Origin of the sequence: Pseudomonas soli (assembly GCF_900110655.1) — a bacterium.
Classification (GTDB): Bacteria; Pseudomonadota; Gammaproteobacteria; order Pseudomonadales; family Pseudomonadaceae; genus Aquipseudomonas; species Aquipseudomonas soli.
The window spans coordinates 57,672-113,450 of the sequence record NZ_FOEQ01000010.1 but is presented as its reverse complement, the minus strand read 5'-3'; the positions used below and the strand labels follow the sequence as shown (position 1 = coordinate 113,450).

Here is a 55,779-nt window from a genome sequence, read left to right as displayed (position 1 = left end):
CGGCGAGTTCCCGCTGGAGGCCAACTACAAGAGCCCGTATATCCGCGATTTGCTGGCCAAGAAGGACGCCTTCGTGCTGTGGGCGCCGATCCCCTACAGCTACCAGAGCATCAACTACGACCTGAAAGTACCCGCCCCCGCGCCGCCCTCCACCGACAACCTGCTGGGCACCGACGACCAGGGCCGCGATGTGCTGGCCCGGGTGATCTACGGCTTCCGCATCTCGGTGCTGTTCGCCCTGACGCTGACCATCGCCAGCTCCATCATCGGCGTGATCGCCGGCGCCTTGCAGGGCTTCTACGGCGGCTGGGTGGACCTGGCCGGCCAGCGCTTCCTGGAGATCTGGTCCGGCCTGCCGGTGCTGTACCTGCTGATCATCCTTGCCAGCTTCGTGCAGCCCAACTTCTGGTGGTTGCTGGGCATCATGCTGCTGTTCTCGTGGATGAGCCTGGTGGACGTGGTGCGCGCCGAGTTCCTGCGCGGGCGCAACCTGGAATATGTGCGCGCCGCCCGCGCCTTAGGGATGCGCAACGGCCCGATCATGTACCGGCATATCCTGCCCAACGCGATGATCTCGACCATGACCTTCATGCCGTTCATCCTCACCGGCGCCATCGGCACCCTTACCGCCCTGGACTTCTTAGGCTTCGGCCTGCCCGCCGGTTCGCCGTCGCTGGGCGAGCTGGTGGCCCAGGGCAAGTCCAACCTGCAAGCCCCGTGGCTGGGTATCAGCGCCTTCGCCGTGCTGGCGGTGATGCTGAGCCTGCTGGTATTCATCGGCGAATCCGCCCGCGACGCCTTCGACCCGAGGAAATGACATGAGCCAAGACACCCTGATCGAAGTCCGCGACCTGGCGGTGGAGTTCGTCACTGGCGAGCAGGTCAACCGCGTGGTCGACGGCATCAGCTTCGACATCCGCAAGGGAGAGACCCTGGCCCTGGTCGGCGAAAGCGGCTCGGGCAAGTCGGTGACCGCCCACTCGATCCTGCGCCTGCTGCCCTACCCGCTGGCGCGGCATCCTTCTGGCACCATCCATTATGAAGGCAAGGACCTGCTGCACCTGGGCGAAAAGCCCATGCAGCGCATTCGCGGCAACCGCATCGCGATGATCTTCCAGGAGCCGATGACCTCGCTGAACCCGCTGCACAGCATCGAGAAGCAGATCAACGAGATCCTCTTGTTGCACAAGGGCCTCACCGGCAAGGCCGCCACCGCTCGCACCCTGGAGCTGCTGGAGCTGGTAGGCATTCCCGAGCCGCACAAGCGCCTGAAAGCCCTGCCCCACGAGCTGTCCGGTGGCCAGCGCCAGCGGGTGATGATCGCCATGGCCCTGGCCAACGAGCCCGAACTGCTGATTGCCGACGAGCCCACCACGGCGCTCGACGTGACCGTGCAGTTGAAGATCCTCGACCTGCTCAAGTCGTTGCAGGCGCGCTTGGGCATGGCCCTGCTGCTGATCAGCCACGACCTCAACCTGGTACGCCGCATCGCCCACCGCGTGTGCGTGATGCAGTGCGGCAAGATCGTCGAGCAGGCCGATTGCGCCACGCTGTTCAGCAAGCCGCAGCATCCGTATACGCAGATGCTGATCAACGCCGAGCCCAGCGGCGCACCCGCCGCGAATGCCGAAGGGGCGCCGTTGCTGGAGGTGAAGGACTTGAAGGTGTGGTTCCCGATCAAGAAGGGGCTGTTGCGCCGCACCGTGGACCATGTGAAGGCCGTGGACGGGGTCAATTTCAGCCTGCCCCAGGGGCAGACGCTGGGCATCGTTGGCGAGAGTGGCTCGGGCAAGTCCACCTTGGGGCTGGCCATCTTGCGGTTGATATCCAGCCAGGGCGGGATTCGCTTCCATGGGCAGAATCTTGAGGGGCTGAACCAGAAGGAAGTGCGGCCGCTGCGGCGGGAGATGCAGGTAGTGTTCCAGGATCCCTTTGGCAGCCTGAGCCCGCGCATGTGCGTGGCGGATATCGTTGGCGAGGGGTTACGGATTCACAAGATCGGCACACCGGCTGAGCAGGAAGCGGCGATTATTGCTGCGTTGGAGGAAGTGGGGCTGGATCCTCGGACGCGGCATCGGTATCCCCATGAGTTTTCCGGCGGGCAGCGGCAGCGGATTGCGATTGCGCGGGCGTTGGTGTTGAAGCCTGCGTTGATTCTGCTGGATGAGCCGACCTCGGCGCTGGACCGGACGGTGCAGCGGCAGGTGGTTGAGCTGCTGCGGAATTTGCAGGTCAAATACAACCTGACTTATCTGTTTATCAGCCATGACCTGGCGGTGGTCAAGGCGTTGAGTCATCAGTTGATGGTGATCAAGCATGGGCAGGTGGTGGAACAGGGGGATACGGGGGTTATTTTTCATGAGCCGCGGCATGGGTATACGAGGCAGTTGTTGGATGCGGCGCTGGTGAGCAGCGACAAAGGTACATGAACTCATATACCTCCAAGCCACCGCATTTATGTCGTTAAGAGGATTGCCGGGCGAGCGGGTGATAGGCCATCACCCTTCACGACACATAACCCGAACCATCAACCACAACGCCTGACCTGACATTTTTACCAGTATCTGACGAGATGTCCAAGGTGTACAACCTACCTGTGACCTGATAAGCGGAGAACAGGTATGAAACGATTAACTTGGATCATATTTACCATTTTAAGCACACAAGCAGCGGCCTCGGACCCATTACCTCAAGGCAATATTGAAAGCGGAAAGAGAATTTTTGCTATCCGATGTTCACAATGCCATACGACCGAAAAGGATGGCCCTAATATGGAAGGCCCTAATCTCCACGGCCTGTTTGGCAGCACTACGGGATTCGCGAAAAACTATATCTACACCGATGGAAACAAATACAGGGGTATAACGTGGGAAACCGCCACACTTTTTGAATACCTACTTAACCCCAGGCATTACATACCCGGAACAAAAATGGCTTTCGCAGGACTTAAAAAGCCTCAAGAACGCGCGGACCTTATCGAATACTTGAGAAATGTCACTCAATAACCCTCAGCTGGATGCGCCGCATAGCGCCTGACAAGGAAAACTTACCCTGAGCTTTAAGCTTATACTGGCTGACCCGAAATCGACCATGAAACTGTTATCCTATCTCTCTCTGCCCACAAAAGCCTTCCCCTAGATGCGAAGGCTTTTTTGAAGGTGGGTACTCATCAAGCTGAAAAATCAGAATCTACCCCTTCCTTGTAGTCCATTTCCCAAACATACTTCTGCCGCCTTTTTTCCGTTGCGGTCTCCCTGGTGGGGCTCTAGTCTCGGCCTATCGTTGCACATCAACGATACAGCTTTGACAGGCTGTGACGGCAAATTGCATGCAGCTCAACCTTTATGGCAGCTGTACGTGCGGGCACGCTTGCGTGCGCCGGAACTTTGCAATTTCCGCCGGTCTGTCAACCCACGTACAGCTGCCACCCTACTGTTTGACAGCAGGCAGGTGGCGGCACCACCAAAGGGAAATTGTTATGTTAAAGATCGTCCCCGATCCACCCCACAACCACCACTCTCTCGAAGACACCATCATCCAGGCCACGGAGTACGCCCTCTGCGCGCAGACCGTGGCGCATCAGGCTGTTCTGCTGCATCCCAAGTCGCCCGTGTCGATTCTGGTCATGGCCGCGATGCATGAAATGGAGGCGCTGCGGGTGCTGCTCGAATCGGCGTTGATTCAGGTGCAGATGCCGCAGGTGGAGCCTCGCACACTGCACTAGGCCGTTAGCCATGGGTTGCCTGGGCTGGCCTCATCGCCGGCAAGCCGGCTCCCACAGAGGATCGGCGTGGCTGCGCGGCAGATGGTGTGTAGCTGATAGCGGATCTAACTGCGAGAGCTCGCCCAGGCACCGATCATTTCAGGGAGATTGAGCAATGAGCACAGACGACACCACGCCCCACACCACGGTGGGCAAGACCCGGTTCTACCAGGGTGAAGGGCATACCGACCCGCTGTTCTGCATCGAACCCGGCATCCCTTGCCAGCACGCACGGGAACAGGCTTCGGAGTTGATGGGCTGCGTGTGCGACCTGACCATCACCGGGATCATGGAGGAAAAACCTCAGCTGATCTGGGCATCGTATTACCTGAGCGCGCTGGCCAAGGCGCTGATGGATGATGCGGAGCTGGGGATGAAGCACTGACTTCACAGGTAAACGCCGCTCCTACACCGACTAAGCTTTGGGCATAAATTCGGGATGTCTCCATGGAATGTCATATCCGCCGCGCTCAGCGCGAAGACGCAGAAGCCATCAGCCGCATCGTGATCACGGCATTGCGCGAATCCAACTCGCGGGATTACCCGGCAGAGGTGATCGCCCAGGTCGAGCAGAGCTTTTCACCTGCGGCGGTCAGTGCATTGCTCGATAGCCGAATGGTATTCGTAGCAGTCAACCAAAACGAATTGCTGGGGACGGCAAGCCTGGATGGCGAGGTTGTCAGGACAGTGTTCGTCGCTCCAATCCATCATCGGACAGGTGTCGGCAAACGGTTGATGGAGGCCGTTCATGCTGCAGCGATCAGGGCAGGTGTCACGGCACTGAGCGTTCCTTCATCCATCACCGCCCAAGGGTTCTACGCGCGCTTGGGGTATCGGAAGCTTCGTGATGAATTCCATGGTGTGGAACGCACCATTGTCCTGGAAAAGTCCACGCTGACCATGACGGAGGCGGCCCTCGCGATTAACGTTTCTTGCGAGCATCTGGCGAAGCTGCTGGATGAGGGAACAATCCCCCATGCCAGCGCTGAAGGCGAGCGGGCTATCGCGTTCTCCGAGCTGATTGCCTACAAGGACAACCGAGACAAGGGCAGCCGTGTGGTGATGAATGAGCTGGCAGCCCAAGCCCAAGACCTGAAAATGGGTTATGAGTGAGTCCACTCACATGCGCTCGGCCTAACCCAGCAGGGTGTTCATTCGAGCGTCGCAGTGCTTGGCACCGGCACTGCCGATGATCGCGGGGCAAGCCCGCTCCCACCAGATACCTGACCTGGAAACCCTGCGCTTTCAGGTCTCGACCTCCATGAGCCCCGGCGTGGGCTTGCTGAACCCCGCCGTCAGCCACATCAGGTACAACCCGCCACACACCAGCCAAGCCACCCCGGCCAGTATCACCACCGTGCTCAGCAGCGACAGCAGATACAGGTTCACCCCAATCGCCAGCAGCGGAAACACCACGAACCCCACCCCGCTCAACCGCTGCTTGCGCCGCTCACGCAGGTAGTACGCAATCACGCACACATTCACCGCCGCAAACGCCAGGAACGCGCCGAAGTTGATCAGCGAAGCGGCCGAGCTCACATCCGCGCCGATCCCGATCAATCCCAGCCCGGCAATCAGCAACAGGTTGAACACCGGCGTGCGCGCCTTGCCCTGCAGCTTAGCGAAACAACGCGGCGGCAGCACGCCTTCGCGGCCCATGAAGTAAAGCAAGCGGCTGGCGCTGACCTGCACCGCCAGGCACGAGGCGAAGCCGGCGACGATGCCGCCGAGGTTGACGAAGTCGGCGAAGAACTGCCCGCCCACCTCGATCGACAGCGCGTAGGTCGCCGTTTGCGGGTCGGCGAACTGGCCGCCGGGGTGGCTCAGTTGCATCAGGTAGGCCACCGCCGTGAACAGCAGCCCGCCCAGGCTGATCACCAGCAGCACCGCCCGGGGGATGTCGCGCTTGGGCTGCTCGGCCTCCTCGGCCAGGGTGGTCACGGCGTCGAACCCGAGAAACGAATAGGCGGCAATGGCGGCGGCGGCGGTGAGGCCGGTCAAGGTGCTGTGTTCATTCCATACGGGGTGGGTGAAGCCGACCTGGGGCTGGCCGGCCACATAGCGCAGGCAGTAGCCAATGAACAACAGCACCAGGGCCACGCTCAGGACCGTGAGCACTTTGTTCAGGCGATCGGTCAGGGCCATGCCGCTGACGGTCACCGCCGTGGTCAGGCCGATGTTGATCAGCAACCAGCCCCAGGTGGGCACCTGCGGGAACTGGGCGTTGAGGAACACCGACTGCAGCAGCCAGGCGACCATGGGCATGAACAGGTAAGCCAGCAGCACCGCCCAGCCGACCACGAAGCCGCAGCCGGGGCCGAGCAGGCGCTTGGCGTAGTAGTAGGCCGAGCCGGACACCGGGAACAGGCGCGACAGCTTGGCATAGCTCAGGGCCGACAGCAGCATGGCGCCTGTGGCCAGCAGGAAGGCGCTGGGGGCGATGCCGTCGCTGCGTTCGGAGATCACGCCGAAGATCACCATGGCCAGGCTCGGGCACATGTAGGCCAGGCCGAAGACCGTCAGGGAGGTGAGGGAGAGTTTTGCGGGGGTGGCGTCAGGCATGGGTGGCCTCCTGGCGCGCAGGGGCGATGCCACGGGCCGGGCCGTGAGCGAAATGAGCCATGGGTCATCCTCTTGTGATTGTTCTAGGAAATTGCCCAGCCGGTCTGGCTGCACGGGGCGCAGGGACGGCGTGCACAGCAAGTAACTCGGGGATGGCACCGGCTTTGCCGGTGATCGCGGGGCATGCCCGCGCCTACAAGGTGCAGGGCCAGTATGCGGATCCCGGTGCGGATTTCTATAACGTCGAAGGATTAACCTGGGGGTAATGGCGCGGGGGAATCACGGCGCCGGTTGCAGGCTGGCGAGGTCTTCGCCGGCCAAAAACAGCAGTGAGAACAGCTCGCTCTGGGAGTTCACGTCCAGCTTGCGGTACACATTGCGTCTATGGACCTTCACCGTCTCGGCCGACAGCTTGAGCTTGATGGCCGTCTCCTTGTTCGAATGCCCCGACAGGATCAGCCGCACCACGTCCAGCTCCCGCGCCGTGAGCACCGACTCCAGCTGCCGCCGTGCTTCGTCGCGCCCCTGGGCCAGGCCCAGCGCGGGCTTGGCCGGTGCGCGCTCGGGCAGTTGCTCGAAGTGCAGGCGCTGGCGCAGCAGGCCGATCAGCCAGGGACGCACCAGCTCCAGTTGGGCGATGGCCTGGGCGTCGAAACGTGAGCGCCCGCCCAGCGACAGGCACAGCGTGCGCCCATCGCCCAGGGCCAGGTTGAACTGCACCTCGTCGGCGACCACGTTGTGGGTGAAGTACAGGCGGTAGTAATCGGTCTGCTGGAACTGCTCCGGGGCCACGTCGGCCAGGCGCACCAAGCCGGTCAGCGGCCGCTCGCGGCTGCTGATGTAGAACGGGTCGAGCAGGTACAGGCCATTGGCGTACTCGCTCACCAGCGGATCAATGCCCTCGCGCTCGTAAGGGCTCTGGTCGAAAATCAACGGCTTGTCGTGGCTGAACAGCAGCGCCACCCAAGTATCGACCTCGACGAAATCGCCGAGCAGCGTCGCCAGGATGCGCCAGAAGCTCGGCCGGTCGAGGTGCTCGATGCATTGGCCCACACCCTGGTGCCACGAAAGATCCTGCAGGCTCAAGCTCATGCCCTACCCCCGGGTTAACCCGTCGAAGTGATTGTTTTGCCAGTGATTGTTTTCATACTTGCACCACCCTTCGCAAATGTCACTCGCCCGCGGAAGGGTCGGGCCCAGCGAGACGGATTGCCCATGAAGATCGAAGTGGTACAGACGACAACCCGCGACGGCGACACCGCCCACAACCTGCGCGGCATCCTCGAGGCCTTGGCCCAGTGCGCGCCGGACACCGATATCCTGCTGTTCCCCGAGTCGCACCTGACCGGTTTTCTCACTGCGGACGACGTCGGCATGCTGTCCGAAGCCATCGACGGCGATGCCGTGCAGGCGGTGGTCGCGGCAGCGCGCCGGCATGATATCGCGGTGGTGCTGGGGCTGTACGAGAACGACGGCGGCACGTTCTACAACACCACATTGTTCATCGCCCCCGAAGGCATCCTGCTCACCTACCGCAAGACCCACCTGTGGGTGCCGGAGCACGGCATCGTGGTGCCGGGCGACCGCTTCGCCACCGTCGAATGGCGCGGTGTGCGCCTGGGCCTGTTGATCTGCTACGACAGCGAGTTCCCCGAGACGGCGCGAGCGCTGAAGGCCCTGGGCGCACAGCTGATATTGATCACCGACGGCCTGTCCGAGCCGGAGGTCCATGTGCATAGAGTGTCGGTAATGGCGCGAGCAATGGAGAACCAGGTGTTCGCCGTGGTCGCCAACCGCATGGGGTCAGGGCCGGATGGCTGCGTGTTCGTCGGGGCGAGCCTGGCGGTGGACCCGTATGGCCAGACGCTGTTCGAGGCCGGGCGTGGCGAGTCGCGGCATAGCGTGACCCTGGACCTGTCGCTGATCGGCAAGGCCCGCGCCTTCCATGACTACAGCGCCAACCAGCGCATCCGGTTGCCGGGTGAGCGGATCGAGCATGCCAGTGGCGTATGGGAGCTGGTTATCGATTAAAGGAGGACACTCCCGTAACCGACAGGAGTGGTCCATTCAACGAGGCCCGAACCCGGCGCTCGTTCCCTGGCGCAACAACCGAAGCGCGATGCACAATGCCCGCGCCCATAACCAAGGAAGCCGAATGGACACCTCCCTGCTGGATGATTGGCGCGCCTTGGTCGAAGGCCACAGCGATATCGATAAATCCCAGTTCATCGCGCTGTTCAAGGAGCATGGCCAGCCCCACGAGGTGGCCACCATCCTCGAAGGCCACAAGCACGCCCCCGAACTGGCCAGGCGCACGTTGGAAGTGCTGGCTGCCGGCACGCTTCCCTACCTGTACCTGCTCCCCACGCAACGAGGCACGCCAGAACAACTGGCAGCCGCTACCCGGCGATGGTTGGATGTGCAGGCCGACTTTTTCGAGCGGACGGGCGATTCAGAGCTGATGACCCTGACCCGCAATGCGCGGGTGATCTGCAAGCCCATGGCCGACCTCAAGGCTATCGACAACTTCGATATACCGGGCACCTGGGCCAGCGAAGCATTAGGGGATGCGGTTCGCGAAGCCGCCGACTGCCATACCGCCGCCGACTACGCATTGTTCGAGGCCTGGTACGGCATCGCGGCGGACTATGGGCTGGCTTGGTACATCGCCGCCCCGCTCATTGCACTGGACATCGACTTTACCGCCTACTTCGAGCTATGGCGGCTGGGTGGAGCCTTTCTGCACCTGGGGGAAGAATGCTGGGTCGCCCAGCGCTTCGAAGCGTCGACCGAGGGTAACGTCATTGAGCCTTGATCTGTTCCTGGAAGCTGACGCATCGCTTGACGCAGCAGCACTGGCAAACGCCCTGCAAGCAGCTGGCGCGATTGAAGTCACGCGTACAAGCGACAGCCTGGAAGCCTACTTCCCGTCATGGCTGACGCTGACCGCCGACCTCGTCATCACCGACCACACCCTCTATGCAGAGGACACCAAACAGCTCGACTTCAGTGTCGCCACGCGCGCCAGCATCAGGATCAAAGGGCCTGGGCCGCAGGAGCATTCACCGATGGCGGATCTGGACAAGATTGCCAATGCCATTGCGCGGACAGGCTCACGCTTCGTGATCAGCTTTCAATTCGAGCGAACTTTGTATTGGCAGGACGCAGAAGGATTGCATCGCGACGTTTAACCGGCTACGTGCATCAACTGCATTTCAACGCCTCCCCCGTCACCACATCAAAACGGTAGACGGTGTCGTAGAAATCCACGACTTCCACATGGTCAGGCGCCAGCTGAAAGCGCCCGGTGAAGATGTCGGCACCCATGGCCTTCCAGATAACGTCGCCCTCAAGGGACAAACCTGTGATTTCCAGCTCGCCGTGCGAAATCAGTGCACGCTGCCGCGCAGCCCAATAGAGACCGAAACACGTCGCCAGATCCACCTTGCGCGACCAAAGCAGGTCATGGGGAGCGGTCAGCGACACGCAGGCAATCTGGTTGCCCACGGCCAATAGCAGCTTGTCGTCGATCACCAGCGCCGACTGTGCATGTACTCCTGTCCCGCCTCCGCCGGCACCGACCACCAGCAGGCCGAAGTCGTCCAGCATTACGCCATGAACCGATGACACGCCATCGTCGCCCAGGATGATTTCCCGCGCATAACACCGGATATTGTCTGTGGAGTCGAACGTGTAGGTCGGCTCGTCAACGACGGCAATCACACCATATCGAGAGTCGATATTCATCGGTGCGCACCACCGGGGGGGCAGGGAATCGTCAACCATGAGTTTATTGGCAATTATGGGATGCCAATAATTATCAACCTGGAATAATTTCGGATAAAGCTGCCGTGGCCAGAATGAGGCTATCGGCAGCACAGGCACCCACTGACCCGTGGCTGATCGGGATCGTTTCCGAGAAACGAGACCATCACCTCCATCCCCGTTCGCGGAGGCGTGACAGCACAACACCAATCGGAAGCCACCGATAGCCAACAACAACTCTTGTCATCAAACCTGTCCTCAGGATCCCAGGGAAACTTCACCTGAATCCGGGCAAGCCTCTGATCACACCGGCTCTCGTCATCCTCCACGGCAATGACCACGGCGGTCTGGTTCTCCACCACCCGTGGCTTGGCATGAACCAGGGGCGGACGATAAAGCACGCCCCACGGCAGCACCGCCTGGCCATCGGCAAACACCAGCACATGCCCCTGGGCACTGTGCTGGAAGTGAAAACGGATGCCCTCCTCTTCACACAAGCGCTGGACGAAGTGCAGGTCCGTTTCGCCATACTGGGTGCAGTAGTCGCGCTCGGGGTAGCTCGCACTCAGCTCGAAGCGGTAAGCGTCGCCCACGATCCCATGCTCTTCCAGGATCAGGGCAACGATCCTGGGCACCGAGAACTGTTGAAAGATCCGCTGGTTGATGCGGTGACGCAGGTAGGACAAGTGCGGCACCAGGGTCAACCTGTAACGCGCTGAACACGGAGCCTGCCTCATCGGCGCGATGTGGTAGATCCGCCCATGGATGCCATTGCCGTTCATGTCGAAGCTGAAGAACGCCTCGAGGTCGAGGAAGCGTTCAAGGTCCAGGTCGGGCCATTCGCTGGCCAGTTCCACGTTGAAAAAGAAAGGCCTGTTGGCCACCGCTTCCCCGGTGTAGCCGAGCACCTGGAAATCGTGCTCCACGCCTTCGATCGTCAAGTTCAAGTGTGTCTTCTGGGCTGGGCTGAACATCCGCTGTTCTCCTCCGGCTCAAGATGAAATCAGGTACGCAAGACCCGCCCGCCTCGGCTGGGCAGCCGGATACCGCGAGACGATGGTGTTCGCTGGTGCTTGAAGCAATAGGCCGCAGGCAACCTTGGTCAACGCGCTGTCCGGTACTCCCTTGCACCGGGCAGCGGGCGACACGTCAACTCAAGTCAGACGCCACTCTTCACCTTGGTCCAGACCCGCGTGCGGATCCGCTCCAGTTTCAACGGCAGCGGCTCGAGCGGGATCAACGTGGCAATCGTCTTCTTGTCGGGGTAGATCCACGGGTTGTCCCGCAGCGCCTGTTCGACGAACTGGGTGGCGTCCTTGTTGGCGTTGGGGTACAGGGTGTGGTTCGAGGTCTTGGCGATCACTTCCGGGCGCATCATGTAGTTGATGAACGCCATGCCTGCCTTGGGATGGGGCGCATCCTTGAGCAGCACCAGGTTTTCCGACCACACCAGCGCGCCTTCGCGCGGCAGGCTGTAGTTGATCCTGCGCCCGGTGTTGTTCTTCTCGTTGAGGGCCTGGGCGGCCAAGGCGCCGTTGGCCCAGCCGACCACCGCGCAGATATTGCCGTCGGCCATGTCGGTGTCGATGCGCGAGGAATCGAAATACAGCACGTAGGGGCGGATCTTCATCAGCAGGTCTTGCGCCTTCTGGTAATCCGCAGGATTGCTGCTGTTGCTGGGCAGGCCCAGGTAGTTCAGGGCAATCGAGATGATCTCGCTGGGCGAGTCGAGCATCGCCACGCCACAGGACTTGAGCTTGCTGATGTTCTCTTCCTTGAAGATCAGGTCCCAGCTGTCCACCGGCGCCTGGTCGCCCAACGCGGCCTTGACCTTGTTGACGTCGTAGCCGATGCCGGTGGTGCCCCACAGGTAGGGCACCGCGTAGCGATTGCCGGGGTCGTTGACCGCCAACTGGGCGAGGATATCGGGGTCGATGTGCGACAGGTTCCCCAGTTGCGCACGGTCCAGCGGTTGCAGCACGCCCGCCGCGATCAGGCTGGGCAGCACGTTGGAGGTCGCCACCACCACGTCATACCCGGTGCGCCCGGCCATGACCTTGCTCTGCATGATGTCGGCGCTGTCGAACGCGTCCATGTGCACGCGGGTGCCGGTTTCCTGCTCGAACGCCTTCGGCGTCTCCGGCGCGAGCAGCCCGAACCAGTTGTACAGGTGCATCCCGGGTTCGGCGGCCAGCACCGAGGTGCTGATCCCTGCGCAGAGCAGCGAGGCCGAAAAAAGGGTTCGCAAACGTGACCTTCTCATGCAACATCCTTATCGAATCGATGTAACTTCACGGCCATCCTAGGCCCAGTGAGCGACTATACCGGGCAGGACCGGATAGTAAATACCTCGGAATACTTACCTCTGACATGCGAGTTCCTAACCCAAAAGGGGTAGATAATGCCGTTCGACCTGCAAAGCCTGGCCTGGCACCGATCGATCGGCAAGCTGATCATGCAGCTGGACCGTCCGGCGTTCTGGAGTTCGCTGGTTCGGGTATTGAACGAGTACGTGCAGATCGACAACTGGGTGGTATTGATCTTCGCCAGTCAGCAAGTGGAAGTGGTAAGCCTGCCCGAGGTGGCGGATGCCGAAGAGGTCAACGCGTTCATCCATCGCTATGTGAAGGGGCTCTACCTGCTGGACCCGTTCTACATCGCCAACCGGGAAAACCCGCAGAGCGGCTTCTTCCACCTGCTGGATATCGCGCCGGAGTACTTTGTGGAAACCGAGTACTACCACCAGTACTTCGCGCACTACATCTCGGCCGATGAAGCGCAGTACAACGTTCAGCTCGACGCTGACCGCACGCTGTGCATCTCCATTGGCAGCAAGGCGCGCTTCAGCCAGGAACAGATCACCATCCTCGACCTCATCAAGCCCTGGGTGACGGCCTTGATGCACCAGCGCATGGCCTTCGAGGTGGATGTCGAGAAGGACCTTGCCGAGGTACCGCCCTGGCAGGAAACACTGACGCAGCTGGGCGCGCAGATCACCACCCGTGAAAGCGATGTACTGAGACTGCTGCTGAGCGGTTTCTCCAACAAAGAGATTGCCGGAAAGCTTTCACTATCGGCGGAAACGGTGAAAGTGCACCGCCGGAACATTTACGCCAAGTTGAACATCAAGTCGCAGTCGGAATTGTTTGCTCGCTTCTTTGTGCCGAAGTCGGATGCTTTCTGTACCAGTTGAATTCAGGCATCTTGCCTGCCGCCGGCTGCTGCACGCCTGGCAAACCTTCAAGGCGTCGATGCCAGCGCCTCGATGACCAAGGTCGCCAACCCGATCAAACAGATTACCCCCACGCCATAACTCACCGTCCGCCACGGCTGGATACCCGCCAGGTAAGTCACCGTATGCGACACCCTGGCCACGGTGAATACCCCGCTCAGCCAAGCCGTCATGGCAACCGGCGCCTCCAGCACGACCGCCAGGCCGCCCAGCGCGAGGAACATCGGGATGTTCTCCAGATCGTTGCGCCAGGCCTGCATGGCCCGCGTTACCTGCGGCAATTCCTCAGGGCAAGCCGAACGCTTGAACACTGCCGCATCCTCGCTGTTGGTGAAGGTCAGGAAACGCAGGCGGAAGTAGCCCTGGCAGCAGGAAATCGCCAGCATCTTGAAGAACAGCACCACTACGCAGCAGGCGTAGACCGCCAGGGCGCCGCTCATGCCCCTGGCCTCTGCGCCAAGCCCTTGACCACGATGTACAGCAGCGGCCCCAGGGAGACAAAGAGCGCCGTCAGCACCAGATAGGGCAAGACGCCAAGCAACGACCCGCCCCGCTGGCACTGGTCGTTTGCCATCCAGATACAGCCCAGACCGGCCATCACATACAGGTCGATAACGACCTGGGCCGTATCGGGTCGGGACAGCAGATCAAGGCCAAAGGCAAGAAGTGATTGCTCGGCAATCATCAACGTCCAACCGGTGTACAGGGTGAACAGCAGCAACACTGGCAACGCGATCCATCGTGCGTTCATTGGTCGACTCCTTCAGGGCGATGTTGCCGTCACGGTAGTGATAGAGTCGTCCCCGCCTCAATGACCTCACAGGTCATGGATGCTTCAGCCAAGGACAGCCAGAGTCGACGCATGAGCCTTTCTCCCTTTCACCCCACGCAAACACCAGCAGTCACCGACGCCGGCAAGCACCTGCGCCGCCTGCGCCGTCATGCCGGCCTCAGCCAGCTCGACCTGGCGCTGTTGGCGGGCCTGTCGCAACGCCACCTGAGCTGCGTCGAAACCGGCCGTGCCAAGGCCAGCCCAAGCACCCTGCATGCCCTGCTCAGCGCCCTGCAAGTGCCGCTCGAACACTGCAACGAGGTGTTCCTCGCGGCAGGTTACGCACCACGCTATACGGCCTCGGCACCGGACGCCCCAGCCATGAAGATGGTGCATGACGCAGTGGAGCACATCCTGCAGGCCAACAACCCCGCACCGGCCATCGTCATCGCCAGCAACTGGGACATCACGGCGGCCAATGCCAGTGCCGGGCTGTTGTTCACCATGGTTGGCGTACCGACGAGCAGCACCTCGGGCCTGAACCTGCTGGACACACTGCTGCGCCCGGGCGGACTGGGTGATCATCTGGTCAATGCCGATGAGATACGGGCGATCGCCTGGCAGCGGGCGGCCAGGGAGGCGGTGGGCAATCCAGAATTGGCTCGGCGGCTGCAAAGCTTGCCCGTGCCACCCGCACTGGCGCCGGACACACCGCCGTCACCGCTGGTGCTGACCCGGGTGCGTGCTGCCGAGGGCGAACTTAGGTTCCTGTCCACCTTCACCACCTTCGGCATGCCGCAGGACATCACGGTGGCATCGCTACGTATTGAACATCTGGTGCCGGCCGACGATGAAACATGGCAAACCATGACGGCAGCCTATCAACGGGGAATCCGCAACGCCAAGACTTGAGTAACCGGCGCGGCGTCAGGTCTCGATGAACCTCAGTGCCAACCTTCACGACGACAAGCAAGTACTGAGAAACCAAGCTATCCGCTCAATCACTCGCGCTGCTCATCAGTATCCACCGCTGCCCCTGGGTTTGAATGTCGAAGGCAAAATCCCACCACACGGGATACGCAGGGTGCCCTTCGGCAAGCCAGAACCTGCGGATGATGTCGGCCCGGTCAAGACGGACCTGGCCGAGCAGCACCTCTACCAACCTGAGCACTTCGGGACGTTTGGCCGGCAGGTCCAACGGCCCGTAGCCGCCGTCCCCTGGGTGCAGCAGGTGTTCGATGATTTCGCCGCGAGCATCGCTTGCACAGATCGGTGAATCACCACCCACGGTACAACCTTTGCCCACCGAATGACGCAACTGCGCTTCGAGTGGTCTGTCCAGTGCAAAGGGACCATACGCGTTCAACCAGAGCGTATAGTTCATCCCATCCAACAAATGCTCCAGTCGAAGTATTTCGTCTGTCCGGGTATCCATCACCACGCGCATTGACTGTTGCTCTCCTGCTCTTGCGCAAAGATGGGTAGTCTGCGAGAAAACCAAGGGACATGCCAGCAAGTGCTGGCGACCAGGCCGATACACTTGGACTCAAGCCTGCGCGGCTTGCCCCGCCACCGCTGCGCCATCCAGCACCATGCCCTCGCGCATCCGCTGCGCATCCCGGCTGAAACACCGCGAGGCCGCCAGCAGGAACACCATGGTCAGCAACAGGGCCACGGGGATCAGGTACATCGCGTCATGCAGCCCCTGGGCCTTGAACGCTTCGCTCATCGCCACCTCGCCCGCCGCCGCCATGGCCGACACGGCAAAATGATCCGACAGTCCACCGACCACCACCGGCCCCAGGCCACCACCCAGCAGGTACAGCCCAGCGAAGAAAAGCGCCATGGCCGTGGCCCGCAGGCGCGGTTGCACCACGTCCTGGATGGCGGTGTACACGCAGGTGTAGAAGTTGTAGGAGAACAGCCAGCCGACCCCGAACACCGCCACGAACCCCCCCAGTTCGATGCGCCCGGCATGCAGCGCCCAGGCGGTACACAAGGTGGCCACCAGCATGCTCAGCGCGGCGAACACCAGACGGCCGTTGGCGAAGCGCTGGTGCACCTTGTCGGCCATCCAGCCGCCAAGGGTCAGGCCCACCAGGCCGCTCAGGCCGACGATCATCCCGGTGGCCACCGCAGCGTCGTGCAGCGTTAGCGCAAAGTAGCGCTGCAGCATCGGCACCATGAACGAGTTGCAGGCATAGGTGGCGAAATTGAAGGTCAGCCCCGCCAGCACCAGCCAGGCGAAGGTGGGCACGCTCAGTACCCGACGCAGCGGACGGTCGAGCGGGGTCTGAGTGATGGCCACAGTCTCCGCCGCACCGCGCGCGGGTTCGCGGATCATGAAGATGAACAGCGCCAGCAACACGCCAGGCACGGCGGCAATGAAGAACGGTGCGCGCCAGGTACCGAAGGCCTCGACCATCGCACCGATGGTGAAGAACGCCAGCAACAGGCCCAACGGCAGGCCAAGCATGAAGATACCCATCGCCCTTGCCCGCCGCCCGGCAGGGAACAGGTCGCCGATCAGCGAGTTGGCGGCAGGCGCATAGCTGGCCTCGCCGATGCCCACGCCCATGCGCACCAGCAGGAAGCTCCAGAAGCTGCCGACCATGCCGTTGACCGCCGTCAGCCCGCTCCAGGCCAGCAGGCCCCAACCCATGAGCTTGCTGCGTGAACCCGTGTCGGCGATACGTGCCAGCGGCAGGCCGGCGATGGCGTAGACCAGGGTGAAGGCGGTGCCGATGATGCCGATCTGGAAGTCGCTCAGGTGCCACTCCAGGCGGATCGGCTCGATGACGATGGCGGGGATGGTGCGGTCGAAGAAGTTGAACAGGTTGGCCAGGAACAGCAGGAACAGGATGCGCCAGGCGTTGGAGGCTTGGGTGGCGGTGGGCATAGTCGGGTCCCTCGTTATTGTTGTTCGGGGCTTCCAGCACGCCTTTGCAATCTAGAGGGACATCAGGTCATCGTCTGCCAACATTGATCGCGTTGATACCAGCCGATGGGACGCCGCAAGCCCGCCATCAATGCCCACAACCGCCGCCTGGACGCGCACCGTCCACCCAGGATGGACACTCACCAAAGCGCGATGTCGTAGGTCAGGTACACACGGTTGCTGTCGCGACCGCGGGCGAAGTCGGAACGATAGACATAGTTGCGCAACCTCACCCCCAGGCCTTTGAGCGGGCCACCCTGGACCACGTAGGCCAGCTCGGCGTCACGCTCCCATTCCTTGATACCCGCTTCCCCGGCGCGACCGTTGTCGCCGCTGAGGTAACGCGTCATGAAGGTCAGCCCGGGCACCCCTGCGGCGGCGAAGTTGTAGGCATAGCTGGCCATCCAGGTTTTTTCCTGCTCCTCGATGAACTTGCCGATACCGACGTTGCTGAACGAATACACCGTTGCGCCGCTGATATAGGGCAGCCCCGCCTCGCCATCAAGCACCTGGTAGCCGGCACCGACCGTATGCCCAGAATGCGCATACGCCAGTTGCCCGCTGTACAGATCGTTGTCGATGGCGCCGCCATGGGCGGCACCGCTGTCGCGGCTCCTGAAGTAGCGCAGGTCGGTGGTCAGCACCCCGCCGGCCAGCGGCAGGTCATGCACCAGGCCTGCGAAGTCCTGGCGATAGAAGCCGTCGAGCCGGGCGTGGAAGTAGCTCAGGCGCAGCGGCTTGCCCACCGCATAATCGGCACCGACGTAGGAGAAATCACCGGACGCGTTGCCGCTGTAGCCATCCAGGTACAAGCCGGTGCTGTCCGAGGAGTCGCGCAACTTGAACTTGTCCAGGTGACCGGCGGTGAGGCTCAACCCATCGATGTCGGTGCTGGTCAGCTGCGTGCCCTGGTAAGTCTGCGGCAACAGCCGCGCGTCGTTGTAGACCAGCACCGGAGTCTTGGGCAGCAAGGTACCGTGCTTGATCACGGTCTGGCCCAGGCGCGCCTTGGCAGTCAGGCCGGCGCTGCTGAATTCGTCCGCGGCCCGACCGTCGTCGTGCACCGGCAACAGACCGCTACCGCTGCGACCGCGTCCGGAGTCCAACCGCACGCCCACCAGGGCCAGGGCATCGAGCCCAACGCCCAAGGTACCCTGGGTGAAACCGGACTGGTAGTCGAGCAAAAAGCCCTGCGCCCACTCGGTCCGCTCATGCTTGGCGGAGGCCGCCGCGCGCGGCGTCAGGCCCTGCTCGTCACGGAAGTTCTCGTTGAAATAGACGTTGCGCAGCTGCAGCTTGAGCTTGCCGTCGTCGACGAATCCGCCAGCGCCGGCAACGGGCAACCAGCCGCAGAGCAGGCCACAGGTGGCCCCACGGAAAACACTTCGGGACATGATCGGTACTCTGTTGTTGTTCTTGGATGAGCGGTGGGCGGGCGCCGCGCGGCGCCCGGTGATTCACACGAAGAAGGACAAGGCGCCTGTGAGCAGCGCCAGCGCGGTGATCACCAGCGAGGTAAGCACCGCCCACTTGACGGTGGCTTTCTGGAAGTCGCCGATATCGCGGTCGACCATCCCCACCAGCAACAGGGTCGAGGCTACCAACGGGCTCATCAGGTGCACCGGCTGCCCCAGTACCGAGGCCCGGGCGATTTCCACCGGGTCGATGCCATAGGCCGCGGCCGCGTTGGCCAGGATCGGCACCACCCCGAAATAGTAGGCGTCATTGGACAGCACGAAGGTCAGCGGCATGCTGGTCAGCGCCACCACCAGCGGGAACCAGTGGCTCCAGGCGTCGGGAATCCAGTCCACCAAGGTCTGGGCGAGGGCGTCGACCATTTTGGTGCCGGAGAAGATGCCGGCGAATATGCCGGCGGCGAACACCAGCAGCACGACGGTCATGGCATTGCCCGAGTGGGCGAGGATGCGCTCCTTCTGCAGCTCCAGCTGCGGATAGTTGATCATCAACGCGGCGACGAAACCGATCATGAACAGCAGCGCGGAATGCATCACGCCCATCACCAGCGCGGTCATCACGGCGATCACCAGCAGCAGATTCACATAGGCCAGGCGCGGGCGCTTGTGCGGGTTGTCGCCGAGGATTTCCTTGATGTAGCAGTTGCCGCCCCCTGACGCCAGGGTGACATTGCCGATGCGCCGACGCTCGGCGCGCCCCAACAAATAGGCGGTGAACACCACCCAGGCCGCGCCACCGATCACGGTGGGCAGCATCGGGATGAAGTATTCGGTCGCATCCAGCCCCAGGGCGGCAATGGCCCGGGTGGCCGGCCCGCCCCAGGGGCTCATGCCACTCATGATGCTCAGCGACAGCATCGACACAGTGGCCAGGATCATCGGGTTCATGCCGATGCGCTTGTACAGCGGCAACATCGCCGCGCAGGTGATCATGTAGGTGGTGGTGCCGTCGCCATCGAGTGCCACCAGCAGCGACAACAGCGCGGTGCCGATGGCGATCTTGATCGGATCGCCGTTCACCCGCTTGAGAATCTTGCGAATCAAGGGGTCGAACAGGCCGGCATCGATCATCAGGCCGAAGAACAGGATGGCGAACAGCAGCAATGCCGCCGAGGGCGCCACCATCTTCAGACCATCGAGCATCATCTTGCCGAGCTCGGGAGCGAAACCGCCGATCACGGCGAAAACGATGGGTACCACTGTGAGCGCGACGATCGGCGACAGGCGTTTGCTCATGATCAGGTAGGTGAACGTCACCACCATGATCAGGCCCAGGAGTGCGAGCATGGTATTTTCTCTTGTTTTTATTCTGTGTGTGGCCGTCCGACGCGCAGACGGCCCCCTGCCCCACCCGGCATCGCAAGGACGCTGGGTGAAGTCTATTGCAACATGGGAGTGTTAACCGGTTGGTCAGCCGTGCCGGGGAGGCTGCGCGGACCACTCTGGCTGAGCGTCGACGACTTCGTCGGACGCCGACGGCGCGCCGTCGAGGCGGCGCAGCAAGGTTTCGCGATCGCAGGCATGCTCCGACAGCGAGATGACCACGGTGGCCACGGCGTTGCTGGCCAGGCTGGTCAGGGCCCGCGCCTCGGACATGAAGCGGTCGATGCCGATCAACAAGGCGAGCCCGGCCAGCGGAATGTCGTGGATGACCGTGAGGGTCGAGGCCAGCGCGACGAAGCCGCTGCCGGTCACGCCGGCGGCCCCCTTGGACGACAGCAGCATGATTGCCAGCATGGTCACCGTCTGCCCGAGGGTCAGCTCGATGTTGCAGGCCTGCGCGATGAACACTGCCGCCAGCGACAGGTAGATGGCGGTGCCATCGAGGTTGAAGGAATACCCGGTTGGCAGCACCAGCCCTACCACGCCTTTGCGACAACCGAGGCGCTCGAGCTTTTCAAGCATGCGCGGCAGCACAGGCTCGGTGGAAGAAGTACCGAGCACCACCAGGAATTCCTCGCGGAAATAGCGCAGCAGCTTCCACAGACTGAAGCCATGGGCGCGACAGATGCCGCCCAGCACCACCAGGACGAAGAAGGCGCATGCGATGTACAGCGTGCCCACCAGCTTGGCCAGCGAGCCCAGGGACGTGACGCCGTATTGCCCAACGGTAAAGGCGAGCGCACCGAAGGCGCCTACAGGGGCGAATCGCATCAGGTAGCCGAAGATACGGAACACCATGGTCGAGGCCGACTCCAGCACCGCGAGGACGGGCCGCCCCTTGTCGCCCATGGACGACAGGGCGAAACCGCTGAGCACGGCGATGAACAATACCGGTAGCACCTCACCCTTGTTGAAGGCGCCGATGAACGTCTCGGGGATGATGTGCATGAAGAAGTCGACCACGCCGAGCTTCGCCGCCGAGGCGGCGTACTGGTCCAGGCCCGCTGTGCTCAGGGTGGCAGGATCGATGTTCATGCCGGCCCCGGGCTGGAACAGGTACACCGCCGCCAGACCGATCACCAGGCTGACCACGGTCAGCAGCAGGAACAACATCAAGGTCTTGCTCATCAGGCGCCCCAGCGAGCGCTTGTCGGTCATGCCGGCGATGCCGGTGACGATGGTGCAGAACACCACGGGAGCGATCATCATCTTGATCAGCTTGATGAAGGCATCGCCCAGGGGTTTGAGGGCAACGGCCTGTTGCGCCCAGAAGTGGCCGACCACCACGCCCAGCAGGACGGCGCAGAGGATCTGGAAATACAGGGATCTGGCAAGTTTCATGAGGCATCACCCATTGTTGAAATTGTGCGGATGCGCTTGTTGCTGAAGCCGCCCTGACAGCGGCGGCCTGTGGTCTATCCCGCCAGTCTGCGCAAAGACGGGGCATAGACGAACCCTGAGAACAACCGACGGGCGGTACGCACCACCGATGCCTGCAGGGTCTTGCCATCGACGCCGCTGCGCGACAGCGCCACGTCGATGCCGCCACTGGGATGCTCGATGCGCACCTGCTCCAGGTGTTGAGCGCCCTCGCCGAGCAAGTCAGCGACCACCGTACCGGCGCTGACGCAGGCCGTGGCCAGCCCGACTGCGCCGGTGATCGCCAGGGCCCGGTGGCAATTGTGCGGCATGAAATAGCGCACCTGTACCGTACCGTCATGACGGGGTGGCGCGACCAGCACCGGCTTGGGGATCACCATGCCGCTGACATCGCCCAGACCCATTGCCTTGCCGGCCTTCAGGCGCAAGGCTTCCAGGCGTTGCAGCAAGGCATTGTCGGCATCTAGTTCGGCCGGGGTTTCCGAGCCGGTCACGCCCAGTTGCCGGGCCTCGACGATCATCATGGGCATGGCCATGTCGATGCAGGTGACCGGCACGCCGCCGATCACATCCTGAGGCTTGCCCGTAGGGAACAACTTGCCGGTCTTGCTGCCCACCGCATCGAGGAACGTCAGGTGCACCGGGGCCGCTGTACCAGGGACGCCGTCGATCGCCGTGCGCCCTTCGTAGCGCACAACGCCGCCGGGCGTCTGCACCAGTGAATCGACGAAGGTTCCGGTATTGAGGTTGCGGATACGTACCAGGGTCTTGCCGTCGTTGGCCTTGACCAACCCTTGCTCGATGGCGAACGGCCCGACAGCGCACAGCATGTTGCCGCAGTTGGGCGCGGTGTCGACGCGCCGCTGGGCGACCATCACCTGGACGAACAGGTAGTCGACATCGGCATCGGCGTGCAATGACGGGCTGATGATCGCCACCTTGCTGGTCTGCGGGCTGCCGCCACCGATGCCGTCGATCTCCAGCTCATGTCCGGAGCCCATCAGGTTGATCAGCAACTCGTCGCGCTCGACCACGTTTGCAGGCAGGTCCCAGGCGTGGAAGAACGGCCCTTTGGAGGTACCGCCGCGCATGAGTACGCAAGGAATTCGTTGCATGATTTCGCACTCTTGTTGATCAATGGACATCATTGATGTTGTGAGCAAAAGAGTGACAGGGATGGATAAATCAATCCAATGCAAATATCGTAGTCATTATTGCGATAAACACATCAATAATCGAGCGACCTACTGAGCGATACCTGATGGAATATGAACTGCAAGATATTAGATCTTTCGTAAAAATCGCCGAACTTGGCAGTTTTCACGAGGCTGCAGAAGCATTGCACCTGTCCCAACCCGCCCTGAGCCGACGGATCAAGAAACTCGAGGAGGGGCTCGGTACATCGTTGCTCGAACGCACTACCCGCCGGGTCAGCCTGACGAGCGTGGGCCGGGATTTCCTGCCCAAGGCCAGGCGCCTGCTGGATGATTTCGAGGATTCGATCCTGAGCATCCGCGAACTGGCCGAGCGCCAGACCGGGCAAGTCACCCTCGCTTGCATTCCCACTGCAGCGTTCTACTTTCTGCCCTCGGTGATCCGCGACTACAACGCGCAGTACCCGAAAATCCGCATCCGCCTGCTGGACCTGAGTGCCAACGATGGGCTGGAAGCCGTACTGCGGGGAGAGGCCGACTTTGGCATCAACATGATGAGTGGCCAGCATCCGGACATTGAGTTCGTTTCGCTGGTCCAGGAGCATTTCGTGCTCGCCTGCCGCCGGGACCACCCGTTAGCCAAGCGCGACGCGGTTACCTGGGCCGAACTGGCCGACTACCGCTTGATCGGGGTCGGTCGCCTGAGCGGCAACCGCATGTTGCTCGATCATGCGCTGGCCGGCCTGAACCTGCGCCCTCAATGGTTCTACGAGGTCCAGCACCTGTCGACCTCGCTGGGCATGGTCGAGGCCGGGCTGGGGGTCTCGGCCATGCCTAGCCTGGCCATGCCCAGCGCCGACCATCCGACGTTGGTCAGCGTGCCGCTGGGCGAGCCGCAGGTCAGCCGCACGCTGGGCTTGGTGTTTCGTCGCGGCGCGTCACTGTCGCCGGCGGCCGAAAAGTTCGTATCGATCCTCTTGCAGCAATGGCCCAATCGCTGACCCCTGGGCCGATGGCATGCCGGACCCGCGCAAAGTTCATCAGCACCTGCGCCGCGGAGTGCTAACGTATGCGGCTATTGACCGCCCTTGAAATCCAGGGCGCTCTGTTCACTTGTCCCTGCGGAGTTTTCCTTGGCCTCGCCTGCGCATGAACGTTCGCTCGATGGGTTGAATTTTTTCCTGGCCGATGTCCGTGATGGGCTTGGGCCCTACCTGGCGATCTACCTGCTGGCGGTGCACCATTGGGAGCCCGGCAGCATCGGCCTGGTCATGACCTTGGCCAGCGTCACGGCATTGCTGACCCAGACGCCAGCTGGCGCGTTGATCGACAGGACCACGGCCAAGCGCGCAGTAATGGCCATCGCCGCGCTGCTGGTGACCGGCAGTTGCCTGGTGCTGCCCTGGATCAGCAGCGGCGCGTTGGTGACCTTGACCCAAGCCATCAGTGCGGTCGCAGGTTCCGTGTTCGCGCCGGCCATCGCTGCCATTTCACTGGGCCTGGCCGGGCCCCGGGCATTCACCCGGCGCATGGGCCGCAACGAAACCTTCAATCATGCCGGCAATGCCTGCTCGGCGGTGCTCGCCGGGGGGCTGGCCTACCTGTTCGGACCGGTGGCGGTGTTCTATCTGATGGCGGCGATGACCGTAGCCAGCCTGATCGCCATTAGCCGAGTGCCGGCGACAGCCATCGACCATGACCTCGCGCGTGGCCTTGACCCGCGGCCGCCGGGCCAGCATGCCCACCCCGCCGGCCTTGCCGTCCTGTTGCACAATCGCCCCTTGCTACTGTTCGCCGTGTGCTGCGCGTTGTTCCATCTGGCCAACGCGGCAATGCTTCCGCTGGTGGGCCAGAAACTGGCTCAGGCCAACCTGCAGTTGGCCACGCCGCTGACCTCGGCGTGCATCGTCGCGGCGCAGCTGGTGATGGTGCCCATGGCGCTGCTGGCCGGCGCCAGGGCCGACCGCTGGGGACGCAAACCGCTGTTGCTCGTCGGTTTCCTGATCCTGCCGCTGCGTGGCGTGCTCTACGTGATGTCTGACAATCCGTTTTGGCTGGTGGCCGTGCAATTGCTCGATGGCGTCGGCGCCGGACTGTTCGGGGCATTGTTCCCGGTAGTGGTCAGGGACCTCACCCAAGGCAGCGGGCGCTTCAATATCAGCCTTGGCGCATTGTCCACGGCCTTCGGCCTGGGCGCGGCGCTAAGTCCCGGTGTCGCGGGGCTGGTGGTACAGTCCGCAGGCTACGACGCGGCATTCCTGACATTGGCGGGCATTGCGACTGCAGCGTTGCTTCTGCTTTGGCTGGCCATGCCGGAGACCCGCCGACCTGCCAGCGATGCCAACGCCGAGCAAGCCCCTCCCCTTCACTCCCCTTCCGAGAACTGAGTCCTCGCATGCCTGTCGCTGAGTCATCCCTGATCATCTGGTCGGTTGCGGCCGCGGCCACCGCCCTGGTCATCCTTCGGCCGGGACGCGTGCCCGAATATGTCTGGGCGATGGGCGCCGCCTTAGGGCTGACGGCCTGCGGCCTGATCCCATGGCGCCTGGCCTTGGCGGCAATCGCCGAAGGAGGCGATGTCTACCTGTTCCTCACCGGCATGATGGTGCTGGCCGAGCTGGCTCGCCAGGAAGGCTTGTTCGACTGGCTGGCCAGGTACGCGGTGCAGCATGCCAGGGGCTCGGGCCAACGCCTGTTCGACCTGGTATTCCTGGTCGGTACACTGGTCACCGTGTTCCTCTCCAATGACGCCACCGCCGTGGTGTTGACGCCGGCCGTGTATGCGGCGTGCAAGGCGGCCAAGGCCGAGCCGCTGCCCTACCTGTTCATCTGCGCCTTCATCGCCAATGCCGCCAGCTTCGTGCTGCCGATCTCCAACCCGGCCAACCTGGTGGTCTTCGGCAGCCAGATGCCACCGCTGCTGGAATGGCTGCGCCAGTTCACCCTGCCCTCGCTGGGCGCCATCGCCATGACCTACCTGGTGCTGCGCCTGACCATGCGCAAGCGCATCCACCAACCACTGGCCGTGGCCATCGAGATGCGCCCCTTGTCGGCCGGCGCCCGGCTTTGCGCGCTGGGCCTGATGTTCACCGGCACCCTGCTGTTGACGGTATCGGCACTGGACGTGCCGCTGGGTCTGCCGACCTTTTGCGCAGGCATGGCCACGGTCGGGCTGATCCACCTGCGCCAACGGCGCAGCCCGGCGCCGTTGCTGCGCCATGTGGCCTGGGGCGTGCTGCCGCTGGTGGCGGGCCTGTTCGTGCTGGTGGAGGCGGTGGCGCATACCGGCGTGATCGAACGGCTCGCGCATATGCTGGCGGCCCTGGCGCAGCAGTCCCCGGGCACGGCGAGCTGGGCTGCGGGCGTGATCTCGGCCATGGCCGGCAACCTGATGAACAACCTGCCCACCGGCCTGATCGCCGGCTCCATCGGCCAGCTGGTCGAGCTGCCCCGGCAGACCACCGCCGCCTTGCTTATCGGCGTCGACCTGGGGCCGAACCTGTCGATCACAGGCTCCCTGGCCACGCTGCTGTGGCTGGTGGCGATCCGCCGCGAGGGCGAGCATGTCGGCGCATTGAGTTTCTTGCGTCTGGGCGTGCTGGTAATGCCCCCGGCACTGGTGGCGGCACTGTTGCTGCTGGCGGTCTGAGCCCGGCCTTCAGAACACCACCGAGCGCCGCTGCTCCGCTGTCGCCACCACCCTGCCGCGCTTGAGCACCATCAGCCGCGCGGGCAGGTCGAGGATCACGTCGCTGATACGGTGGGTGTCCATCAGCACCAGGTCCGCGTCGTTGCCCACCGCCAAGCCATGGCTCTGCAACCCCAGGGCCTTGGCCGGGTTGCTGGTGAGCATCGGCAGCACCGTGGCCTGGTCGTCCGCCCCACCCAGGTGGCAGGCGGGGATGGCCAGCTGCGCGATGTGCAGCAGGTCGCCGGTGCCGTAGGGGGTGAAGGCATTGCGGATGTTGTTGGTGGCCAGGCACACGTTCACCCCGCCATCGCGCAACGCCCGCACCGGGGTCAGGGTGCGCCGCACGTTGTGTCTATCGCCACGGGCGCCCAGGTGCAGGTCGGTGGCGGGCAGACATATCACGCTGATGCCGGCTTCGCGCAGCAGCGCGATGATGCGCGCCTGGCGCTCTGGCTCCACGGCCGCCAGGCTGGTCAGGTGGCCGACGCTGACGCGCCCTTGGTAGCACGTGGCGAGGGTCCGGCGGCCACGTATTCGATGGTCATGTGCTCGGCGTCGTCGGCGAAGTCCTGATGCAGGTCGATGTCCTTGCCATAGCGCTGGGCCAGGTCGAAGACGAAATCGATGTGCTCCAGGGGCGAGACGTCGTTGTAGGGAATGCCACCGACCACATCGACGCCCCTCTCCATGGCCTCGACCATCATCGCTTTCATGCCGGGCAGTTTCAGGATGCCTTCCTGGGGAAACGCCACTACCTGGATATCGATGACATCACGCAAGGTCTCGCGCAGCTCCAGGACCACGTCCAGGCCGGTGAAACCCTGGGCCGGATCGAACTCGGCGTGGGCACGCACATGGGTGGTGCCGGCCTGCACCAGGGCGCGCAACACCTGTACAGAGCGTTCGCGAATGTCATCACGGGTCAGGGTGGGCTTGAGCGCCGCAGTGACGGCGATCGCTTCGGCCAAGGTGCCGGAGCGGTTGGCCTTGCGCTGCATGACATTGGCTTTTTCCAGGTGCAGGTGGGCTTCGACGAAGCCGGGGACCAGGACATTGCCGTTGCCCTGGATTTCCTGGCTCGCCGTTGCAGTGATCGCTTGGGCGATGTGAGTAATCTTGCCGTTGTGCACGGCGACATCCATCAAGGGGTTTGCATCGTCGATGCGGACATTTCTGAAGATCAGGTCCATGCCGTCGCTCCTGTCGGGGATCAATAGCGCGCGTGGAAATGGCTCGGGCGTCGTGCGGCGCCCGAGCCATTTCCCTAGGGGCGAATCAGAACGGCTTGGTCGGCAGGTACTTGCCATCCAGGGTGATCACCGCGCGGGAGCCACCTTCCGGATCGTCGACCTTCTTCACGTCCAGCTTGAAGTTGATGGCGCTGATGATGCCGTCGCCGAACTTCTCGTGGACCAGTGCCTTGAGGGTGGTGCCGTACACCTGCAGCATCTCGTAGAAGCGGTAGATGGTCGGGTCGGTCGGCACGCCGCCTTGGATGCTGCCGCGCAGTGGCACGGTCTGCAGCAGGGCGATGCCATCGGCGTCCAGGCCGAGCTTGTCGCCCACCACCTGGGCAGCGCTGGCCGGCAGCGGGTGCTGGCCCAGCAGCGCGGCAGTGACGAAGGCTTCGGAGAGGCCGGTGCCGTCGGTGATCTGGGCGAACGACAGGTCCTTGCGGGCCTTGGCCAGGAGGATGACTTCGCTCAGGACAAGGCGGGCGTTCTGGCTGATTTGCGACTGGATCATGGTGTGTCTCCTTGGGTTTGAAAGGGGTTCAGGCAACGTTCCTGGAAGGGTGGGAAACGGCGTTGACGTCGGGGTTCTGCGCCAGGGCGACGAACTGGCCGGTGCGTCCGTCGAAGGCGTCGATGCGGCCGCTTTCGATGTCGTAGATCCAGCCATGCAGGCGCACGCGGCCCTCTTCCAGGGCCAGGCGCACCGAGGGGTGGGTCTGGATATTGGCCAGCTGGGCGATCACGTTCTCGCGCACCATGGCCTCGACCTTGGCCTGCGGGCTGTGGTGCTGGCGCGCCTCGTTGACCACCCGGGCGGAGTCGGCGTAGCGCAGCCAGCCGGCCACGGCGGGCATGTGCTCCAGGCACTTGCAGGTGGCGATGGCGGTCATGGCGCCGCAGTCGGAGTGGCCGCAGATGACGATGTCGGCTACCTGCAGGGCGGCGACGGCATATTCGACCGAAGCCGATACGCCGCCAGGCTCAGGGCCGTAGGACGGCACGATGTTGCCGGCGTTGCGGATGACGAACAGGTCGCCTGGCTCGCGCTGGGTGACCAGCTCGGGCACCAGGCGGCTGTCGGAGCAGGAGATGAACAGCGCCCGGGGGCTTTGCTGGGTGGCCAGGTCCTTGAACAGCTTGACCCGTTCGGGGAAGGCGTCGCGCTGGAACTTCAGAAAACCGTCGATGATGTCTTTCATGGCTGTTTGCCTCAATGTCGCGGTGTGTTGAGGCAAAGGTTACGCAGCGCCTTACATAAGGTAAAAGTCTCATTTATGATGAAGCACATCAGATTATCTTATGAGAAAAGCATGCTAGCCCGGCACATCCAGTATTTCCTCGCAGTGGCTCAACATCACAGTTTTACCCGCGCCGCGGCGGCACTGCATGTCTCCCAGCCGGCGCTGTCACAACAGGTCAGGCAACTGGAGGAAAGCCTTGGCGCGCAGTTGTTCGACCGTTCCGGGCGCAGCACGCGGCTGACCGATGCCGGGGAGGTCTACCTGCGCTATGCCAAGCGGGCGGAACAGGAGCTGCTGGAGGCCAGGCGCGCCATCCATGACGTGGGCGACCTCAGCCGAGGATCGCTGCGGGTGGCGGTGACGCCGACCTTCACCACCTATCTGATCGGCCCGCTGGTCGAGGCCTTCCATGCGCGTTATCCGAACATCACCCTGAACCTACGAGAGATCGCCCAGGAGCGCATGGAGGAGTTGTTGCAGGCCGATGAGCTGGATGTCGGCATCGCCTTCGATGAGGTCCACAACCAGGACATCGACAGCCGCCCGCTGTTGGTGGAAACCCTGGCGCTGGTGGTCGGCCGCGCGCATCCGCTGGCCACTACCCGCAGTATTGGCCCACACGCGCTCAACGACGAGTCGCTGATCTTGCTCAGCGCCGAGTTCGCCACGCGCGAGCAGATCGAGCGCTATTGCCGCCAGCACGGTATCCGCCCACGGGTGCGGATGGAGGCCAACGCGATTGGCGCAGTGATCGAAGTGGTGCGCCGCACGACACTGTCGACCCTGCTGCCCGCCAACCTTGCCCTGGCCCATGATGACCTGACCGCCATTGCCCTGGACCCACTGCGCCTGCAGCGCACCGCAGTCTTGATGCAGCGCAGGGGCGCCTACCAGAGCGCGGCGGCGCGGGCTTTCAGCGAAGTGGCGACGTCAGTGGCGGCAAGCCTGGAAACAGGCGACAGCGCAGCCGGTATTCAGCTCAGCTGAGCGATCAACACCGCATTGGTGTAGATCAGGCTGCCATCGCTGGCCCGATGCCCGACCAGGTGGAACTGGCCACGCTCGTCGTCGCTCAGGTAGACGCGCAGGCGGCAGTCCGACAGCGGGCCGTAGCCCTCGGGCAGCACCAGGTTCAGGCTGTCCATGTCGACATCCACCATCGCCTCGGACTCGTGGCTCTGTTGCAGGTGTTCCTCGGCCTGCTCCAACTTGCGATGGTTCACGCCCTGGATGTCGAAGTGGATATCACCCACCGGGGTGGACCTGCGATCACCCTCACCTTTGAACCAGCCTTCGATCGTCAGCGTACTCATTGGCGATTCCTCATGCTGTGGAGCATTTTCGATCACTGCTGATGGGGTTGACCTTGGCGTGGTTGAGAACGTTCCAATCGTTCGCCCGGCCACTCAGACGCCTTGCGCCAAGGCCGCCTCCATTGCCCTGGCCTGCCCCCGCAGCGCCTGGCAGAACGGCTCCAGCACCGAAGATGCGGGCCGCAGCTCGGGCCGGATCAGCATCACCTGGTACGGCACCGACAGGCCCAGTCGGCGGATCGCCAGCCCAGTTTGCCCGGCCTCCAGCCCGCTCAGTGGATTGATGATCGCTACACCCAGCCCCTGGCGGACCATGGCGCACACCGAGGCGGCGCTGGTGGTCTCGATGATCGTGCGGCGGTTCACTGCGGCCTCGCGAAAATGCCGGTCGAGTTGCTGCCGGTAGCGGTCCAGGCTGGCCAGGTTGATGAAATCGACCTCGTGGAAGTCCTGCAACTGGAGTAACGGCTTGGCCAGCAGGGGGTGCTGCGCGGGCAGCACGCAGACCATGTCGGCACTGAACAACAGTTCGCCGACCGCGCCCCGCGGTACCTGCGCGGTCTCGGTGAGGCCAAGGTCGTGCTGTTGGGCAACCAGCGACTCCTCAAGCAACGGCGACTCCTGGGCGGTGATACTCAGGCTGACGCCGGGATGGTGCTGGTGAAACGCCTTGCAGGCCTTCGGCAGCAGGGTTTGCGAGAACAGCGGCAGGCAGGTGATGGCCAGCCGGCCTTGTTCGAAGTTGCGGATGGCCTGGGCGAAGCGGTCGATGCGCTCCAGGCCGACAAAGGCCCGCTCGACCTCCTTGATCAACAGCAAAGCCTGGGCGCTGGGCACCAGGCGCCCGCCCTCGCGGTCGAACAGGTTCAGCCCGGTGACCTGCTCCATGCGCGCCAGTTCGCGGCTCACCGTGGGCTGCGAAGTGAACAGCAGGCGCGCAGCCCCGGTGACGCTGCCGGCAGCCATGATGGCGCGGAATACCTCGATATGGCGGATGGAGAGTTTCATGGTTGCTCGGTGGTAAAGAGAGTAAGCGTGTCAGCAACTTGGTTGCTTGAGCTGATATCAGATATGAATATCTAGCAGAAAAAAATCTATTTTTCTGAATTTATAAAATCCCCCACTATCGGCGCATCCAAAACAAGGAACGCCACCATGACCACTACCCTCCTGGCCGAAGCAGTCCGCCAGCATGGCTCGCCGCTGTGGGCCTACAACGCCCCGACCATCCACCAGCGCATCGACCAGCTCAAGCAGCACTTCGACACCGTGCGCTTCGCGCAGAAGGCCAACCCCAACCTGCACGTGCTGCGCCTGATCCGTGAACGCGGCCTGGTGCTCGACGCGGTATCCCTGGGGGAAATGGAGCGCGCTTTTGCCGCCGGCGCATCGGTGGGCGGCGACCCCGCCGGCGTGGTGCTGACTTGCGACGTGCTGGACCAACCGACCCTGGCGCGGGTGGTGCAGACCGGTATCGAGGTCAATGCCGGCTCTATCGACATGCTCCGCCAGCTCGGCGAGCGCTCCCCCGGCCACCGGGTGTGGCTACGCATCAACCCCGGCTTCGGCCATGGCCATAGTCGCAAAACCAATACCGGCGGCGAGAACAGCAAGCACGGCATCTGGCACGAACAACTGCCCGATGCGCTGGCTTGCGTGAAACAACACGGCCTGCACCTGGTGGGCGTGCACATGCACATCGGCTCGGGGGTGGACTACCAGCACCTGGAGCAAGTGGCCAGCGCGATGGTCGAGCTGATCGGCCGGCTGGGCATGGATATCGAAGCCTTCTCCATCGGGGGCGGCCTGTCCACCCCCTACCGCGACGGCGACCAACCAGTGGACCTGCAGCGCTACGCCCGAACCTGGGCGGTGGCCCGCTCGGAGATCGAGACGATGCTCGGTCACCCGGTACGCATGGAGATCGAGCCTGGGCGCTTCGTGGTCGCCGAAGCTGGCTGCCTGGTGACCGAGGTGCGCGCGGTCAAGCAGATGGGTGAGCGCCACTACATCCTGGTCGATGCCGGCTTCAACGACCTGATGCGCCCGGCCATGTACGGGGCCTACCACCGCATGAGCCTGTTCGACGCAGTGGGCCGGCCCGTGAGCCGCCCATTGCAGCCAACCGTCGTAGCCGGGCCGCTGTGCGAGTCGGGGGATGTGTTCACCCAGAACGACGAGGAGTTGACCCCCCACGACTTGCCCCAGGCCAAGGTCGGTGACCTGCTGGTAATTCACGATGCAGGGGCTTATGGCGCATCCATGTCGTCGAACTACAACAGCCGACCGTTGTTGCCAGAGTTCCTGCTCGATCAGGGTCAACTGCGCATGATTCGCCGGAGACAGAGGGTCGAGGAATTGTTGCAGCTCGAGCAGTTCGACTAGCCGGCAGGGGCTAGTGATTGTCGGTGGCGGATCGGCGGAAGGCGATCCGCCGTCGAAACCATGTCAAAATGGTGGCTCGAAAGCAGATGTGAGATACTTGATCCGAACTCTCCGCGTTTTGTTGCAGAAGGCCAATCAGGATACGCCAGAAGGCGCAAGGAGCGCGTTTCCAACCCCACGGCGACGCCGCTTCACCAAATCGCATGCCTTCAGCATCCGGATGCGCCACATGCCTACACGGCCACGCCCCAAGCTCACCTTGCGCACGCTGCTGCTGGCGTTCGCGCTGATCTGTGCTGTCGCAACCCTGGCCAATACTTTCTGGGTGATGTTCACCACCCAGAGATCCGAGCTGGCGGAAAACGCCCTGCAGACCAACCAGGCTTACGCTGCCCGGATCGCAACCAGTGTGGAGGAAGTGCTGAGTTCCGAACTGGATCGCCTGGGGTTTGCATCCACACTCATCGGCCATGCCTTCGCAGACCGAACTGCCCTGCACGACGAGGCACACCGCCTGCTGAACCAGGACCACAGCTTCAATTCGGTACTGATAGCCAACGCACAAGGAAAGATCATCGCTTCGGCCCCCAGCAGCCTGCAACTGGACGGAAAGGCGCTGCAACGTCGTTCCCCTCTGACCAGGCGAGAACCGATGATCAGCGACGCATTCAAGTCCCTGGCAGGCAATCTGGTCGTGTTCGTCTCCCACCCTGTTTTCAGCCCCGACGGCGAATACCTCGGGCTTGTCGGCGGAAGCATCCGCCTGGAACAGAAAAACACGTTGCAAGCGCTCATGGACCTGAACATCCGCGAGGATGGCGCGCATGTCTACCTGGTCGATAGCCATCGACAAGTGCTTTACCACCCGGACCCGCGGCGCATCGGGACGACCCTGGCCGCTGACCCTATCGTCGATGCCGCGCTGCAGCAAGACCACGGTTCGCTGCGGGCGAAGGACGGCAGTGGCAACGAAATGCTCGCGGGTTATGCCAGTATCCCCAGCAGTCGTTGGAGCGTGATTTCACAGCGGCCTCTATCGAACATTGAGGCAACGCTGAAGGCGACGACGATCAAAGTTGCCAAAGGCATCGTCCCCCTCGGTCTGTTCGGACTGCTGTTGATCTGGTGGCTGGGCGTGAAAATTTCCGTCCCTCTCTCCCGACTGGCGGAGAACGCCAAGCGCCTGGATGCACCTGAAAGCTACGAACGGATCCTCGCGGTTCCTGCGGACTACGTTGAAAGCTGGCAGATCCGCCGCGCGCTGCTCCTGGGAGCGGCCCTGCTGCAGGAGAAGATTGGGCGGCTCAACCAGCAGGCACATAGCGACCCGCTGACCGGACTGGCGAATCGCCGGGCCATGGAGGAAACCATGGCGCTATGGCAGCAATCCCTGAAAACCTTCGCTGCGATCGCCGTGGACATCGACCATTTCAAGCGCGTCAACGACACCTATGGCCATGGCGCCGGGGATGAAACCCTCCGCGCCGTCGCCCGGTTGATGAGACAGGTATCGCGCCCGGACGACATGGTATGCCGTGTGGGCGGCGAGGAGTTCCTGCTGCTCTTGCCCAATGGTTCGATTGCGACCGGCGCAGAGGTCGCCGAACGGCTCCGAGCAGTGATCGAGGCGGCGCAATTCGATACTGTCGGGCATATCACGATCTCGCTGGGGGTGGCCATGTGGAAAGCGGGCGAACCGATGTCAGCCGCGTTGGAACGATCGGACCGGATGCTCTATCAAGCCAAGGCCCAGGGACGTAATCGGGTAGTAACGGAACCCGCGCTAACGGGCGTTACATAACGATGACGCCAGCGCCGGGCCTGGTCACGGGTCGGTCGGCGCGACCAACCGGTACCCCACGCCCGCCTCGGTGATGATGAACCGCGGCGCCGTAGGGTCGTCACCCAATTTCTGCCGCAGGTGCCCTACCACGATACGCAGGTAGTGGGTGTCGTCCACATGGGTCGGCCCCCAGATGTCCTTGAGCAGTTGCTGCTGGGTGATGACCCTCCCGGGATGCCCGGCCAGCTGCGCCAGCAGCGCGTATTCCTTGCGCGTCAAGGCTATCTCCAGGCCGTCCAGCGTGACCTTGCGAAAAGCGAAGTCCACCGTCAGCGGCCCGAAGCCCGCCGCAGCGGCCACGCTGCCAAGCTGAGGCGCCTGGCGCAGCAAAGCCCGCACCCGGGCGAGGAATTCCTGGATACCGAACGGCTTGGTCACGTAGTCGTTGGCCCCACCGTCGAGCGCATCGACCTTCTGCACTTCGCTGGCACGCACCGACAGCACCATCACAGGCACCGTGCTCCATTCACGCAGCTCGCGCAGCACTTGCTGACCGTCCATGTCCGGCAAGCCGAGGTCGAGCACCACCAGGTCGGGCTTGTTCAAGGCGGCCTGGGCCAAGCCGTCGCTGCCCGTGCCGGCCTCGATCACCTTGTAGCCCTGGGACGCCAGGCTGATGCGCAGGAACTTGCGGATCTGCGGCTCGTCGTCGATGACCAGCAAGGTGGCGGCTTGGCTCATGGGGCTTCACTTTCGGTAACGGGTTGGGTCGGCAGCGGCAAGCATAGAGTGATGCAGGTGCCGTGGCCATCGATGCCGTCATCGACCAGGATGCGGCCGCCATGGGCACCGATCATGCCCTGGCAGATCGCCAGGCCCAGGCCGGTGCCCTGCCCGCCCCGATCGCCGCGGGCGGCGGTGTAGAACATGTCGAAGATCTTTTCGCGCTCGTCCTGGGGGATGCCGGGGCCCTCGTCGGCGACTGCGAGGCACAGCTGTTCGTCGTGCACCGAGACCTGCAGTTGCAGCCGACCGTTGGCCGGGGAAAAGCGTGCAGCGTTTTCCAGCACATTGATCAGCGCCTGCTCGATCAGCGCCGCGTGCACGAACAGCAGCGGCAGCTCGGGCGGGACTTCGGTGTGCACGCGCAGGGGCGCCAGCACCACGCGCAAGCGGTTGAGGGCGCTGCCGACGATATCAGCCGGGGCTACCCAGTCGCGGGCCAGCTTGAGCGTGCCGTGGCCCAGGCGGGTCATGTCCAGCAGATTCTGGATGTAGCGATCCAGGCGCTCGGCTTCGTTGCGGGTACCTTCCAGCAGCTCGCGGCGGTCGTCCGGGGGGATGGCGTCACCCAGCGCCAGCAGGCTGTCGATGCTGCCGCGCATCGACGTCAGCGGCGTGCGCAGGTCATGGGAGACCGAGGCGAGCAAGGCGCTGCGCAGTTGCTCGGTTTCACCGTGCAGGCGGGCGGCTTCCAGTTGCTCGCCCAGGCGGGCACGGGCCAGGGCCTGGGCCAGGGGCTGCGCCAGGGCCATCAACAACCGACGGCGCGGATCACTCAGTGGTTCGCCGTCGCGTGGGCGAATGCCGAGCAGGGCCAGGGGCTGTTCCTCCACGGCCAGCGGCCACCACCACCAACGACCGTGGGGCAAGGTGTCACTGCCAAAGCCCGCGGCCTGGCCATGTTGCCAGGCCCATTCGGCCGCGGCGCGTTCATTGTCGGTGAAGGCTGGCGAGCCACCACTGGCCACTTGCAACAGGCCGTCGGCGCTGCGTTCGAGCAGACACACCTGCACGCCCTGCCAACCATCCATATGCTGGCCGGCAGCGCTGAACACCGCCTGGCGGTCGGTGGCCACAGTCAGGCGGCGCGACAGGTCGAGCAACTGGCGGGTCTCTGCCTGGGTCTCGCGCAGCGCCTGCAACTGGCGGCGCTGGCGCGCGGCGAGGTTGCCTGTAAGCGCGGCCATCAGCAGGAAGAACACCAGGGTCAGCACGTCCTCTTCGCGCTGGATGGCGAAGGAGAAGTTCGGCGGGATGAACAGGAAGTCGTAGGTGAGGAACGACAGCGCCGCGCACGCCAGCGCCGGCCCCAGGCTGCTGCGTACCGCCACCAGCAGCACGGCGGCAAGAAACACCAGGGAAATGTTGGGCAGCGCCAGCACGCTCGACACGGCCCAGGCCAGGCCTGCGGCCAGCAGCGTGGCAACCAGCGCCAGCACATAATGGCGCCATACCCATACGCGCTTTGCTGCCGTGCGCGCCGCTGGCGGCTGGGCATCGCGGTCGAGTACGTTGATCTCCAGGCCGTGACTCTCACGCAGCAGGCGCGCCGCCACGCCGGCGCCGACCAGGCGCCGACGCAACAGGTCACGGGACTGGCCCACCAGCACCAGGCTGGCGCGGCGCTCGGCGGCGTGCTGGATCAGCGTGCGCGCCACTTCGCCGGCGCGCAACAGCACCACTTCGCCGCCAAGGCGCTCGGCCAGTTGCTGGGCGGCCTGCAAGCGATGGCGGGCCGTTTCGTCGCGCAAGCGCCCGTTATCGACATGGACCACGCTCCATGGCAGATGGCGACGCTGGGCGACGCGGCAGGCATGGCGCACCAGGCGTTCGGCCTGCTCGTCGCCATCGATGCCCACCAGCAGCCGGCCGCGCAGGGCCGGGGCTTCCTGGCCGCGCTGGCGGTAGCCGCTGGCCAGGTCCGCGTCCACCTGGGCGGCGGCGGTCTGCATGGCCAGCTCGCGCAGGGCAGTGAGGTTGGTCTGGGAGAAATAGGCCTCGATGGCCGCCCGTGCCTGTTCGGGCACGTAGACCTTGCCCTCGCGCAAGCGCTCGAGCAGCTCGCGCGGCGGCAGGTCAATCAGTACCAGTTCGAAGGCTTCCTGCAGCACCCAGTCGGGCAATGTCTCGCGCACCTGCACGCCGGTGATGTCGCGGACCTTGTCGTTGAGGCTTTCCAGGTGCTGGACGTTGACCGTGGTGTATACGTCGATGCCGGCGGCGAGCAGTTCCTGCACGTCCTGCCAGCGCTTGGCGTGGCGGCTGCCGGGGGCGTTGGTGTGCGCCAGCTCATCGACCAGCACCAGCGCAGGCGCGGCCTTGAGCAAGCCGTCGAGGTCCATTTCCTCGAGCATCACGCCGCGATATTCGCGGCGCAGCAGAGGTTGTTGGGTCAGCCCGCCGAGCAGGGCTTCGGTCTCGGCGCGGCCGTGGGTCTCGACCACTCCGGCCACCACTTGCAAGCCCTGGCGCTGCTGGGCGTGGGCGGCCTGGAGCATGGCAAAGGTCTTGCCGACCCCGGGCGCGGCGCCGAGGAACACCTTGAGCCTGCCGCGACCTTCGCGGGGCAGGCCGGCCAGCAGCGCATCGGCGCGAGTGGGGTTGCTCATGCTTCATCCTTCAAAATGTCACGAATGAGGGCCTGCGGCGATGGGCCGCAAAGCGGCCTCGGCTTCAGTGGCTCGGAGCAAGACGCTCAAGCGCCTGGTTCAACGCCAGCACATTGACCACCGGCGGCCCGACCAATGGGCGCAGGGTGGCGTCATTCACCAGCACTTGCAAGCGCTCCTCCGAGACCTGCCGCGCCGCCGCCACGCGCGGCAGCTGGTAAGCGATGGCCTCGGGCGGCAGGTGCGGGTCCAGCCCGCTGCCGGAGGTGGTCAACAGCGCCTGGGGCACTGGCCCCTGCTGCGCCTGGTACTGCTGGGAGGCGTCAGTCCTGACCCGATCGGCCAGCGCCGGGTTGCTCGGCGCCAGGTTGCTCGCGCCACTGGCCACGGTGACATAGGCGCCCGCCGAAGGCCGCGACTGGAACCAGCCATCGCCCTTGAATTCCTGGGCGATCAGCGCCGAGCCGCGCACCTGACCACGGTCATCGCGCACCAGGCTACCGTTGGCCTGCTCAGGGAAGGCGACCTGGGCGATGCCGGTCACCGCCAGGGGATACAGCGCGCCGGTGACCACGGTCATCAGCAGGACCAGGCTCAGGGCCGGGCGTACATAAGCGGTCATGTCAGTCTCTCCTCAGACCAGGTGCAGCGCAGTAAGCAGCATGTCGATCAGCTTGATCCCGGCGAACGGCACGACAATGCCGCCCAGGCCGTAGACCAGCAGGTTGCGCCGCAGCAAATGGGCGGCGCTGGCGGCCTGCACCCGCACACCGCGCAACGCCAGGGGGATCAGCACGATGATGATCAGCGCGTTGAACACGATGGCCGAGAGGATCGCGCTCTGCGGGCTGGCCAGGTGCATCAGGTTGAGCACGCCCAACTGCGGGTAGATGGCGGCGAACAGCGCCGGCAGGATGGCGAAGTACTTGGCCACGTCGTTGGCGATGGAGAAGGTGGTCAGCGCGCCGCGGGTGACCAGCAGCTCCTTGCCCACCTGCACCACGTCCAGCAGCTTGGTCGGGTCGCTGTCGAGATCGACCATGTTGGCGGCCTCGCGTGCAGCCTGGGTGCCGTCGTTCATCGCCATGCCCACGTCAGCTTGGGCCAGGGCCGGCGCGTCGTTGGCGCCGTCACCGCACATGGCGACCAGGCGTCCGTCGTTCTGCTCCTGGCGGATCCGCGCCAGCTTCTTCTCCGGGGTGGCCTCGGCGAGCACGTCATCGACGCCCGCCTCGGCGGCGATGGCGGCGGCGGTCAGCGGGTTGTCGCCGGTGACCATCACGGTGCGGATGCCGAGCTTGCGCAGTTCGGCGAAGCGCTCGCGGATACCGGGCTTGACCACATCCTTGAGGTGGATCACGCCGAGCAGGTGCTTGTCGACGCATACCAGCAGCGGGGTACCGCCGCTCTGGGCGATGCGCTCCACTTCACGGGCCAGGGCGGCGGGCAGCTCCAGGCGTTGCAGGCCGCAGAAGGCCAGCACCGCGTCGACGGCGCCCTTGCGGTAGCGGCGCTGCTGGAAATCGATGCCCGACAGGCGCGTCTCGGCGCTGAAGGCGATGGCTTCGTACTGATTGCTTGCAGGTTCCGCGAAGTCGTGCAACTGGCGCAGGTACTCGACGATCGACTTGCCCTCGGCAGTGTCGTCGGCCAGCGAGGCGAGCAAGGCGCCCTCCCCCAGCTCCTTGGCGGTCACGCCCGAAGCTGCATGCAGGGCACTGCAGCGACGGTTGCCGAAGGTGATGGTTCCGGTCTTGTCGAGCATCAGCGTGTGCACGTCGCCTGCCGCTTCCACGGCGCGGCCAGAGCGGGCGATCACGTTCAGGCGCACCAGGCGGTCCATACCGGCGATGCCGATGGCCGACAACAGGCCGCCGATGGTGGTGGGGATCAGCGTCACCAGCAGCGCGGCGAGGAAGATCAGCGGCAGCTCGCCGCCGGCGAAGCGGGCGAACGGCTGCAGGGTCACCACCACGATCAGGAAGATCAGGGTCAGGCCGATCAGCAGGATGTCGAGGGCGATCTCGTTGGGGGTCTTCTGCCGCTTGGCGCCTTCGACCAAGGCGATCATGCGGTCCAGGGTCGACTCGCCGGGGTTGCTGGTGATGCGGATCAGCAGCCAGTCGGAGACCAGGCGAGTGTTGCCGGTAACGGCCGAACGGTCACCGCCGGACTCGCGGATCACCGGCGCGGACTCGCCGGTGATGGCCGCCTCGTTGACCGCGGCGATGCCTTCGAGCACCTCGCCGTCGCCGGGGATCAGCTCACCGGCCACCACGCGCACCACGTCGTCCTTGCGCAACTGGGTGGCGGCGACGGTCTCGAACGTACCGTCGCTCTTGCGACGCTTGGCGGCCAGGCCCTGGCTGCCAGCCTTGAGGCTGTCGGCGCGGGCCTTGCCACGGCCTTCGGCAAGGGCTTCGGCGAAGTTGGCGAACAGCACGGTGAACCATAGCCACACGGTGATCTGCACGGCCACTGAAGTGCTCACGCCACTTTCAGGGGCAAAGCAAAGCACCGTGGTCAGCATGGCAGTGAGGGCCACCACCAGCATCACCGGGGCGCGCCTGAGCTGGCGCGGGTCGAGCTTGACGAAGGCCTGCACCAGCGCCGGGCGCCACAGGGCGGCGAAACGGGTCTGGTCCTTGGCGCTATGACGCGCCTTCACTTCGGGAATGGGCATGTTCATGGTGTGTTCCTCAGAAACCCAGGCTCAGGTGTTCGGCAATCGGCCCCAGGGCCAGGGTCGGCAGGAAGGTCAGGCCACCTACCAGCAGGATGGTCACCAGCAGCAGCGTGGTGAACAGCGGGCCGTGGGTGGGGAAGCTGTTCAGGCCTTGTGGCGCGCTCTTCTTGGCCGCCAGGCTACCGGCCAGGGCCAGCACCGGCAGGATGTAGCCGAAGCGGCCGATCAGCATGGCCAGGCCAATCATCACGTTGTGGAACGGGGTGTTGGCACCGAAGCCGGCGAACGCTGAGCCATTGTTGGCGGTACCGGAGGTGTAGGCGTACAACAGTTGGCTGAAGCCGTGGGCGCCGGGGTTGGTCACCGCGCCGGCAGGTCCGGACAGGCTGGCGGCGATGGCGCCGAGCACCAGCACGCCCACCGGCATCACCAGCAGGGTCGCCACCAGCAGTTGCACTTCACGGGCCTGCAGCTTCTTGCCCAGGTATTCCGGGGTGCGGCCGATCATCAGGCCGGCCAGGAACACGGCGATCAACACGAACAGCAGCATGCCGTAGAGGCCGGCGCCGACGCCGCCGAAGATCACCTCGCCAAGCATCATGTTGACCATCGCCACCATGCCGGTCAGTGGGTTGAGGCTGTCGTGCATGGCGTTGACCGAACCGTTGGAAGCTGAGGTGGTGGTCACCGTCCACAGCACCGAACCGGTGGTGCCAAAGCGGCTTTCCTTGCCTTCCAGCGGCGCGCCTTGTTGCACCTGGGCGCTTTCCAGGGCCGGGTTGGGCTGGTGTTCCGACCACAGCGCGGTGCTGCCACCGATCAGGAACAGCGCCAGCATGCAGGCGATGATCGCGCGGCTCTGGCGCAGGTCCTTCACATAGTGGCCAAAGGTGAATACCAGGGCCACCGGGATCAGGATGATCGAGGCCACTTCGAACAGGTTGCTCCAGGCCGTGGGGTTCTCGAACGGGTGCGCCGAGTTGACGCCGAAGAAGCCACCGCCGTTGGTGCCCAACTGCTTGATGGCGATCTGGCTGGCGGCCGGGCCCAGCGGGATGGTCTGGTCGGTGCCTTGCAGGGTCAGGGCGTGGACGTAGTCGGCAAAGGTCTGCGGCACGCCTTGCCAGACCAGCAGCAGCGCCAGCACCAGGCACAGCGGCAGCAGGCCGTAGAGGGTGGCGCGGGTCAGGTCGACCCAGAAGTTGCCCAGGGTGTTGGCAGACCGGCGGGCAATACCCCGGCACAGGGCGACCAGCACAGCCAGGCCGGTGGCGGCACTGACGAAGTTCTGCACGGTCAGGCCGATCATTTGCGTCAGGTAGCTGACCGAGGCTTCACCGCTATAGGCTTGCCAGTTGGTGTTGGTCATGAAGCTGACCGCAGTGTTGAACGCCAGCGACCACTCCTGGCCCGGCAGGTGCTGCGGGTTCAGTGGCAGCGAGCCTTGCAGCAGCAGCACGGCGAACAACAGCAGGAAGCCCGCAAGGTTGAACGCCAGCAGCGCCAGGGTGTACTGCTTCCAGCCCTGCTCCTGTTCGGCATCTACCCCGGCCAGGCGGTAGCACCCCCGCTCCACCGGTCCAAGGAGGGGAGACAGCCAGGTACGCTGGCCTTCCATCACCTTGTAGTAGAAGCGTCCGAGCCAGGGCGCCGGCAACAGCACGATGGCGAAGAACGCCAGCAGCAGCAGGTAATCGTAACTGTGCATGGTCGCCCCTTAGCCGCGATCGGCGCGCAGCAGCGCCACCAGCAGGTAAACCGCCAACGCCACCGCCAGAAGCAGTGACAGCCCGTCGAGCATGTACATGTGCAATCTCCCCTAGTTGCGGCGTGAAGGCCGCTTTGGGGAAATTGTCCGAGGGAGGGGCGTAAAGGGGCGAGATGGGGGGTGGGGTCAAGGCATAAAGAAAGCGTAAAGATCGCTGATAGATCGCGGGGCAAGCCCGCGATGGAGATCAGCGCTGCGGTGTGTGCTGCGCGGTATTGCGGCTCCAGTCCAGCAGCAGGCTGTACCCCACCGCCAGCAAGGTCGGCCCGATGAACAGCCCGATGAAGCCGAACGCGATCAGGCCGCCGAACACGCCGAGCAGCACGATGACCAGCGGCAGGTTACCGCCGCGGCTGATCAGGTACGGCTTGAGCACGTTGTCCACGCCGCTGATGATGAAGGTGCCCCAGACGCCCAGGAATACCGCCATGCCGTAGTCGCCCTTCCACACCAGCCAGGCGGTGGCCGGTATCCAGGCCAGCGGCGGACCCATGGGGATCAGGCTGAGCATGAAGGTCACCAGGCCCAGCACGATGGCCCCCGGCACGCCGGCGATCAGGAAGCCGATCAGTGCCAGCAGCGCCTGGGCGGCAGCGGTGCCGATCACGCCGTTGACCACCCGCTGCACGGTGCCGGCGACCAGGTCGACGTAGTACTCGGCGCGCTCGCCCACCAGCCGTTGCAGCAAGCGGTGCACGAACGCCGCCAGGCGTGGCCCGTCGCGGTAGAAGAAGAACACGAACACCAGGCTCAGGGTCAGCTCCAGCACCCCGCCGCCGATCTGCGCGCTGCGGGCCAGCAACCAGTTGCCGACCTGCCCCAGGTACGGCTTGGCCGAGGCCAACAAGGCCGCGCCCTGCTGGTCAAAGGACTCCCACCAGCCGACCAGGCGCTCGCCCACGAACGGAATCCCGGCCACCCAGGCGGGCGCGTCCGGCAGGCCATCAACCTGCACATCACGAATGAACGCGGTGGCATCACGCACATGGTCGGCCAGGTTGAAACCCAGCCACACCAGGGGCAAGGCCACCAGCAGGATCCACACCGTAGTCAGCAGGCTCGCGGCGAGGGTTTCGCGGCCGCCCAGCACACGGGTCAGCAAGCGCATCAGCGGCCAGCTGGCAAAGGCCAGGATGGCGCCCCACAGCAGCGCCGAGATGAATGGCGCCATCACCCACAGCGCGGCACCCAGCAGGGTGAGCAGCAGGATCTGGATCAACAGGCGGTCATTGTTGGCCATGGTGGCGCTCACTCAACGGATCAGTTCCAGGTGCAGGCCTTCGGTCGGGGCGTCGCCTACCTCGAGCCGGGCACTGCGCACGCCGGCCTTGACCAGTTGCTCGCGCCAGGCTTCGGCGCCCTTGCCACTAAGGCTGGCGCGCAGGGTGCTGTCCAGGTTAAGGCTGCGGGCCAGCAGCGTCGACCAGGCGGCCTGGGGCTCGGCGAGGTCAGGATAGTCGAGCTTGCCGGTGTCGCGCAGTTCGCGCAGCACCGTGGCGGCGGTGGGCAGCAGCTCGCCCAACGGACTGCCGGCGACGAACTCCTCGACATGCAGGTAAGCGCGGCGGTTGCCGCGGGTAACGCTGTACAGCGCCACCAGGGTGTCGGCTTCTTCGGCGGAGCGGCGCAACAGGATGAATGCCTGCTGCTCGTCACCGCCATTGAGGCGGGCGTTGGCGAACACGTCGTTGGCCCACAGGCTGGCCTCGCCGCAGTCGCGGCCCTGGCACCAGAACAACGGATAGCCACCGTCCTGCTGCAATGCCTCGCGGGCGCTGGTGAAGGCTTCGCGGGCGCTGCGCTCGACCGGCAGTTCGTAAGTCACCGAACTGACCTGGCCACGGCTCTCGACCTTGTCCTCGACCCGTAGCCGGCCACTGATCTTGCGCAGCGGGCCCATGGGGTAGACGCGTTCCTGCTCCACTGCCGGGCGTTGGTCGACCACCTTGGCGTCTGCGGGTACCGGCAGGCTGCCAGCCCAGAGGAGCGGGCTGGCGATGGCGAGGCACGCGGCGATGGCGCCGCGAACGAAAACAGGTGCGCTCATCGACCGCCCTCGCAGGTGGCGGGGCAAGGTGCGTGGATGTCTGGCATGTACATGGTTGTCTCCCTTTCAACCCGCCAAGCCTCGACACTTGTCCGGTGCAAGTCAAGGAATGCCAAAGAAGCGATTGAAACAGTCTGCGACAAGGGCCGCGCCCTCGGCGTCGTTCAGGTGCAGATGGTGCCCGCCCGGCAGGGTCACCTGCTCGAAGGGTAGCTGCTCCAGCAATTCCGTGTGGCGCGCCAGCATGCCGTCGGCAGCCACCACCAGATAGGCCGGGCAGGCGATGCGCTTGACGAAGGCCATGGCCTGGTCCTGGTTCAGCCGGGTGGGCGAAGGCAAGGTGAGGCGGCTGTCGCTGCGCCAGCTGTAGCCGCCGGGCACCGGCATCAGGCCGCGTTGGGCCAGTAACTCGGCGGCTTCGCGGCTCACCGCGACCATGCCCTTCATGCGCGCCTCGACGCCCTCCTCCAGGGTCGGGTACACCGACTTGCGCTTGCTCTCCAGGCGCAGCTGCGCCTGCAAGGCCAGCCCCAGGCGCTCGGCAGCGTCCTGTTCGCTGAGCGTCGGCGGGATCACGCCGTCGATCAGCGCCAGGTGGCTGACCCGCTCGGGCAAGGCGCCGGCCAGTTGCACCGAGATGATCGCGCCGAGCGAATGACCGAGCAGGCCGAAGCGTTCCCAGCCCAGTTGCTCGGCAACCCGCAGCACGTCGTGGGCGTAGTCGGCCAGGGCGTAGCCGGCACCGACCGGGCGATGCTCGGAGTAACCATGCCCGGCCAGGTCCAGGGCGACGATGCGTAGCCCTTTCAGCTGCGGCGCCAGACGGGCGAAGCTGTTGGCGTTGTCCAGCCAGCCATGCAGGGCGATCACCGGCAGGCCGTCGGCCGGACCGAACAGGTGCGCGGCCAGTTCGATGTGGCCCAGCGTCAGGCGGATCTCCTCGACCTGGGCGCTCATGCCTGGCTCCAGCGGTCGAACAGGCCCTTGATCAGGCTGGCGGTGTCGGTGGGCCGCTCCAGGGGGAACATGTGCCCACCCGGCAGGCTGTGGTACTCGCCTTTGGCCATGCCGCGCACGGCCAGGGCGTGGTGTTTGCGGATCACCCGGCTCTGGGCCCCGCGCACCATCGCCAGGGGCACCTGCAACTGACGTGGCCGGGCCGGGCTGACATGCGGAATGCTGCGGTAGATGCTGATTTCGGTAGCGGGGTCGAAGCGCAGGCGCAAACCGTCCTCGCCTTGCTCCAGGCCATGCTTCAGGTACGCCTCCAGGCACTCCGGATCGAAGTGGCGGAACAGGGTCTTGCCGGTAAAGTAACGGCGCGCACTGTCTCGGTCGGGAAAGGCCTCGCGCCGGCCCAGGGTACGCCCGGCCGGAGTGATGCGGTCGATGAAACCCAGACGCTTGGCGGCCTGGATCAGCCATTCGTCGGCGCGGGTCAGCACCGGCGAATCGAGCATCACCACCCCGCGGTAGAACTCCGGCCGACGCAGCGCCGCATGCAGGTGCAGCACACCGCCCAGGGAGTGACCGACACCCCAGACCGGTGCGTCCTGCCGCTCCAGGTGATGCAGCAGTTCGTCCACCAGGTTCTGCCAGTTGTCGTTGACCGGAAAGCGCGGATCGTGGGCGTGCTGTTCCAGGTGATGCACCTGGTAGTCCGGCGCCAGCGCGGCGAACAGCTTGCCGTAGGTGGCCGAAGGGAAGCCATTGGCGTGGGCGAAGAAGATCTGCTGCGACATGGCCGCCTGCTCTGCACGGGGGATGGATGGCCCATTGTCGGCAAGCGACCGGCTGGCGGCAACGTCCTGAACGGTCATCGCCAGTGACGATCAGGTCATCGCGAGTCGAAACTGGCCATCGAACGGTGCAGGCAGGCACGCATGTAGGCCAGTTGCCACTCGAGGGCTTCGCGGGCCAGCTGACGGTCCTGCTGAGTATCCGCCAGCCGGCGCAGCGCCAGGCAGCTGGATTGCAGCAGGTGCGCCATGCGGATGCCGGCCTGGCGCAGTTGCTCGAGCTCGTACTGGCCTTCGAAGCGGCGCAGCATCTGGTCGAGCTTGGCGTCGGCACAGTCGCGCAACAGGCAGTACTCGGCGAAGTCCAGCGCAGCGGGGCTGTCCAGCTTGTCGATCACGCTCTGGGGATTGACGGAGCGCACCAGCTCCAGGCGTTGCCTGCTCATCCATGATTCCTTGCGCGGCGTTGTGATCATGCACGCCGCCACGCTAAGGCCCGCGCGACCCGAACGGCAACTGGCATAAATGTCAGTTGCCAGGTGTCAGCCAGGGTGGTTGAGGCTGCGCAGGGTCATCAGGCCGGCCAGCGGCCAGTCGCCCTCCAGTTCGGCCAGGCTGGCCGTGCTGAACGGTGCCGGTTGCTGGGCATGGCCGTGCTCGAGCTGACCAACCAGGTTGCCCACCAGGGGTTGGTGGCTGACCAGCAGGAGATGCTCGAGCCCCAGGTGCTCGATCTCGCCGATCACCTGCTGTACAGCGCTCTCTGGCGTCAGCCAGGCCACGGTACGCACCGGCTCGGAAAAACCGAGGGCGCCGTGCACCAGGGCGGCGGTCTGCTGGGCGCGCACGTACGGGCTGGCAATGATTGCCTGCAACGGCTGGCCCAACAGGTGCGCGGCGCTGCGCAGCACCTGCTCGCGACCGTGGGCGGTCAGGCGCCGCTCGGCGTCGCTGTTGGCCCGTGGCTCGGCCTCGCCATGGCGCAGCACCCACAGCTTCACAGCTTGGGCTCCTCGTCACGCACCGGGTGTGGCGCCGGGGCCACGGCGTGGGGCGCTTCGCCTTCCGGGGTGCGCGGGGTCGGCCAGTCGGCGAACGGCCAGGGTTTCTGGTCGCTGTGGAAGGTGCCGAAACGACCGATCTGTGCCAGGTACTGGCTCAGGCTGTCGCCGAAGTTCATCAGGCTGGCGCTGGGCGCGCCGTAGATCAGGCGGTAGATCAGTTGCACCAGCACCAGGCCGCCAAGCAGCAGCTCGGCCAGTTGCCAGGCCACCAGGAACACCAGCATCCACAGCACGCGCAGGATGATCGACTCGCGCTGGGCGCGCTCCGGGGTATCGTTCATACGTTTCTCCCTCAGTTGAAACCGCTGGTGGAAATGAAATCGACATCGGTCTTCGGCTCGGCGCGCATCAGGTGCTCGATCACCTGGTTGAGCGTGCGGCCCTCGAACAGGATCGCGTGCAGGCCCGCCACCAGCGGCATGTACACGCCCACCTCCTGGGCCTTGGCCTTGAGCACCTTGAGAGTGTTGACACCTTCTGCAACTTCACCCAGTCGGCTGACCGCCTGCTCGAGGCTCAGGCCCTGGCCCAGCGCATGGCCGACCTGGTAGTTGCGGCTCTTGGGCGAGGAGCAGGTGACGATCAGGTCACCGACCCCGGCCAGCCCGAGGAAAGTCATGGGGTTGGCGCCCTGGCTCACGGCGAAGCGGGTCATCTCGGCCAGGGCCCTGGTAATCAGCATGCTCTTGGTGTTCTCGCCCATCCCCAGGGCCACGGCCATGCCGGCGATGATGGCGTAGACGTTCTTCAACGCGCCGCCCAGCTCGACGCCGAAGCGATCGCTGCTGGCGTAGACACGGAACGTGCGGCCATGCAGCACAGCCTGCACCTGCTGGCATAGCGCTTCGTCCTCGCTGGCGACCACGGTGGCGGTCAATGCATGCTCGGCAATCTCGCGGGCCAGGTTGGGGCCTGACAGCACGCCGATGCGTGCCTGGGGGGCGATCTCTTCGAGGATCTGGCTCATCAGCTTGAAGGTGTTCGCCTCGATGCCCTTGGTCAGGCTGACCAGGCCCTTGCCGCGCAGCAGCTCGGCGTGGGGCGCCAGCACGCTGCGCAAGGCGCTGGAGGGCAAGGCGACAAAGATCAGTGCGCTGCCCTGGAGGGTGGCGAGCAGGTCGTTGACCGGTTCGACGCCGTCATGCAGGCGGATGCCCTTGAGGTAACGCGGATTCTCGCGGTCGACGCGCATTGCCTCGGCTTGCGCCGGGTCGCGCATCCACTGCCGCACCGGATGGCCGTTCTGTGCCAAGAGGTTCGCCACGGCGGTGCCGAAGCTGCCGCCTCCAAGAACTGCAACAGGTTGCTGTTCAGTCATATCCAATCCGTTAACCAATAAAGTAAGTGGCGACGTGCGCATTATACGGCGCGCATGCGCCAGAGCCAGTGGCAGTACCTGCCCATTGCAGGGCGGGCCTGTCATGGTGTCGCACTGGCAAAAGCCGCATGGTCGGTTAACATGCCTGATAAATTTCTGAAACAAGGCCGTTTCGTGTTCCCTGGCACGCCACCCTATCCACGCCTGCTGTTGCTGACTGCCCTGCTGGGCGGCCCGGCCATGGCCGAGGACCTGTTCATCGACAACCAGGACCTGCCGCAGGTTCTGACCGCCACGCGCCTGAAACAATCCCCGGCGGCGGTTCCAGGCAGCATGACCGTGCTCGATAACGAGCTGATCCGTGCCAGCGGTGCCCGCGACATCCCCGAGCTGCTGCGCCTGGTGCCGGGCATGATGATCGGCTACGGCGCCGGAAACCAGCCGACGGTCAACTACCACGGCAGCAACGTCAGCGACGCCCGGCGCATGCAGGTGCTGATCGATGGCCGCTCGGTGTACCGCGCAGGGCTGGCCACGGTGGACTGGAGCGACATCCCGGTGGCCATCGAGGATATCGAGCGCATCGAGGTGTTCCGCGGCCCGAACACCGTCAGCTACGGCGCTAACGCGCTGATGGCGGTGGTCAACATCCTCACCCGCAACCCCGCCGACAGCCATGGCACGCGGGTCAAGCTGACTCGCGGCCAGGACGGCATCAACGACTACTACGCAAGCCAGGGCTTCGGCTGGGACAGCGGCGACCTGCGCCTGTCGCTCTCCGGCCAGCAGGACGACGGCTTCGACCAGGACCAGTTCGGCCACGACTACCGCGACAGCCGCCGTGCCAACCGCATCAACATCAATGCCGTGCATACCCTGGCGCCCGACCAGACCCTGGAATGGCAACTGGCGGCCAAGGAAGGCAGCAACCAGCGCCCCTACACCTACCAGCCGGTGTTCGGCAACTACCGCGCCGGCGACAACGCCGACGTCAACGCCAAGGACTATGCAGGCTCGGTGCGCTGGAACCTCGACCTCAACCCCGAGCACAGCCTCTATGTGCAGGGTTCGGCGCAGCACTTCGACCGTCAGCAGGTGTGGCGCGCCTGCGATGCGGCAATTGCCTTCAGCCCCGAGCTGACACGCCTGTGGCAGCTCGACCCGAACTTCGCCGAGAAGGTCGCGCGCAATCTGTACACCGGCAACCTGCCCAGCACCACCAATCCGGTGCTCGGCTCGCTGATGGGCCAGGTGCAGAGCCAGTGGGCCAGCGGCGGGCGCAACACGATCTGCGGCGACGTCGACCAGAGCACCCGCGAAACCCGCTATGACCTGGAAATCCAGGACACCCTGAGCCTCACCGACAGCCTGCGCCTGGTCAGCGGCATGAACTACCGCTACGACCGCGCCGACTCGCAGACCTACTTCAACGGCAGCATCGACGACCAGACCTGGCGCCTGTTCGGCCAGCTCGAATGGCGCGCCGACGAGCACTGGATCCTCCAGGGCGGCGCCATGTACGAACATTCGCAGCTGTCGGGCAACTCGCTGACCCCGCGTGTGGCGGTGAACTACCTGATCACTCCTCGCCATGGCTTGCGCGCGGTGTATTCCGAGGCCATTCGCTCGCCGGACATGTTCGAGAACAACGTCAACTGGAGCTACACGGTCAAGAACCTCTCGCCCAACCTGTACGGGCTGCAGAACGGCGAATATTTCGTCAAGACCCGCGGCCCCGGCAACCTCGACCAGGAGCGCATGCGTTCGCGAGAACTCGGCTACAACGGCGCCTTCAGCGACATCGACCTGAACGTCGACGTGAAACTGTTCTACGACGAAATCACCGGCATGATCAGCGAGCCGTTAAAGAACAACCAGTTCATCGCCAGCAACGCCAACAAGGCCCGTTTCAGCGGCAGCGAGGCGCAGTTCGACTGGCGCGCCACCCAGCGCGACCGCCTGCGCCTGACCTATGCCTATGTCGACGCCTGGGCCAGCAACCCGGCCGATCGCCGCCTGAGTGCCCGCAACAGCGGCTCGGCCGGCTGGCTGCGCGACTGGGGCGAGGGCTGGTCCAGCGCCCTCTTCTATTACGGCGACGATGCCCTCAACCAGTACCGCTACGAGCGGGTCGACCTGCGCGTGGCCAAGCGCTTCAAGATCCACGGCAGCAACCTGGAACTGGCCGCACTGTGGCAGCAGCGCCTGGATGACGAACCGGTCACCCTCGAGCAGAACCGCTATGACAGCCGCCACCGCCTGAGCGTCAGCGCGGAGCTGGAGTTCTGATGGTGCGCCTGCTGCGCCTGCTGCTGCTGTGCCTGTGGCCCCTGGGATCACTGTCGGCCAGCGAAATCCTGCTGGTCGGCGGCGAAGACCAGCCCGGCATCCGCAGCTTCGTCGCAGCCCTGGAAAAGCGCAGGCCCCACGACCAGGTGCGGTTCCAGACCGTCGAACAGCTACCTGGCCCAGGTAAACTCAAGGCTGACACGCGACTGGTACTGCTCGACACCCCAGCTCTGGAATGGCGCCTTGCGGAGGCCGCAGGCCCTTCAGCCCTGGCGCTGCGGGTCAGCCGGGTCCAGGCCGAACAACGCCTGGGCACTTCGCGTCCCGCCTATCTCACCCTGCTGTGGAGTGACCCGCCGCTGGCCCGCCAATTGCGCCTGGCCCGCTATCTGCTGCCGCAGGCCCGGCGCATTGGCGTGCTGTATGGCGAACACAGCCGCTTCCTGCTCGACGAACTGCGCCAGGCCGCCCACCCCTTGGGGCTGGAAATCGTCGCCCAGGATTGGCCCGACCTGCGCGACAGTCGGCCATTGCAACACGTACTCAATAACAGTGACGTGCTGCTCGGGCTGGACGACCCGGACCTGTACAACTCGAAATCAGCCAAGAATGTCCTGCTCAGCAGCTATGGCAGGCAGATGGCGCTGATCGGCCCCAACGTCGGTTTCGTCCGCGCCGGCGCCCTGGCCAGCACCTACAGCGACCAGGACGATTGGCTGGCGGTACTCGAGCAATTGCTCGAGCAACCGTCGGCCCGCTGGCCCCGCAGCCTGTACCCCGCGCACTTTGGTGTCAGCGGGAACCAACAGGTGGCCCGGGCGCTGGGTCTGGAAGCGATCGATCCGGACGCCGCCGCACTGGCCCTCGCCGCAGGAGCCTCCACGCCATGAGCAAGCGCCTGAGCTGGGATATCCATACGCGCACCCAGATCATCAGCCTGGGTCCCGCCCTGCTGCTGACCTTGCTGCTGATCAGTTTCTTCACCTTCGTGCGCATCCAGGATTTGCGCCAGGAGCTCAACCACACCGGGCAACTGATTGCCAACCAGCTGGCGCCGGCGTCCGAATACGGGGTGATCTCGGGCAACAACGAAGTGCTCGAGAGCCTCATGCGCGCGACCTTGAGCATTCCCCACGTGCGCTTTCTCGAGGTCCAGGACAGCCGCAACCATATTCTGGTGTATGTCGAGCAGCCCGATGAAAGCCTCAACCGCGCCCAACGAGTCGAGGTGTTTCAGGCGCCGATCCGCCTGCAGCAAATCCGCCTGGACAACGACTTCCTGCAGGGCAAGGCGGCGCCACCAAACATTGGCGACGACTACCTCGGGCGAGTGATCGTCGGGATGTCCGACGACGCCTTCAGCCAGCGCCAGCAGGAAATCGTGATCAAGGCCGCGATCCTCGCACTGTTCGCCCTGCTGTTCACCTTCCTGCTAGCCCGTCGCCTGGCCACCAGCCTGTCCCGGCCGATCAGCGAGATGGGCCACGCGGTTCGCGCCATCCAACAGGGCGACTTCAACGCCCCCCTGCCAGTGGTCGACGACAGCGAACTGGGCCACCTGGCACGGCACATCAACAACCTCGCCAGCGCCCTCGATCAGGCCGCCCATGAACAACAGCAGGCCATGGGCCAGCTGATCCAGGCGCGCGAAGAGGCCGAGCAAGCCAACCGCGCCAAGTCCGACTTCCTGGCAATGATGAGCCACGAGCTGCGTACACCCATGAACGGCGTGCTGGGCATGCTGCAGTTGCTCGAAACCACCGAGATGACTGGCGAGCAGGCCGAATACACCGCCGTGGCCAGCGAATCCACAGGGCACTTGCTCAAGGTAATCAACGACATCCTCGACTTCTCGCGGATCGAGCGCGCGGCGCTGGAACTGGAGCACATCGAGTTCAACCTGGGCGACCTGATCACCAGCAGCGTGCAGTCGTTCCAGCACACCGCCCAGCAGCGCGACCTCGACCTGCGCCTGCAACTGCCCTGCGCCATGAACCAGCTTCAGGTGGTGGGCGACCCGACGCGGATCCGCCAGATCCTGTTGAACCTGGTGGGTAATGCGCTGAAATTCACCGAGCGAGGCGAGGTGGCCATCGACGCGCGCTGGCAGGTGCTCGACCGCCAACTGATCTGGCTGACCTGCACCGTGCGCGATACCGGCATCGGCATCGACAGCAACCGCCTGGAAATGATGTTCGTGGCCTTCCAGCAGGCCGACAACACCATCTCCCGACGCTACGGCGGTACCGGCTTGGGGCTGTCGATCGCCCGCACCCTGGCCGAACGGATGGGCGGCCAGCTGCGCGGCGAAAGCCGCGAAGGCCTGGGCTCGACCTTCACCCTGGAAATGCCGCTGGTACTGGCCAGCGCCACTTCCGTCCTGCCCGGCAGCACGCTAGTGGACAGCGCTGCGGCTGACGACGGCGGGCGGATCCTGCTGGTTGAGGACAATCCGGTCAATCAGAGCGTCATCGAAGCGATGCTGCGCAGCCTGGGTTTTGAGGTCAGCCTGGCCATGGACGGTGCCCAGGCGATCGACCTGGTCGGCCAGCAGCGTTTCGCCGCGGTGCTGATGGATTGCCGCCTGCCCCAGGTGGACGGATACGAGGCTACCCGTCGCATCCGCCTGCTGCCCCAGGCAGAAGGGCTGCCGATCATCGCCCTGACCGCCAGCGCGCTGCAGGGCGACCGTGAACGTTGCCTGGCCGCCGGAATGAACGATTACCTGAGCAAGCCATTCAAACGTACCGACCTGCAGCGCATCCTGCGGCGTTGGTTGCCCGGTCAGGCAGTTGCGACTGGCGATAAATGCTAAATTGCGGCAGTCTTAAGGACTGGACAGGACCGTCGCTGGGCCGGAAAATAACATTTCAGTGCACACCTGTACTTCTTTTGCCAGGTGCGCTGTGACTTTCACCACAACGCAATAGTCTACCTGTAGGCTGCCGCCTCGGATGCAAAGCGCTTCGGGCCGGCCGGGAAGATTCGTCCCCTGCCACAGGGGGTTATTGAGGAGCTCGCATGACCAAACAAAACGCCTTTACTCGGGAAGACCTGCTGCGCTGCAGTCGCGGTGAGCTGTTCGGCCCCGGTAATGCGCAACTGCCCGCCCCGAACATGCTGATGGTCGATCGCATCACCCATATCAGCGAGGAAGGCGGCAAGTTCGGCAAAGGTGAATTGGTCGCCGAGCTGGATATCAATCCAGACCTTTGGTTCTTCGCCTGCCACTTCGAAGGCGACCCGGTAATGCCAGGCTGCCTGGGCCTCGACGCCATGTGGCAATTGGTCGGCTTCTTCCTCGGCTGGCAGGGCCTGCCGGGCCGCGGTCGTGCGCTGGGTTCGGGCGAAGTGAAATTCTTCGGCCAGGTACTACCCACCGCCAAGAAAGTCACCTACAACATCCACATCAAGCGCGTCCTCAAGGGCAAACTGAACATGGCCATCGCCGATGGCTCGGTCAGCGTCGACGGCCGCGAGATCTACACCGCCGAAGGCCTGCGGGTCGGCGTGTTCACCTCCACTGACAATTTCTAAGGGTTATTCGCATGCGCCGCGTCGTTATCACTGGTCTGGGCATCGTATCGTGCCTGGGCAATGACAAAGAGACCGTCACCGAAAACCTGCGCAACAGCCGTCCGGGTATCCGTTACAACCCGGAATACAAGGAAATGGGGCTGCGTAGCCAGGTTTCCGGTTCCATCGACCTGAACCTCGAAGAGCTGATCGACCGCAAGGTCTACCGTTTCGTCGGCCATGCCGCAGCCTACGCCTACCTGGCGATGCAGGACGCGATCAAGGACTCTGGCCTGAGCGAAGAGCAGATCTCCAACCCGCGCACCGGCCTGGTGGCCGGCTCCGGCGGCGCTTCCACCCTGAACCAGATGGAAGCCCTGGACACCCTGCGCGAGAAAGGCGTCAAGCGCGTTGGTCCGTACCGCGTCACCCGCACCATGGGCAGCACCGTGTCGGCGTGCCTGGCCACCCCGTTCAAGATCAAGGGCATCAACTACTCGATCTCGTCGGCCTGCGCGACCTCTGCACACTGCATCGGCACCGCCATGGAGCAGATCCAGTGGGGCAAGCAGGACATCGTGTTCGCCGGCGGCGGTGAAGAAGAGCACTGGAGCCAGTCGTTCCTGTTCGATGCCATGGGCGCCCTGTCGACCAAGCGCAACGAAACCCCCGAACTGGCCTCGCGCGCCTACGACGCCGATCGTGACGGCTTCGTCATCGCCGGCGGCGGCGGCATGGTCGTGGTCGAAGAACTTGAGCACGCCCTGGCCCGTGGCGCCAAGATCTACGCAGAGATCGTCGGCTACGGCGCGACCTCCGATGGCTACGACATGGTCGCTCCAAGCGGCGAAGGCGCTATCCGCTGCATGCAGCAGGCGCTGTCCACCGTCGATACCCCGATCGACTATCTGAACACCCACGGCACCTCCACCCCGGTCGGCGACGTCGCCGAGATGAAGGGCGTACGTGAAGTGTTCGGCGACAAGGCACCGAAGATCAGCTCGACCAAGAGCCTGTCGGGTCACTCGCTGGGCGCCGCAGGCGTGCACGAGGCGATCTACTGCCTGCTGATGATGGAAAACAACTTCATCGCCGGCTCCGCCAACATCGACGAGCTGGATCCGGAAGTCGCGGACCTGCCGATCGTGCGCAAGACCGAAGACGCCAAGCTCACCACCGTGATGAGCAACAGCTTCGGCTTCGGCGGCACCAACGCCACCCTGGTGCTCAAGCGCTGGGAAGGCAAGTGATAGGCTGACACGCTGAACGAGAACGCCCGGACCTTGGTCCGGGCGTTTTTGTTTGTGCCCTGCCGGCCCTCATCGCGGGGCAAGCCCACTCCCACGCCATGGACTGCCCGCCAGGGTTGGATTGATGTCCAGTTTCTGGGGGCAGCCCACATCCACATGACCTTGAGCCGATGGCGTGGGAGCTGGCTTGCCCCGCGAGGGCCCTTACACCGAGAAGCGCTGCACCAGGGTATTGAGGTCCACCGCCAGCCGCGACAGGGCCTGGCTCGCTGCAGACGTCTGCTCGGCCCCCGCCGACGACTGATGCGCCAGGTCGCGGATGGTGGTCAGGTTACGGTCCACCTCCCGCGCCACCTGGGCCTGCTGCTCCGAGGCACTGGCGATCACCAGGTTGCGCTCGTTGATCTGGCCGATGGCCGCAGCGATCGCCTCCAGCGCCTGGCCCGCGGCATGGGCCCCGTCCAGGGTCGAACGGGCCTGGGCATCGCTATGCTGCATGCCCTGCACCGCCCGCTCGGCACCGCTACGGATGGCCACGATCATCTGCTCGATCTCCTGCGTCGAGGTCTGCGTACGGTGAGCCAACGCCCGCACCTCGTCGGCGACCACGGCGAATCCTCGCCCGGCTTCGCCGGCGC

The 55,779-nt window shown here is 64.3% G+C and carries 55 protein-coding genes and 1 pseudogene (2 of these 56 running past the window's edge); 22 read left to right on the top strand and 34 right to left on the bottom strand.

What is annotated here, in order from left to right:
* The 6 genes and pseudogenes from BMY03_RS20170 to BMY03_RS20145 all read left to right on the top strand — a co-directional run.
* Nucleotides 1-817: the 3' portion of an ABC transporter permease gene (locus tag BMY03_RS20170; protein WP_023630279.1), read on the top strand. It extends 203 nt beyond the left edge of the window; the window shows 817 of its 1,020 coding nt (coding positions 204-1,020); its start codon lies off the left edge, out of view; its stop codon occupies nt 815-817.
* Nucleotide 818: 1 nt separating this feature from the next.
* Nucleotides 819-2,429 (top strand): ABC transporter ATP-binding protein, encoded by a 1,611-nt coding sequence (locus BMY03_RS20165; protein WP_094012081.1) that lies wholly within the window; start codon nt 819-821, stop codon nt 2,427-2,429.
* A 192-nt stretch (nt 2,430-2,621) separates the two neighbouring features.
* Nucleotides 2,622-3,005, top strand: coding sequence for a c-type cytochrome (locus tag BMY03_RS20160; RefSeq protein WP_094012080.1), 384 nt, complete (start codon nt 2,622-2,624; stop codon nt 3,003-3,005).
* Between the two features lie 473 nt (nt 3,006-3,478).
* Nucleotides 3,479-3,724: a hypothetical protein gene (locus BMY03_RS20155; protein ID WP_011534689.1), complete on the top strand. Its 246-nt coding sequence runs from the start codon at nt 3,479-3,481 to the stop codon at nt 3,722-3,724.
* Between the two features lie 154 nt (nt 3,725-3,878).
* A complete protein-coding gene (locus tag BMY03_RS20150; protein ID WP_046854813.1) occupies nt 3,879-4,148 on the top strand; it encodes a DUF3077 domain-containing protein in 270 nt (89 codons plus the stop codon).
* A gap of 62 nt (nt 4,149-4,210) precedes the next feature.
* A pseudogene (locus BMY03_RS20145) lies at nt 4,211-4,651 on the top strand (GNAT family N-acetyltransferase); the annotation flags it as partial.
* Between the two features lie 357 nt (nt 4,652-5,008).
* On the opposite strand, the gene BMY03_RS20140 reads toward BMY03_RS20145, so the two are convergent.
* Both BMY03_RS20140 and BMY03_RS20135 read right to left on the bottom strand, forming a co-directional pair.
* Nucleotides 5,009-6,325: an APC family permease gene (locus tag BMY03_RS20140; RefSeq protein WP_094012078.1), complete on the bottom strand. Its 1,317-nt coding sequence runs from the start codon at nt 6,323-6,325 to the stop codon at nt 5,009-5,011.
* 279 nt (nt 6,326-6,604) lie between these two features.
* Nucleotides 6,605-7,417: a LuxR C-terminal-related transcriptional regulator gene (locus BMY03_RS20135; protein WP_038706483.1), complete on the bottom strand. Its 813-nt coding sequence runs from the start codon at nt 7,415-7,417 to the stop codon at nt 6,605-6,607.
* Between the two features lie 123 nt (nt 7,418-7,540).
* Between BMY03_RS20135 and BMY03_RS20130 the strand changes: the two genes are divergently transcribed.
* The 3 genes from BMY03_RS20130 (at nt 7,541) to BMY03_RS20120 (ending at nt 9,516) form a co-directional block, all read left to right on the top strand.
* A complete protein-coding gene (locus tag BMY03_RS20130; protein ID WP_094012077.1) occupies nt 7,541-8,356 on the top strand; it encodes a carbon-nitrogen hydrolase family protein in 816 nt (271 codons plus the stop codon).
* A gap of 124 nt (nt 8,357-8,480) precedes the next feature.
* On the top strand, nt 8,481-9,140 hold the full coding sequence (locus BMY03_RS20125; RefSeq protein ID WP_094012076.1) for a hypothetical protein: 660 nt from the start codon (nt 8,481-8,483) through the stop codon (nt 9,138-9,140).
* Complete coding sequence (locus tag BMY03_RS20120) at nt 9,130-9,516, top strand: hypothetical protein (protein WP_028690512.1); 387 nt, start codon at nt 9,130-9,132, stop codon at nt 9,514-9,516. The genes BMY03_RS20125 and BMY03_RS20120 overlap by 11 nt, the downstream gene beginning before the upstream one ends.
* Before the next feature lie 13 nt (nt 9,517-9,529).
* On the opposite strand, the gene BMY03_RS20115 is transcribed toward BMY03_RS20120, so the two are convergent.
* The 3 genes from BMY03_RS20115 to BMY03_RS20105 form a co-directional block, all read right to left on the bottom strand.
* A complete protein-coding gene (locus tag BMY03_RS20115; RefSeq protein WP_028690511.1) occupies nt 9,530-10,072 on the bottom strand; it encodes a hypothetical protein in 543 nt (180 codons plus the stop codon).
* Nucleotides 10,073-10,191: 119 nt separating this feature from the next.
* Nucleotides 10,192-11,064 (bottom strand): contractile injection system protein, VgrG/Pvc8 family, encoded by an 873-nt coding sequence (locus tag BMY03_RS20110; RefSeq protein ID WP_094012074.1) that lies wholly within the window; start codon nt 11,062-11,064, stop codon nt 10,192-10,194.
* Nucleotides 11,065-11,249: 185 nt separating this feature from the next.
* Entirely contained in the window at nt 11,250-12,353 is a 1,104-nt protein-coding gene (locus BMY03_RS20105; protein ID WP_094012073.1) for a polyamine ABC transporter substrate-binding protein, read from the bottom strand.
* Nucleotides 12,354-12,491: 138 nt separating this feature from the next.
* Here BMY03_RS20105 and BMY03_RS20100 point away from each other — a divergent pair, with 138 nt between their 5' ends.
* The gene (locus BMY03_RS20100; RefSeq protein WP_094012072.1) at nt 12,492-13,283 is read left to right on the top strand and encodes a helix-turn-helix transcriptional regulator; all 792 of its coding nucleotides are present in this window, start codon (nt 12,492-12,494) and stop codon (nt 13,281-13,283) included.
* 47 nt (nt 13,284-13,330) lie between these two features.
* On the opposite strand, the gene BMY03_RS20095 is transcribed toward BMY03_RS20100, so the two are convergent.
* Nucleotides 13,331-13,762, bottom strand: a complete 432-nt coding sequence (locus tag BMY03_RS20095) for an MAPEG family protein (protein WP_094012071.1) — start codon at nt 13,760-13,762, stop codon at nt 13,331-13,333.
* Nucleotides 13,759-14,073 carry a DUF2834 domain-containing protein gene (locus BMY03_RS20090; RefSeq protein ID WP_094012070.1) on the bottom strand — a complete coding sequence of 105 codons (315 nt, stop codon included), beginning with the start codon at nt 14,071-14,073 and terminating at the stop codon, nt 13,759-13,761. Before BMY03_RS20090 ends, BMY03_RS20095 begins: the two co-directional genes overlap by 4 nt.
* Before the next feature lie 111 nt (nt 14,074-14,184).
* Here BMY03_RS20090 and BMY03_RS20085 point away from each other — a divergent pair, with 111 nt between their 5' ends.
* On the top strand, nt 14,185-15,006 hold the full coding sequence (locus BMY03_RS20085) for a helix-turn-helix domain-containing protein (protein WP_232888256.1): 822 nt from the start codon (nt 14,185-14,187) through the stop codon (nt 15,004-15,006).
* An 85-nt stretch (nt 15,007-15,091) separates the two neighbouring features.
* On the opposite strand, the gene BMY03_RS20080 is transcribed toward BMY03_RS20085, so the two are convergent.
* From BMY03_RS20080 to BMY03_RS20055, 6 genes are all read right to left on the bottom strand, one after another.
* On the bottom strand, nt 15,092-15,541 hold the full coding sequence (locus tag BMY03_RS20080) for a hypothetical protein (RefSeq protein ID WP_084942532.1): 450 nt from the start codon (nt 15,539-15,541) through the stop codon (nt 15,092-15,094).
* A 99-nt stretch (nt 15,542-15,640) separates the two neighbouring features.
* The gene (locus BMY03_RS20075; protein ID WP_094012068.1) at nt 15,641-16,993 is read right to left on the bottom strand and encodes a spinster family MFS transporter; all 1,353 of its coding nucleotides are present in this window, start codon (nt 16,991-16,993) and stop codon (nt 15,641-15,643) included.
* A 179-nt stretch (nt 16,994-17,172) separates the two neighbouring features.
* On the bottom strand, nt 17,173-18,426 hold the full coding sequence (locus BMY03_RS20070) for an OprD family porin (RefSeq protein ID WP_094012067.1): 1,254 nt from the start codon (nt 18,424-18,426) through the stop codon (nt 17,173-17,175).
* Between the two features lie 63 nt (nt 18,427-18,489).
* Nucleotides 18,490-19,794 (bottom strand): CitMHS family transporter, encoded by a 1,305-nt coding sequence (locus BMY03_RS20065; protein WP_023629242.1) that lies wholly within the window; start codon nt 19,792-19,794, stop codon nt 18,490-18,492.
* 123 nt (nt 19,795-19,917) lie between these two features.
* Nucleotides 19,918-21,231 (bottom strand): dicarboxylate/amino acid:cation symporter, encoded by a 1,314-nt coding sequence (locus tag BMY03_RS20060; protein WP_094012066.1) that lies wholly within the window; start codon nt 21,229-21,231, stop codon nt 19,918-19,920.
* Nucleotides 21,232-21,305: 74 nt separating this feature from the next.
* On the bottom strand, nt 21,306-22,385 hold the full coding sequence (locus tag BMY03_RS20055; protein WP_023629244.1) for a 4-oxalomesaconate tautomerase: 1,080 nt from the start codon (nt 22,383-22,385) through the stop codon (nt 21,306-21,308).
* 146 nt (nt 22,386-22,531) lie between these two features.
* Between BMY03_RS20055 and BMY03_RS20050 the strand changes: the two genes are divergently transcribed.
* The 3 genes from BMY03_RS20050 (at nt 22,532) to BMY03_RS20040 (ending at nt 26,073) form a co-directional block, all read left to right on the top strand.
* Nucleotides 22,532-23,425: a LysR family transcriptional regulator gene (locus BMY03_RS20050; protein ID WP_023629245.1), complete on the top strand. Its 894-nt coding sequence runs from the start codon at nt 22,532-22,534 to the stop codon at nt 23,423-23,425.
* 132 nt (nt 23,426-23,557) lie between these two features.
* Nucleotides 23,558-24,811 carry an MFS transporter gene (locus BMY03_RS20045; RefSeq protein WP_094012065.1) on the top strand — a complete coding sequence of 418 codons (1,254 nt, stop codon included), beginning with the start codon at nt 23,558-23,560 and terminating at the stop codon, nt 24,809-24,811.
* Between the two features lie 8 nt (nt 24,812-24,819).
* Entirely contained in the window at nt 24,820-26,073 is a 1,254-nt protein-coding gene (locus BMY03_RS20040; protein ID WP_094012064.1) for an arsenic transporter, read from the top strand.
* 9 nt (nt 26,074-26,082) lie between these two features.
* On the opposite strand, the gene BMY03_RS26710 is transcribed toward BMY03_RS20040, so the two are convergent.
* The 4 genes from BMY03_RS26710 to BMY03_RS20025 form a co-directional block, all read right to left on the bottom strand.
* Entirely contained in the window at nt 26,083-26,574 is a 492-nt protein-coding gene (locus BMY03_RS26710) for an amidohydrolase family protein (RefSeq protein WP_244891346.1), read from the bottom strand.
* Nucleotides 26,575-26,588: 14 nt separating this feature from the next.
* On the bottom strand, nt 26,589-27,305 hold the full coding sequence (locus tag BMY03_RS26705; protein WP_244891345.1) for an amidohydrolase family protein: 717 nt from the start codon (nt 27,303-27,305) through the stop codon (nt 26,589-26,591).
* Nucleotides 27,306-27,390: 85 nt separating this feature from the next.
* On the bottom strand, nt 27,391-27,861 hold the full coding sequence (gene cynS / locus BMY03_RS20030) for a cyanase (RefSeq protein WP_094012063.1): 471 nt from the start codon (nt 27,859-27,861) through the stop codon (nt 27,391-27,393).
* 28 nt (nt 27,862-27,889) lie between these two features.
* The gene (locus tag BMY03_RS20025; protein WP_094012062.1) at nt 27,890-28,549 is read right to left on the bottom strand and encodes a carbonic anhydrase; all 660 of its coding nucleotides are present in this window, start codon (nt 28,547-28,549) and stop codon (nt 27,890-27,892) included.
* A 111-nt stretch (nt 28,550-28,660) separates the two neighbouring features.
* Here BMY03_RS20025 and cynR point away from each other — a divergent pair, with 111 nt between their 5' ends.
* Nucleotides 28,661-29,578 (top strand): transcriptional regulator CynR, encoded by a 918-nt coding sequence (gene cynR / locus BMY03_RS20020; RefSeq protein ID WP_094012061.1) that lies wholly within the window; start codon nt 28,661-28,663, stop codon nt 29,576-29,578.
* Here cynR and BMY03_RS20015 read toward each other — a convergent pair.
* Both BMY03_RS20015 and BMY03_RS20010 read right to left on the bottom strand, forming a co-directional pair.
* Nucleotides 29,566-29,904, bottom strand: a complete 339-nt coding sequence (locus tag BMY03_RS20015; RefSeq protein WP_023630235.1) for a hypothetical protein — start codon at nt 29,902-29,904, stop codon at nt 29,566-29,568. The genes cynR and BMY03_RS20015 overlap by 13 nt on opposite strands.
* Nucleotides 29,905-29,997: 93 nt before the next feature.
* Nucleotides 29,998-30,912 (bottom strand): LysR family transcriptional regulator, encoded by a 915-nt coding sequence (locus BMY03_RS20010; protein ID WP_094012060.1) that lies wholly within the window; start codon nt 30,910-30,912, stop codon nt 29,998-30,000.
* 147 nt (nt 30,913-31,059) lie between these two features.
* Between BMY03_RS20010 and lysA the strand changes: the two genes are divergently transcribed.
* The gene (gene lysA, locus BMY03_RS20005; RefSeq protein ID WP_094012059.1) at nt 31,060-32,289 is read left to right on the top strand and encodes a diaminopimelate decarboxylase; all 1,230 of its coding nucleotides are present in this window, start codon (nt 31,060-31,062) and stop codon (nt 32,287-32,289) included.
* Nucleotides 32,290-32,386: 97 nt separating this feature from the next.
* On the top strand, nt 32,387-34,090 hold the full coding sequence (locus tag BMY03_RS20000; protein ID WP_232888258.1) for a diguanylate cyclase: 1,704 nt from the start codon (nt 32,387-32,389) through the stop codon (nt 34,088-34,090).
* Nucleotides 34,091-34,114: 24 nt separating this feature from the next.
* On the opposite strand, the gene BMY03_RS19995 is transcribed toward BMY03_RS20000, so the two are convergent.
* The 14 genes from BMY03_RS19995 to BMY03_RS19930 all read right to left on the bottom strand — a co-directional run bounded on the left by BMY03_RS19995 (nt 34,115) and on the right by BMY03_RS19930 (nt 48,086).
* Nucleotides 34,115-34,813 carry a response regulator gene (locus tag BMY03_RS19995; RefSeq protein ID WP_094012058.1) on the bottom strand — a complete coding sequence of 233 codons (699 nt, stop codon included), beginning with the start codon at nt 34,811-34,813 and terminating at the stop codon, nt 34,115-34,117.
* Complete coding sequence (locus BMY03_RS19990; protein ID WP_038706491.1) at nt 34,810-37,464, bottom strand: sensor histidine kinase; 2,655 nt, start codon at nt 37,462-37,464, stop codon at nt 34,810-34,812. Before BMY03_RS19990 ends, BMY03_RS19995 begins: the two co-directional genes overlap by 4 nt.
* 64 nt (nt 37,465-37,528) lie before the next feature.
* Entirely contained in the window at nt 37,529-38,086 is a 558-nt protein-coding gene (gene kdpC / locus BMY03_RS19985; protein WP_094012057.1) for a potassium-transporting ATPase subunit KdpC, read from the bottom strand.
* A gap of 12 nt (nt 38,087-38,098) precedes the next feature.
* Complete coding sequence (gene kdpB, locus BMY03_RS19980) at nt 38,099-40,153, bottom strand: potassium-transporting ATPase subunit KdpB (protein ID WP_094012056.1); 2,055 nt, start codon at nt 40,151-40,153, stop codon at nt 38,099-38,101.
* Between the two features lie 10 nt (nt 40,154-40,163).
* On the bottom strand, nt 40,164-41,858 hold the full coding sequence (kdpA, locus tag BMY03_RS19975) for a potassium-transporting ATPase subunit KdpA (protein ID WP_094012055.1): 1,695 nt from the start codon (nt 41,856-41,858) through the stop codon (nt 40,164-40,166).
* Between the two features lie 9 nt (nt 41,859-41,867).
* The gene (gene kdpF, locus BMY03_RS19970; RefSeq protein ID WP_011534724.1) at nt 41,868-41,957 is read right to left on the bottom strand and encodes a K(+)-transporting ATPase subunit F; all 90 of its coding nucleotides are present in this window, start codon (nt 41,955-41,957) and stop codon (nt 41,868-41,870) included.
* Between the two features lie 148 nt (nt 41,958-42,105).
* On the bottom strand, nt 42,106-43,158 hold the full coding sequence (locus tag BMY03_RS19965) for an AI-2E family transporter (protein WP_038707582.1): 1,053 nt from the start codon (nt 43,156-43,158) through the stop codon (nt 42,106-42,108).
* A 12-nt stretch (nt 43,159-43,170) separates the two neighbouring features.
* Entirely contained in the window at nt 43,171-43,965 is a 795-nt protein-coding gene (locus BMY03_RS19960; protein WP_038706495.1) for a DUF4892 domain-containing protein, read from the bottom strand.
* A gap of 102 nt (nt 43,966-44,067) precedes the next feature.
* On the bottom strand, nt 44,068-44,922 hold the full coding sequence (locus tag BMY03_RS19955) for an alpha/beta hydrolase (RefSeq protein WP_094012054.1): 855 nt from the start codon (nt 44,920-44,922) through the stop codon (nt 44,068-44,070).
* Nucleotides 44,919-45,707 carry an alpha/beta fold hydrolase gene (locus BMY03_RS19950; RefSeq protein ID WP_094012053.1) on the bottom strand — a complete coding sequence of 263 codons (789 nt, stop codon included), beginning with the start codon at nt 45,705-45,707 and terminating at the stop codon, nt 44,919-44,921. Before BMY03_RS19950 ends, BMY03_RS19955 begins: the two co-directional genes overlap by 4 nt.
* Before the next feature lie 95 nt (nt 45,708-45,802).
* Nucleotides 45,803-46,150, bottom strand: a complete 348-nt coding sequence (locus tag BMY03_RS19945; RefSeq protein ID WP_023632132.1) for a hypothetical protein — start codon at nt 46,148-46,150, stop codon at nt 45,803-45,805.
* A 96-nt stretch (nt 46,151-46,246) separates the two neighbouring features.
* Entirely contained in the window at nt 46,247-46,705 is a 459-nt protein-coding gene (gene sixA / locus BMY03_RS19940) for a phosphohistidine phosphatase SixA (protein ID WP_038706497.1), read from the bottom strand.
* Entirely contained in the window at nt 46,702-47,049 is a 348-nt protein-coding gene (locus BMY03_RS19935; protein ID WP_038706498.1) for a DUF4389 domain-containing protein, read from the bottom strand. Before BMY03_RS19935 ends, sixA begins: the two co-directional genes overlap by 4 nt.
* Before the next feature lie 11 nt (nt 47,050-47,060).
* Complete coding sequence (locus tag BMY03_RS19930) at nt 47,061-48,086, bottom strand: NAD(P)H-dependent glycerol-3-phosphate dehydrogenase (protein ID WP_038706499.1); 1,026 nt, start codon at nt 48,084-48,086, stop codon at nt 47,061-47,063.
* Between the two features lie 141 nt (nt 48,087-48,227).
* Between BMY03_RS19930 and BMY03_RS19925 the strand changes: the two genes are divergently transcribed.
* The 5 genes from BMY03_RS19925 to fabB all read left to right on the top strand — a co-directional run bounded on the left by BMY03_RS19925 (nt 48,228) and on the right by fabB (nt 55,141).
* Nucleotides 48,228-50,375, top strand: a complete 2,148-nt coding sequence (locus BMY03_RS19925; protein WP_201755073.1) for a TonB-dependent receptor plug domain-containing protein — start codon at nt 48,228-48,230, stop codon at nt 50,373-50,375.
* The gene (locus BMY03_RS19920) at nt 50,375-51,265 is read left to right on the top strand and encodes an ABC transporter substrate-binding protein (RefSeq protein ID WP_023631258.1); all 891 of its coding nucleotides are present in this window, start codon (nt 50,375-50,377) and stop codon (nt 51,263-51,265) included. The genes BMY03_RS19925 and BMY03_RS19920 overlap by 1 nt, the downstream gene beginning before the upstream one ends.
* Nucleotides 51,262-53,190 carry a response regulator gene (locus tag BMY03_RS19915; protein WP_023631259.1) on the top strand — a complete coding sequence of 643 codons (1,929 nt, stop codon included), beginning with the start codon at nt 51,262-51,264 and terminating at the stop codon, nt 53,188-53,190. Before BMY03_RS19920 ends, BMY03_RS19915 begins: the two co-directional genes overlap by 4 nt.
* A 206-nt stretch (nt 53,191-53,396) precedes the next feature.
* The gene (fabA, locus tag BMY03_RS19910) at nt 53,397-53,912 is read left to right on the top strand and encodes a 3-hydroxyacyl-[acyl-carrier-protein] dehydratase FabA (protein ID WP_023631260.1); all 516 of its coding nucleotides are present in this window, start codon (nt 53,397-53,399) and stop codon (nt 53,910-53,912) included.
* Nucleotides 53,913-53,923: 11 nt separating this feature from the next.
* On the top strand, nt 53,924-55,141 hold the full coding sequence (gene fabB, locus BMY03_RS19905; protein ID WP_038706500.1) for a beta-ketoacyl-ACP synthase I: 1,218 nt from the start codon (nt 53,924-53,926) through the stop codon (nt 55,139-55,141).
* A 204-nt stretch (nt 55,142-55,345) separates the two neighbouring features.
* Here the strand turns inward: fabB and BMY03_RS27045 are convergent, their stop codons facing one another.
* A protein-coding gene (locus tag BMY03_RS27045) for a methyl-accepting chemotaxis protein (protein WP_413697910.1) crosses the window boundary here: on the bottom strand, nt 55,346-55,779 show its 3' portion. 307 nt of this gene lie beyond the right edge of the window; only the last 434 of its 741 coding nucleotides appear in the window; its start codon lies off the right edge, out of view — the gene reads right to left on this strand; the stop codon is at nt 55,346-55,348.

Bases quoted from the DNA above. Each gene is read 5' to 3' on its own strand.
- BMY03_RS20075 (WP_094012068.1), bottom strand. From the start codon at position 16,993: ATGCCCACCGCCACCCAAGCCTCCAACGCCTGGCGCATCCTGTTCCTG.
- BMY03_RS19995 (WP_094012058.1), bottom strand. From the start codon at position 34,813: ATGAGCCAAGCCGCCACCTTGCTGGTCATCGACGACGAGCCGCAGATC.
- kdpC (WP_094012057.1), bottom strand. From the start codon at position 38,086: ATGACCGCTTATGTACGCCCGGCCCTGAGCCTGGTCCTGCTGATGACC.
- BMY03_RS19935 (WP_038706498.1), bottom strand. From the start codon at position 47,049: ATGAACGATACCCCGGAGCGCGCCCAGCGCGAGTCGATCATCCTGCGC.
- BMY03_RS20110 (WP_094012074.1), bottom strand. From the start codon at position 11,064: ATGTTCAGCCCAGCCCAGAAGACACACTTGAACTTGACGATCGAAGGC.
- BMY03_RS19955 (WP_094012054.1), bottom strand. From the start codon at position 44,922: ATGAGCGCCCAGGTCGAGGAGATCCGCCTGACGCTGGGCCACATCGAA.
- BMY03_RS20160 (WP_094012080.1), top strand. From the start codon at position 2,622: ATGAAACGATTAACTTGGATCATATTTACCATTTTAAGCACACAAGCA.
- BMY03_RS20150 (WP_046854813.1), top strand. From the start codon at position 3,879: ATGAGCACAGACGACACCACGCCCCACACCACGGTGGGCAAGACCCGG.
- BMY03_RS19920 (WP_023631258.1), top strand. From the start codon at position 50,375: ATGGTGCGCCTGCTGCGCCTGCTGCTGCTGTGCCTGTGGCCCCTGGGA.
- BMY03_RS20085 (WP_232888256.1), top strand. From the start codon at position 14,185: ATGAGCCTTTCTCCCTTTCACCCCACGCAAACACCAGCAGTCACCGAC.
- BMY03_RS20125 (WP_094012076.1), top strand. From the start codon at position 8,481: ATGGACACCTCCCTGCTGGATGATTGGCGCGCCTTGGTCGAAGGCCAC.
- BMY03_RS20040 (WP_094012064.1), top strand. From the start codon at position 24,820: ATGCCTGTCGCTGAGTCATCCCTGATCATCTGGTCGGTTGCGGCCGCG.
- BMY03_RS19960 (WP_038706495.1), bottom strand. From the start codon at position 43,965: ATGAGCGCACCTGTTTTCGTTCGCGGCGCCATCGCCGCGTGCCTCGCC.
- BMY03_RS19945 (WP_023632132.1), bottom strand. From the start codon at position 46,150: ATGAGCAGGCAACGCCTGGAGCTGGTGCGCTCCGTCAATCCCCAGAGC.
- BMY03_RS20060 (WP_094012066.1), bottom strand. From the start codon at position 21,231: ATGAAACTTGCCAGATCCCTGTATTTCCAGATCCTCTGCGCCGTCCTG.
- BMY03_RS20095 (WP_094012071.1), bottom strand. From the start codon at position 13,762: ATGAGCGGCGCCCTGGCGGTCTACGCCTGCTGCGTAGTGGTGCTGTTC.
- BMY03_RS20155 (WP_011534689.1), top strand. From the start codon at position 3,479: ATGTTAAAGATCGTCCCCGATCCACCCCACAACCACCACTCTCTCGAA.
- BMY03_RS20055 (WP_023629244.1), bottom strand. From the start codon at position 22,385: ATGCAACGAATTCCTTGCGTACTCATGCGCGGCGGTACCTCCAAAGGG.
- BMY03_RS20065 (WP_023629242.1), bottom strand. From the start codon at position 19,794: ATGCTCGCACTCCTGGGCCTGATCATGGTGGTGACGTTCACCTACCTG.
- BMY03_RS19915 (WP_023631259.1), top strand. From the start codon at position 51,262: ATGAGCAAGCGCCTGAGCTGGGATATCCATACGCGCACCCAGATCATC.
- BMY03_RS19950 (WP_094012053.1), bottom strand. From the start codon at position 45,707: ATGTCGCAGCAGATCTTCTTCGCCCACGCCAATGGCTTCCCTTCGGCC.
- BMY03_RS20130 (WP_094012077.1), top strand. From the start codon at position 7,541: ATGAAGATCGAAGTGGTACAGACGACAACCCGCGACGGCGACACCGCC.
- BMY03_RS20135 (WP_038706483.1), bottom strand. From the start codon at position 7,417: ATGAGCTTGAGCCTGCAGGATCTTTCGTGGCACCAGGGTGTGGGCCAA.
- BMY03_RS19965 (WP_038707582.1), bottom strand. From the start codon at position 43,158: ATGGCCAACAATGACCGCCTGTTGATCCAGATCCTGCTGCTCACCCTG.
- fabA (WP_023631260.1), top strand. From the start codon at position 53,397: ATGACCAAACAAAACGCCTTTACTCGGGAAGACCTGCTGCGCTGCAGT.
- BMY03_RS20100 (WP_094012072.1), top strand. From the start codon at position 12,492: ATGCCGTTCGACCTGCAAAGCCTGGCCTGGCACCGATCGATCGGCAAG.
- BMY03_RS20165 (WP_094012081.1), top strand. From the start codon at position 819: ATGAGCCAAGACACCCTGATCGAAGTCCGCGACCTGGCGGTGGAGTTC.
- lysA (WP_094012059.1), top strand. From the start codon at position 31,060: ATGACCACTACCCTCCTGGCCGAAGCAGTCCGCCAGCATGGCTCGCCG.
- kdpA (WP_094012055.1), bottom strand. From the start codon at position 41,858: ATGCACAGTTACGATTACCTGCTGCTGCTGGCGTTCTTCGCCATCGTG.
- cynR (WP_094012061.1), top strand. From the start codon at position 28,661: ATGCTAGCCCGGCACATCCAGTATTTCCTCGCAGTGGCTCAACATCAC.
- kdpB (WP_094012056.1), bottom strand. From the start codon at position 40,153: ATGAACATGCCCATTCCCGAAGTGAAGGCGCGTCATAGCGCCAAGGAC.
- BMY03_RS20050 (WP_023629245.1), top strand. From the start codon at position 22,532: ATGGAATATGAACTGCAAGATATTAGATCTTTCGTAAAAATCGCCGAA.
- BMY03_RS19990 (WP_038706491.1), bottom strand. From the start codon at position 37,464: ATGAGCAACCCCACTCGCGCCGATGCGCTGCTGGCCGGCCTGCCCCGC.
- BMY03_RS20015 (WP_023630235.1), bottom strand. From the start codon at position 29,904: ATGAGTACGCTGACGATCGAAGGCTGGTTCAAAGGTGAGGGTGATCGC.
- BMY03_RS20080 (WP_084942532.1), bottom strand. From the start codon at position 15,541: ATGCGCGTGGTGATGGATACCCGGACAGACGAAATACTTCGACTGGAG.
- BMY03_RS20025 (WP_094012062.1), bottom strand. From the start codon at position 28,549: ATGAAAGACATCATCGACGGTTTTCTGAAGTTCCAGCGCGACGCCTTC.
- BMY03_RS20090 (WP_094012070.1), bottom strand. From the start codon at position 14,073: ATGAACGCACGATGGATCGCGTTGCCAGTGTTGCTGCTGTTCACCCTG.
- BMY03_RS20070 (WP_094012067.1), bottom strand. From the start codon at position 18,426: ATGTCCCGAAGTGTTTTCCGTGGGGCCACCTGTGGCCTGCTCTGCGGC.
- cynS (WP_094012063.1), bottom strand. From the start codon at position 27,861: ATGATCCAGTCGCAAATCAGCCAGAACGCCCGCCTTGTCCTGAGCGAA.
- BMY03_RS20010 (WP_094012060.1), bottom strand. From the start codon at position 30,912: ATGAAACTCTCCATCCGCCATATCGAGGTATTCCGCGCCATCATGGCT.
- BMY03_RS19925 (WP_201755073.1), top strand. From the start codon at position 48,228: ATGCCTGATAAATTTCTGAAACAAGGCCGTTTCGTGTTCCCTGGCACG.
- BMY03_RS26705 (WP_244891345.1), bottom strand. From the start codon at position 27,305: ATGGACCTGATCTTCAGAAATGTCCGCATCGACGATGCAAACCCCTTG.
- fabB (WP_038706500.1), top strand. From the start codon at position 53,924: ATGCGCCGCGTCGTTATCACTGGTCTGGGCATCGTATCGTGCCTGGGC.
- BMY03_RS20140 (WP_094012078.1), bottom strand. From the start codon at position 6,325: ATGCCTGACGCCACCCCCGCAAAACTCTCCCTCACCTCCCTGACGGTC.
- BMY03_RS20105 (WP_094012073.1), bottom strand. From the start codon at position 12,353: ATGAGAAGGTCACGTTTGCGAACCCTTTTTTCGGCCTCGCTGCTCTGC.
- BMY03_RS20115 (WP_028690511.1), bottom strand. From the start codon at position 10,072: ATGAATATCGACTCTCGATATGGTGTGATTGCCGTCGTTGACGAGCCG.
- BMY03_RS19930 (WP_038706499.1), bottom strand. From the start codon at position 48,086: ATGACTGAACAGCAACCTGTTGCAGTTCTTGGAGGCGGCAGCTTCGGC.
- kdpF (WP_011534724.1), bottom strand. From the start codon at position 41,957: ATGTACATGCTCGACGGGCTGTCACTGCTTCTGGCGGTGGCGTTGGCG.